Source organism: Paenarthrobacter sp. NPDC056912 (assembly GCF_042786555.1).
Classification (GTDB): domain Bacteria; phylum Actinomycetota; class Actinomycetes; order Actinomycetales; family Micrococcaceae; genus Arthrobacter.
In genome coordinates this window covers 1-56,456 of the sequence record NZ_JBHUCD010000024.1, presented here as the reverse complement: position 1 = coordinate 56,456, position 56,456 = coordinate 1, and the positions used below count along the sequence as shown (strand labels likewise).

The window sequence follows — 56,456 nt, the reverse complement described above, 5'->3', positions numbered from 1 at the left end:
TCCCGGATACCGAGCTGGCCCAGCATGTAACGCTTCTTACGCTGACCCGTTCCCATGGCGGACACGGGCTGGGATCCTCGGCATTGTTCTTCGCTGACGACCTGCCGCTCCAACAACCGTCCGAAGAGCTCACGGTGTCCCGCGGAAACCCGGAAGCCATCAGCCTCGAAGGACTATGCCCTCCAGACGACGTCAATGAGGTGGGCCTGCAAGGCCTCGAGCACCGCTTCACCATCATGCATCCCGAAGAGGAACAACCCACCCCCGTGGCCTGCGGAGCCTACTCCGAGTGGGAGGGCATCCTCGCCAACATGGGGGTCCTGGTGGCTCCGCCGTGGCGCAAGCGCGGTTTGGGAAAGCTCGCCGCTTCCATCGCCGCACACGAAGCCCTGGCAGCCGGCCTGACCCTCCAGTGGAAGGCCGATGTCAGCAACACAGGTGCACTCGCGATGGCCCGCAGCCTTGGCTTCGCCACGGGCGGGCTCCACGCGAGCGTCCTGCTCGGCTGAGCAGTACCGACTACTTTCGGGCTGCATCCTGAGTTGCGGCCTCCGGCAGCGGCGCCTCCGAAGATGCGTTGCTTTCGCCCCAACCGCTCACCGACTTCGGCTTGCCGAAGAACAGTGCAACGATTGCGCCCAGCAGAATCGCGCAGGCAGGCAAAATAATGGACTGGCTCATGGCCGTCGAGAACCCTGCGTGCAGTGCTTCCGGCAAGACTCCGCTCATGGACGCTTCTCCCACGGGTGCTCCGGCGGGCGCTGCCGGCAGTTCCGCTGCCAACCGTGACTGGATGAGTGCGGCGATGGCCGCGGAGCCAAGGACAGCACCGATCTGGCGGGTGGTGTTGAAGACACCCGAACCCGCACCTGCCTGGCGCGGTTCAAGGTTGCGGGTGGTCGCGTTCGATACCGGTCCCCAGATAAACGCGTTCGCAATACCTTGCAGGGCGCTCGGCAACAGGAACATCCAGATGGGAGTGTCCGGACCCAGCAAGGCTGCAGTCCAGAACAACGCTCCGGCCATGCAGACCAGACCGAAGGACGCAAAGTACCGCGGGTTGGCTCGATCGATGAGCTTGCCTACGAACGGAGCAAGGGCACCTGAAATGACTGCCATGGGGATCATCAGCAGTGCTGACTGCGTCGGTGTCAGGCCGCGCACGGTCTGGTAGTAGAAAATCGTCGGCAGCGGGAAGGCGGTCACCGTGAAGCCGACGGCCATGATGGTGGTGTTGCCCAGAGAGAAATTCCGGTCCTTGAAGAGCCCCAGTGGAAGCAGCGGTTCCCCGCCGCGGCGCTCCAGCAGCCACTGCCAAACCACGAAGAGAACCAGGACGACGAGTCCGGTGATGATCAGGCCCCACACGGTGATCACTCCATTGACGGTCCCCCACTTGTACGTTTGGCCTTCCTGGATCCCGAAGACCAGCAGGAACATGCCGACGGCGGACAGCACCACGCCAACGATGTCGAAGGTATGGCTGTGCGTGGTCAGCTTCGGTACAAAGCGGGTCACCAGGATGAACGCCACGATGCCGATGGGGACGTTGACGAAGAAGATCCACTCCCAGCCCAGGCTGTCCACCAGGACACCGCCAAGGATCGGCCCCACAAGGACGGCCATGCCGGCCGTTGCGCCCCACAGCCCCATGGCGGCACCTCGGCGGTCCGGCGGGAAGATGCGGGTGATAACGGCCATGGTCTGGGGCGTCATCATGGCGGCACCCAGGCCTTGGACGGCCCGGGCGGCAATCAACATGGTGACGTCACCGGACAGGCCGCACCACAATGAGGCCAGCGTGAAGACCACAAGACCGATCAGGTACAGGTTCTTGGGACCGAAGCGGTCACCCAGCCTGCCGGTGATGAGCAGCGGCACTGCGTAGGCCAGCAAGTAGGCGCTGGTGACCCAGATGACGGCGTTGATGTCCGTGTTCAGGCCCTCCATGATCCGCGGATTCGCGACCGACACGATGGTGGTGTCGATAAGGATCATGAAGAAGCCGACGACGAGTGACCACAGCGCGGGCCATGGCTTAGCTACGTTTTCCAAGGGATTCCTTTGGCGTGTGTGGGAGTTCGGGTGGAGTTGGCCGGGGTTCATCCCAGGGCAGATGCCCAGTGCCCAACTCCTGAAGGAGATCGCGGATCCACGCGATCTCAGTGCGGCGCATGGCCTGTTGGTATGTGATGTCAATCCAGAACTTGCGTTCCAGGCTTTTCGCCGTCACCGCGGCCTCGGCACGGATCAGGAAGTCGAGATCGGCCACCAGGGCCACCACCCGTTGTTCCAGAAGATCCATCACCACGCCCCTGGGAAGGTGGTGTGCCTCGGCGATGGCGTGCGGAAACTGGGGATACTCGTTGACGGGCGTGGACAGCATGGCTTGGAGCCGCGCATCAAGGGCCTCATGACCGGCGTCGGTGATCCGGTAGGTGGTGCGCTCGGGACGGTTTCCTTCACGCTCCGTGCCCGTGGCCTCCACGAGCCCGTTTTCCTCGAGCCGGCCCATGGCGTGGTAGAGCGTTCCGGGCCGGACTTTGACCAAGCGGTCCTCGTGGCGGGCCATGAGGAGTTGGTACATCTCGTAAGGATGCATGGGCTCTTCAGCCAGCAACGCCAAGGATGCGACACCCAACGGCGTCAACTCAACGGCCTTGGCCACAACCATCCCCTTCCACGAGTCATATATTCCACCACAACTATTCCACGTGGAATATATAGATGCAAGAAAAGCCCGGCCGCCACAGCGACCGGGCTCCCCTGAACCAACCGGCTTCTAGCCCAGAAGGGCCAAAATCTCGTTCCTGGCGAACATGGTGGCTGCCTCACGCGCACTGGGAGTTCCGGCGTCGGGATCTGCTCCCGCATCCAGCAGCACCCTGGCCACTCCCGTGTATCCCTTGAAAACCGCACCCGCGAGCGGCGTCTGGCCACGGTCGTTCGCGGCGTTGGCGTCCGCGCCATGGTGCAGGATCAACTGAACTGCTTCTTCGTGCCCGTGATAAGCCGCCAGCATCAGGAGGGAGTCTCCGGCGGCATTGGTCAAGGTGGCGGGGGCCCCGGCAGCCAAGTAGCCGCGCAGCAGGTCAGTGTCCCCTTCGCGGGCGGCATCAAACAAGGCGTGGGCCAGCGCCAGTGTTTCTTCGTCGGCGCCCGGGCCTGGGCTGGAGGCCTCGGGGGAGGTAGGTTGGCTCATCGATGGGGTCCCTTCAGGAATCCGGTCTGGCGCCCGACTACCTGGCCGGCGTCGGGGGCGACGATCACTTCCTGGGCAGCGATGTAGGCTTCCTCGCCATCCATCACCGTCAGGGTTTCCTCCGCCGAAACGGAACGCTTGACCACGGCCAGAGCCACGGGTCCCATTTCGAAGTGCTGCGCCACCGATGTCAGATTACCCACCTTGCGTTCTCCGGCAAATACAACACTGCCAACCGCTGGGAGGGTATGCTGCGAACCATCCAACTGGAGGAAGACGAGGCGCCGCGGCGGGTGACCCAGATTGTGGACGCGGGCAATGGTCTCCTGGCCCTTGTAGCAGCCCTTGTTCAAGTGGACCGAGGTGCGCAGGAGATCCAGTTCGTGGGGAATCGTCTTCTCGTCGGTCTCGGCGCCAAGCCGGGGACGCCAGGCTGCGATGCGCAGGGCATCTGCGGCCATTGCGCCCGCGAGCGGCAGGCCGTCCACGCTGCTTTCAAGCTCCGAGGCAGGGACCAGGTACTCGAACCACGGCCGTTCCAGCCCCGGATGCGACTCTTCGGACACGATGCTGTACGCATAGCCGCCAGCGCCAACATGCGGCCAGGGATCCTCCCAGACCAAGCTGGAGGACAACTGCTCCACCGGCTTGGTGGCGCCCACCACGGCCCACTTCTCAGACGCATCCTCGATCTCGACGCGCAGCATGAACTTCATCCTGTTCAACCACTCAGCCAAGGGAGCAGCCTCGGCCGCCTCAACGATCAGCCAAGTGGTTTCACCGTCGTCAATGACCCTGGCATCAAACTCGATGCGGCCCTGGACGCTGAGCAGCAGCAATTCGCTGGAAACACCGGGCTGCAGGTTGGTGAGCTGTTGTGAGGAGAGCGTATTGAGCCAGCTGAGGCGGTCGGGTCCGGAAACTGTCACCACTCCCCTGTAGGAGAGGTCGACGACGGCGGTACCGGCGGCGAGGGCGCGCTGCTCCCGCAGCGGCTCGCCATAGTGGGCCGCGACGCCGGCATCAAGGCCGGTGTCCTCGACTGCGCCAGGGCGCGACAACAGAGGGCTCGTGTAAGTCATATGTAGTAGAAGTCCTTACGGCTTAGCGGTATTCCGGATTTTCGAAATCAAAACGGGTGCCCGCTTTCCATTCCTCCGGCAGGTTGCCAAAAGCGGGGATGCCGCCGGCATCCCTCAAGAGCTTGGCCATATGCAACAGGTTCCATGACATGAAGGTCGTGTTCCTGTTAGTAAAATCACTCTCCGGGCCACCGGAACCCTCGTCCAGATAGCTCGGTCCGGGTCCCACCGGACCAATCCACCCGGCGTCGGCCTGCGGTGGGATGGTGAAGCCGATGTGCTGGAGGCTGTACAGCACATTCATGGAACAGTGCTTGATGCCGTCTTCGTTGCCGGTGATGAGGCAGCCGCCCACCTTGGGATAGAACGCCCACTGCCCGTTGCTGTTCAGCTCCCCGGAATGCGCATACAGCCGCTCGATGAGCTTCTTGGTCTGGGACGAGTTGTCACCGAGCCAGATAGGACCGGCAACCACCACGATGTCGGCCTCGCGGACGTGCGGATAGATCTCCGGCCAGGCGTCCGTTGCCCACCCATGCTCTCGCATGTCCGGGTACACACCGCTGGCGATGTCGTGGTCAACGGTCCGGATCAGGCGTGTGGTGACGCCCTGCTTTTCCATGATGTCGCGGCTGATCCGGATCAGGCCGTCCGTGTTGCTGGGCTGAGGCGATGGCTTAAGGGTGCCGTTGAAAAAGACGGCCTTGAGGCCCTCGTAGCCTCCCGGCTTGAGGTTGTTGTTCACTATCTGCTCCTTCTGCTGGTTGCGTGCGGAACGAAAAAGTGAGGCCTCGTGTCAGGAAACCCTGTGGAGGAAAGCCGAGGCGTGTGCTTCGAGTGCCTTGCCGCTGGCGGCGACATCCCAACGCCAGAGGAGGTTCCCGTCAACCAGACCGAAAATCCGGGTGGCAGCCGTGTACTCCTTGGAGTGGCTGCCCCGCATCACCATGTCGGTGCTCAGCTGGATCTGGGGTCCCTTGATCTGGCCGTAGTAGAGCTCGGTAATGCCGCCGGGGTGCGCGATGGACACGGAGATGTCGAAGCCGCCGTCTTCGTTACGGCGTTCTTCCACGTCATCGGCGGTCTTGAGCACCGGGACGATGTCGGCCGGGATAAGCCCGGGACCGCCGTCGCCTTCCTGGAGCTTCCGCTCCAATGCCCAGAACCCGTTCTCGACCGTCAACGGACGCAGTTTCGCGCCGGCTTCGTCGCTCAGCCAGGTCTCGGCCCTGTACTGCAGGTACGGAAGACCGTTATGGGTGAAGGAGGCGTGCTGAACGAAATGTTCCGAATCCTCGTCCCCGCTGCCAAGCCGTCCGCGGCCTTCCCACTCACCAATGAGCCAGGAAAGCGGGACGAGTTCAGGCGTCAGGTCTGTTGGTATCTCAATAGGCACAACGACTACCTCGGTTGGACTGCAGGACCAGAAGGCTTACTTCTGGCCCTGGAAGAGGCGGTAAACGACAAAACCTGCGAACCATGCCATGGCAACACTTGCCAGGCCAAGGAGGACGAGGAAGAAGATTTCAAATGCGAGTACAGACATGATGCCATCCTAACCGTTAGTAGATCAGTAGTTTGTCGATGAAGTACGCCAAGGCTCCCACAGCCCATACGGGGGCCACACCCATTCCCACCGCAGCTGGAAGGTTAAGGCGCCCCCGCCGCAGAGTGGTCATGCGTCGGAAAGAGACCAAAACGGAACCGACAACGACGCCCACCAATGCCGCGGGAAGCACTGCGATATCCGAAAATACCAGGCCTGCCAACGGTCCCATAAGCCCTGCCATCACCACGCCAAGGGGCGCCACAATCCTGTCGGGCCAGCGGATGATCCCCACAAGCAGGGCAACCGCCGCGCTCAGCCCGGCTACCAGGACCATTTCCTTGACGCCGTTGAACCGGGCGCTGGCGATCCAGCCGGCACCGAGGCAATTCAGCAGCACACCGGCACAGCATCCGAGAGTTGATTCCAGGCGCTGGGCTTGCCCGGTACCCCGGACCAACTGGACGATGAATACCGACATCACGCCCAAAGCTACGAAAGCGGGCGTTCCGTCAAGGAATCCCGGGGCCGGCAGGTAGGCGGCAGTCACTGCCGAACCGGCACCGGCCAATCCAATGACCGACGCCAACGTCTTCTTGGCTGGAACGCCAAGGAAATGGGGCCAGCCGATCCCTACGGCTGCGGACGCCGCGATGCCCACGCCCACCATGGCTTCACGGGAAATGAAGGTGCTGGCAACGATGACCGCGAGCGCCACGAGTCCGAATACCCCGATGCTCCAAGACTTCACTGTGTGCCCGACCTCAATCCGATGCGCCTTACGACCTCTCGACAATCCTGCCTTAAGCCGGCCCAATATGTCGTAATTCCGGCGTCAGCCCGTCACGAATCCATGTGTCGCAGGGCACTGATGGGTATACTCAGACTTCAACGACGCACTGTGTCCGCCTTCATCCCGTTACAACGGGCAGGGGCAGCCGCTGCGCTGTGACCGACCGGTGAGACTCCGGTTTCGACGCCCGATGATGCGCGTAAAAGCCCATTGGAGGAACTATGTCGCACATCCTGCTCCTGACGAACAGCACCGGCTCTTCGGTGGACATTCTGCCTGCCTTGGAGCTGCTGAACCACCGCGTGCACATCCTCCCGGCAGAACCCACCGCCCTGCTCGAAACGGATCCCACGGACATCGTGTTCCTGGATGCCCGCAAGGACTTGGTGGGTGCCCGTTCGCTGACGCAACTCCTGAAGGCAACCGGACTGAGCGCTCCCCTGATGCTGATCCTCACGGAAGGCGGCATGGCTGCCGTGTCCTCCGCGTGGGCAGTGGACGACATCGTGCTGGACTCGGCCGGACCCGCGGAAGTGGAAGCCCGCATCAGGCTTGCCATGGCGCGGGCTGTACCGGGCGAAGAGGAAACCCAGACGGAAATCCGGGCCGCCGGCGTCGTCATTGACGAAGCGAGCTACACCGCGCGGGTCAGCGGCCAGCCCCTGAACCTGACGTTCAAGGAGTTTGAACTACTGAAGTATTTGGCACAGCATCCGGGCCGCGTGTTCACCCGCCAGCAGCTGCTCACCGAGGTTTGGGGCTACGACTACTACGGAGGCACACGCACCGTAGACGTCCACATCCGGCGGCTTAGGGCCAAGCTCGGCGTAGACCACGAAAACCTGATCAGCACGGTCCGCAACGTCGGTTACCGGCTCACTCTCGTCCGGTTGCCGGACGACGAACTCACGGAAGCCTGAGCGGCAGGCCCTTACGACAAAGCAAAGAAGAGGCCAGGATCCCCATGGATCCTGGCCTCTTCTTCATTTCCTGGTGGAGGACATACGGGTCGAACGTATCGAGGCCACCCCACTGGTGGATCCCCCCTGCGCTGACTTGTGCGGACGAGCCGCTGAGCCGAACGAGATACCGAGACTACCGCTGAACTGCGCAGACATCAAATCCGACAGCGCCGGGCTTGGGTGACCGCTTGCACGGGACGTATAGCCTTGCATCATGAGTCACGCGCATCCGGAAAACTGGCCCGTACTGATGATCACTGGCGCTTTGGACCCAGAACTCCTCAAGGACTTCAAGACCCTCGCCGCCGCTGCTGAGGAATCCGATGGGAATCCTCCGCTCTCGGAACAGACCATGGTGATGCTGCGCGGCGCAGACGCCGGTGACCATTCCGTCCTGTCGTTCGCTCTTTATGCTCCAGACGAGGACTCGGATCCTGCCACCGGAGAAGACCTGGCGGGGATCGCCGTCGTGGTTGAAGCGCCCGACGCAACCGGCGTGCTGGAACTCGCCGTCCACCCCAGTTACCGCAACCAAGGCGTGGCCAGCCGGTTGCTGGGTGCCCTTCAGGGCAAGCGGAGCCTTGGCGGTTTGAGTGCCTGGTCGCACGGCAACCACGAGGCCGCGGCGGAGTTGGCGACACGCTTCGGCTACGCGCCGGTCCGGGAACTGTGGAAGATGCGGCTCATGTCTTCGGCCTCCGCGCTGCCCGACGCCGGGCTCCCGGACGGAGTCTCGATCCGCACGTTCGCACCGGGCCGGGATGAGCAGGCCTGGCTGGCGGCCAACCGATCGGCTTTTTCACACCACCCTGAACAGGGTTCGATGACGCTGGCGGACCTCGAAGCGCGCAAGGCAGAAGACTGGTTCGATCCAGAGGGCTTCCTCCTGGCCGTCAATGCCGACGGTGAGTTGCTTGGATTCCACTGGACCAAGGTCCATCCGAAGCAAGGAGCACACCCGGCCATCGGCGAGGTCTACGTTGTAGGCGTAACCCCTGCCGCGCAAGGCCTGGGCTTGGGAAAGGCATTGACGGTTGCGGGGATAAGGCATTTGCAGGACAAGGGCCTGCATGCAGTCATGCTCTACGTGGATGCCGACAACCAGGCCGCCGTGGCCCTTTACCAGAAGCTCGGCTTCGTCCGCTGGGACACCGATGTGATGTATGGACCTTTAACAGAAAATTAACCTTGGCAGATCCTCCGACGGAAAGCCGGGGACATCTTGGATTCGGGCGTCGCAATTGCTTGTAATGTGGGAGGAAACCCAGTCCTGAGCTTAGGAGAGCCCCATGCAGCCGGACCCCGTCGGCACCGCCGGATCCACTTCGAAGGGAGCAACGCTTCCTCCACGCTTCGGCTCGTCGGAAGTGCCGGCCTCGCGAGCCACCCAGGACCGCATCGACATCCCTGAATTCGCGCCCAGCCTTGAACCCGAAGGCGACATTTCACCGGACCGTTTCCTGGACCGCGAACTCAGCTGGCTGGCTTTCAACTCCCGCGTGCTCGAGCTCGCTGAGGACCCTGACCTTTTCCTCCTGGAGCGCGTGAACTTCCTCTCGATCTTCGCGTCCAACCTGGACGAGTTCTTCATGGTCCGCGTAGCCGGCCTGAAGCGGCGCATCGCCACTGGGCTTGCCGTGCCGTCCCCCGCGGGCCTGAGCCCCATCGAGGTGCTGGAACAGATCGGCGACGAGGCCCACAAGCTGCAGGAACGCCACGCACGGGTCTTCGCCGAGCAGATCCGCCCGGCCCTGGCCTACGAACACATCCACATCATGCACTGGCACGAACTCGATGAGGACGCCCGCCACCGGATCAGCATCATGTTCCAGGAAAAGGTCTTCCCCATCCTGACGCCGCTGGCCGTGGATCCGGCACACCCGTTCCCCTATATCTCGGGCCTGTCCTTGAACCTCGCGGTGATCGTCAGCAATCCGATCAGCGATAAGGAACTCTTCGCCCGCGTGAAGGTTCCGGACCAGCTCCCCCGCCTTATCTCGGTGGACGGACCCCGCGCAGGCGCCATCCCCGGCCGCGTAGCCCGGTTCATCGCCTTGGAAGAAGTCATTGCCGTCCACTTGGACAAGCTGTTCCCCGGCATGGAAGTACTGGAGCACCACACCTTCCGTGTCACCCGCAATGAGGACCTGGAAGTAGAAGAGGACGACGCCGAGAACCTCCTGCAGGCCCTGGAGAAGGAACTGCTGCGCCGCCGGTTCGGCCCTCCCGTTCGCTTGGAAGTCACCACTGACATCAACCCGAACATCAAGGCACTCCTCATCCGGGAGCTTGGGGTCGAAGAGTCCGAGGTCTACTCCGTACCGGCGCCCCTGGACCTCCGGGGATTGTCGGCGATCAGCGGGATTGATCGCGCCGATCTCCACTACCCCAAGCATGTGCCGCACACCTCGCGGTACCTCAACGAGTCCGAGACGTCCAAGGCCGCGAATGTCTTCGCAGCCATGCGGCGCCGGGACATCCTGCTCCACCACCCCTACGATTCGTTCTCCACTTCCGTCCAGGCATTCCTGGAGCAGGCAGCAGCGGACCCCAAAGTGCAGGCCATCAAGCAGACCCTGTACCGGACGTCCGGCGACTCCCCCATCGTGGATGCATTGATCGATGCCGCAGAGGCAGGCAAGCAGGTGCTGGCCCTCGTCGAGATCAAGGCCCGCTTCGACGAGCAGGCCAACATTTCCTGGGCACGCAAGCTGGAACAGGCCGGCGTGCACGTGGTGTACGGCATCGTGGGCCTGAAGACGCACTGCAAGCTGTCCTTGGTGGTCCGCCAGGAAGTGGATGGCCTTCGCCGCTACTGCCACATCGGCACCGGCAACTACCACCCGCGCACTGCACGCTACTACGAGGACCTTGGCTTGCTCACGGCCAACGAGCAGGTGGGCGAAGACCTGTCCAAGCTGTTCAACCAGCTCTCCGGCTATGCACCAAAGTCCACGTTCAAGCGGCTGCTGGTGGCCCCGCGCTCTGTGCGTGCAGGCTTGGTGGACAGAATCGAAACGGAAATCCGCAATGCCCGCGCCGGCGTGCCGGGGCGTGTGCAGATCAAGGTCAACTCCATGGTTGACGAAGCCATCATCGACGCCCTTTACCGTGCTTCGCAGGCAGGCGTGAAGGTTGACGTCGTGGTCCGCGGCATCTGCTCCCTCCGGCCAGGCGTGCCGGGACTCAGTGAGAACATCACCGTCCGCTCCATCCTGGGCCGCTTCCTGGAACACTCACGCGTCTTCGCTTTTGCCAACGGCGGGGAGCCGGTGGTGTACATCGGCTCCGCAGACATGATGCACCGCAACCTGGACCGGCGCGTGGAAGCCCTGGTGCAGTTGGCCAGCAAGGAAGATACCGCAACGGTCATGGACCTGATGCGCCGGTACGTGGACGATGGAACGGCGAGCTGGCACCTGGACAACCAAGGCCACTGGACACGTCACCACTTGGACGACGACGGCAAGCCACTGCTGGATATGCAGTCCTGGCTCTTGGAGTCACGCTCACGTCAGCGTGCATCGGCCCGGCGGTAAAGGAACCAATTGAACAGCGATACCCCCGTGGCGGATCAAACAGACCACCCCGGTGAGCCGGTGGCCGTCGTGGCCGCCGGTGCCATTCCGTGGCGCATCGTCAAAGGTGCGCTCGAAGTACTCGTGATCCATCGTCCGCGTTACGACGATTGGTCCTGGCCGAAAGGAAAACTGGACCCCGGCGAAACAGTGCCTGAATGCGCCACCAGGGAGGTGTGGGAAGAGATCGGCCTCCGGGCCCCGCTCGGGATACCTCTTCCGCCCATTCACTACCACGTGAGCGCGGGCCTGAAGGTCGTCCGGTACTGGGCCGTCAAGGTCAACGGAGCACAGCTTCGCCCGGACGGGAAAGAAGTGGACAGCGTCATGTGGTGCAGCCCTGACAGGGCAGCGAAATACCTCAGTAACCCCACGGATGTGGAACCCCTCGAATACCTTGAGAAGGCCCACGTCCGAGGTGAGCTGGACACGTGGCCGCTGGTCCTGATCCGCCATGCCAAAGCCAAGCCCCGATCCTCGTGGACCAAGGCCGAAGGTGACCGCCCCCTGGCGGCCACCGGGCAGCGGCAGGCGGTTGCAGTCCAGCGACTGCTGGAAGTGTGGAAGCCCCAGCGCGTCGTCACCAGCCCGTGGACGCGGTGCGTGGCCACCATCGCGCCCTACGCCAAGTCGAGCGGCGCCAAGGTGAAGTTGGTTGAAGCCCTCACGGAGCACAACCATCAACGCTCTCCCAAGAAGACGGCTGCGGCCGTTGAGGCTTTGTTCGACAAGCAGGTGCCCATTGCCGTCTGCACTCATCGCCCCGCGTTGCCTACGGCCTTGAAACAGCTGGGCCAGCACATGTCGCAGGCCTTGCGGGCCGTCCTTCCTACAGCGGACCCCTACCTTTCTCCCGGCGAGGTCATCGTGTGCCAGGTGGCAAGGGGATCCGAACGGAAGATTGTGTCCGTTGAACAGGTCAAGCCTTTCGACGACTAGCTCGTCAGGTTGTTGACCCCCAAGGCTTTTGTATCAAATACTTGATACATTGAGATCAAGCATTTTGATACCAAGACTTGGGGGTCTTTGACGTGTTTTTGAGCCTGCCACCGCTGTTACTCCTGGGCCCGGTTGTGGGCGCAGTCATCGTTTACCTCTTCCTGAGGATGCAGGTGTGGTCCAAGCCGCAGGCTGAATCCGTTGCCTCGCACGGCCTCTGGGTGGGAATCATCGGGTGGATGGCCAGTTCGCTGCAAGGCGCCATGAACACCGGCATCCTCACCGTGAACCCCACGGGCCCAAGCGCGCCAACAGCTTCGGGGCAAATCGCCGGCGCCCTCGCCTGGCCGATTCTTGCCTGCCTCACCGTCCATGCGTTGGGTCAACTAAGCTATCCGGCACCCAAGGCACCCCGCAGGTACGCCGAATTGACGGTCCGCCGGATCAGGGACTTCCTCCCCCGCAAACTTGCCTGGACCACAGCGGCGGTTTTCGTCTTTGCAGCCCTGGTCATCGCCTGGGTTGCCGCGCTTCCGGGCCATACTCCGGTGTTGCCGACTCCTCCAGGACAGGCACCACCTTCGGACAACGGATACAGGGGCCAAGGGCAGGAGGGCAGGATTCCCGGGTGGGAGCTGGCCGCATGGCTGGGCGGGGCGCTGGTGGTTCTCGCCGCCGGAACCCTGTTGGTGCTGGTGTTCATTGCCCGACGCCGGCAGCTTGAAACACTCAACGGCGACGACAACAGGGCACTCCGCTCCATCGCGACCAACCGTTTACTGCGGACTGTCGCAACGATCGCCGCCGGACTGGCCAGCATCGCCGGGAACTTCGCCGCTCAGCCAGCCCCTGGAGCCATGTGGCAGTCGTCCTGGTTCAATTACGTCGGCATCGTCAACATGGCAGTCCTGCTGGTCATGTGGTGGTGGCGGGTCCCCCAACTCCCCTCGCTCGTCAACGCACAAAAGGCCACCAGCGCCGGTTCAATACGGGCTGATCCTCAAACCCATGGGGCAGTCCGGCTCACTCTTTCCACCGGAGCTGCACTGGGTGTGGTGGGCGGACTGGCCGGGCTCGCGGGTTGGGTCTCTTTCATGTTCGTGCCGGGGCCCGTACTGAGGCCGATTGCGCTTCCGGCAGCCGTTGCCATCGTGGCTGCCTTGGTTCTGCTTGCCATAACCTGCGGCGAGCTGTTGTTGGCCCGGAACTACGGCACCGCGAACGCCCCCATTCATTGGCCCGGCCAGCCTGTTTCACGAGGACTGCTCTCCTTCGCGGCCGGCAGCGGATTGGTTTTCGCCGCAGTTGTGACCGTGACGGCTATTGGCCAGAGGCTATTGCTCCCTGCCATGCCCTCCTGGCCAGGGATCATTGCAATGTCGCTGGTCGTCGCATTTGCGGGTTCCCTGGCGGTCCTTGCCGCGCGCCGACGTCATGGAATCACCGAATCTGACGGTCATCAAGGCTTGGACGCGGCGCTGCGAGCCATCACCATGTACCGGATCGTCAGGATGCTCGCAGCGTATTGCCTGGGGCAGGCGGCGGCCGTGCTTCTCACCTCCGCCGAGGCTTGGGGAACCCTCTTTCCGGCGTTCGACAGGATTGGCCCGAGTCCCGCGATCATGGCTGGTGCAATCCTCGCGGCCGTTGCAGGCATCGTGGCCATCACACCGGTTCGCAGCCTCTTCCGGACCATCCCCCGCGTGAGCGCCGCCAAACTCGGGGAACCTGCTCAATGACCGCCGGGATCACGCTGGACTTATCAGATCCCGTGCCGCCCTACGAGCAGATCCGTCGGCAGCTCAGCTCGCTGATCGCCGTTGGGGTTCTCGAACCCGGCAGCCGATTGCCCACGGTCCGCAGCCTGGCCGCTGACCTGGGCATTGCGGCGGGCACTGTCGCGCGGGCCTACAAAGAACTTGAGCAGTCCGGGCTGATCGAATCACGACGCCGGAACGGGACTATCGTCGTCGGGCCGCCGCAGTCGCCGCACGGCGTGGCGGGTGGAGACGAGGCGGTGATTGCCGCCGTCGACGGTCTGATCCTGACTGCCCGCGACGCGGGGGTAAGTGACGCAACGCTCATTGACCTGCTTCGTGGAAGGTTGGCAAGTAAGCTGGACTCGTGAGCATCCCCACCCCTTATGAAGACCTTCTGCGCGATGTCATGGCCAACGGCACGCACAAGTCGGACCGCACCGGGACCGGAACGCGCAGCGTTTTTGGCCGTCAGCTGAGGTTCGATCTTGCCGAGAGCTTCCCGCTCATCACTACCAAGCGGGTCCACTTCAAGTCCGTGGCAGTGGAGCTCCTATGGTTCCTGCGCGGTGACTCGAACGTGAAGTGGATGCAGGACCAGGGCGTCTCCATCTGGGACGAATGGGCGGATGCCGACGGCGAACTCGGTCCCGTTTACGGCGTGCAGTGGCGAAGCTGGCCCACCCCCGACGGCGGCCACATCGACCAGATTTCCGAGCTCATGACCAACCTGGCTGCCAACCCCGATTCCCGACGACACATCGTGTCAGCATGGAACGTCTCCGAGCTCAAGGACATGGCGTTGCCTCCGTGCCACGCGTTCTTCCAGTTCTACGTGGCGGACGGCAAGTTGTCCTGCCAGTTGTACCAGCGCTCCGCGGACACCTTCCTGGGCGTCCCCTTCAACATCGCCTCCTACGCGCTGCTGACGCGCATGGTGGCCCAGCAGCTTGGCCTCGAGCCGGGTGAATTCGTCTGGACCGGCGGCGACGTCCACGTCTACGACAACCACGTGGACCAGGTCGCCGAGCAGCTCAGCCGCGAGCCTTACGAGTACCCGCAGCTGAAGATCCTCCGCAAGCCGGACTCGATTTTCGACTACACGCTGGACGACTTCGAGGTTGTGGACTACCGCCACCACCCCACCATCAAGGCACCGATCGCTGTATGAGCGCTCCTTCTTCCGACGTTCCGGCCCAACTTCCCGGCGTCATCTTCACCGAGGAAACCGCGGCCAAGATGACCGGCATTGGCATGATCTGGGCGCAAACCACGTCCGGCGTGATCGGCAAGGACGGCGCCATGCCGTGGCACCTGCCCGAAGACATGAAGCACTTCAGCCAGATCACCACGGGGCACCCCGTCATCATGGGCCGCAGGACGTGGGAGTCATTCCCGGAAAAGTACCGGCCGCTCCCGGGCCGCACCAATATTGTCGTAACCCGCAACGAAAAGTGGGCATCCACGCCCGAGGCGGAGGGCGCCGTCGTAGTTTCCTCCCTTGATGCCGCGCTGCTGGAGTCTCAGTTCGCGCCGGGCGGCCGGAAGGTGTGGATTGTCGGCGGCGGCGAGATTTACCGCCAGTCCATGGGCCTCGCCAACCTTGCAGTGATCACCATCATTGACACCGATGTGGAGGGTGACACGTACGCGCCCGAGCTCGGTGATGACTGGACCTTTGACACCGTGGCGCCGGCCGAGGGCTGGCTCACTGCCAAGAACGGCACAAACTACCGGTTCACCACATGGCGCCGGAACGAAAGCTAGGAAAGCCAGCATGTTGAAAAAACCTGAAACCCTGTTCGTGCTGGGCTATATGCTGCTGCCCCTCCTTGCCCTGCTCTCTGCAATCGTTGGCCTCACCATGATCCTGGGTGGCGACAAGATCGCTGGGATCATCGTCCTGGTAGTGGTCACCCAGATATTTGCCTTCGGCGCCTTCTTCGCGTTGCGCAAGCGCAAGGCAGCCCTCTTGCAAGAGCCCCACGCCGGCAGCTAGGCCTGGCGGCCGCCCGACCTTCGGTGGCGAGAGGTGAGCGTCGTCGCGAAGGGCGTGCGTGACGTAACCGACAGCGGCAGTTTGCTCGGAAAGTTTAGACTGGGTGAATGACTACAGCAGCTAATCCGTCCGTTGGACTGGTCGGTTGGCGTGGCATGGTCGGCTCTGTCCTGATGCACCGCATGCAGGAAGAGAACGACTTCGCCAACATCAACCCGGTATTTTTCTCCACCTCGAACGCAGGAGGTGCCGCCCCGTCCTTCGCTGATGGGGCCGGCAAGCTCGAGGATGCGTTCGATATTGAGACGCTGGCCAAGCTGCCGATTATTGTCACCGCCCAGGGGGGCGACTACACCAAGCAGGTCCACGGCGAACTCCGCAACCGTGGCTGGGACGGCCTCTGGATCGACGCCGCCTCCACCCTGCGCATGAACGACGACTCGATCATCGTGCTGGATCCGATCAACCGCGACGTCATCGACGCCGGCCTTTCAGGTGGCGTAAAGGACTTCATCGGCGGCAACTGTACGGTTTCCTGCATGCTGATGGGCCTCGGTGGCCTTTTCAAGAACAACCTCGTGGAGTGGGGCACCTCCATGACCTACCAGGCGGCCTCCGGCGGCGGCGCGCGGCACATGCGCGAACTCCTCAACCAGTTCGGCACCCTCAACAACGAGGTCAGCAGCGAACTCGACGACCCTGCGTCCGCCATCCTCGAAATCGACCACAAGGTCCTGGCCGCACAGCGCACCGGCGTTGACGCCACCCAGTTCGGTGTGCCGCTTGCCGGCTCCCTTATTCCTTGGATCGATGCCGACCTCGGCAACGGACAGTCCAAGGAAGAATGGAAGGCCGGAGTCGAGACCAACAAGATCCTCGGAACAGGGGCAGGCACCGCCGGCAAGGACCACATCGCCATGGACGGCCTGTGCGTCCGCATCGGTGCCATGCGCTCCCACTCCCAGGCACTCACGCTCAAGCTGCGCGAAGACCTGTCCGTCACGGAGATCGAGAACCTCCTGGCCAAGGACAACGAGTGGGCCAAGGTCATCCCCAACACCAAGGAAGCCTCCATGGCGGACCTGACCCCCGTGGCAGCCTCCGGCACGCTGGACATTCCCGTTGGCCGTATCCGCAAGCTCGAAATGGGCCCGGAATACATCAGCGCCTTCACCGTTGGCGACCAGCTCCTCTGGGGTGCCGCCGAACCGCTCCGCCGCATGCTCAACATCGTGACAGGCAAGCTCTAGCCTCAGCCCGCTGAAACACGTTGCCAACCCGCTGTTCCGTTGCTGCCAAGCAACGGAACAGCGGGTTTTCGACGTTCATACGGCCTGCGCTCCAACGCGGCTTTGACCTTCCGTTCCACATCCCACGGTCTGCCGAGATGCTCCCACCCGATACGGACCACCTCCCAGCCAGAGTCCATCAGTGCTTTCTCCCGGCGGCGTTCGTTGAAGATCACCTCCTCAGTGGGTGCATAGTCGAAGTACTTGGTGCGGCCGTCGAACTCCAGGATCACCCGACGGTCCATCCATCCGAAGTCGCCCCGGTACCGTCCAAGTGGCGTGTCCACGTCGAGCTGGAGGACGGCGTCATGGATGCCAAGCCTGCCCAGCAAAACCCGTGTGCGCGTCTCCCCCACCGATTCGGATCTGGCATCCATTGCTTCAAGGACACGGCGAACGCGGCGAACACCCCGCGTGATCCGGCCGCTGTCCACATAGTCCTGAAGCAACTGCTCGTCCGCGCCGCGGCGGAGCGCTTGATCTGCGACCACCACTGCCTGTTCGAAGTCCATGGTCCGAGCGCAATCGATGACGGTACGCTCGAGGCTCGTGACACGTACGGGCCGGGGCCACGATGCCTGTAACTCGAGAATCTCCCACGGCTCCAGAGGGCCGCCGTGAGCTATCACGTCCTCGCCCGAGCTTGCCTGGGCTGGCGAAAACGATGTGACGACGTGAACCGAGGAGCCGGCGTCCCACGGAGAGCACCCATGCAACCGGGCGGCGCTGGCATGGCTGTAGACGCTCCTACGGCTTGCGTTGGAATGGTGCGCTTGGATTCGCAACAGGTCTTTCTCCCACGGTTTCCGTTGGCGCCAATCCTGTGCCTGAATGTAGGCGCCCCTCCGGAGCCGGATCAGCTTTCCGCATCGGACCGCCTGAGTCAGGGCCCGGTCGCCGACTCCCTTCCGTGCCAGATCCGTGGTGGTGGCAATGACGGTGTCCGGCCAATGCGTGGCGATCAGGGCATCAAGTTTTCTGCTTTGCATGGGCCCATCGTGTGCCTGGGTTGGGCCGTACAGCGAGCTTGCTGGCATCGTATGTGGACAATCCCGTTCTGCGACCGCTAATTCGTTGCGGGCCGGCAACGTAACAGCGGGCCTGCCACGGGATTGCGGGCCACCCAGTCAGCTCGCCATGAACTTCAGATAGGCCCTTCCCTCCGCCTGGAACGAACGCTCAGCAGCCGGACCAAGCTGCCCTGCGAATGGTTCCGGCGTGACACCGACGGTCTTGCCCGTCACGGTCCTCGACCACGTTCCCACCACTTCGCCTCCGGAGACCATGATGCGCCTGAACACACCGTTCTTGCCCGGGACCACCAGCTCGGCGTGCTCAGGGGCCAGGACCAGGCTCCGGTCCTGGTAACCGAGCAGGTACTCATCGAATCCAGGGAGAGCCAGGAAAGAGCGCGAGCCGGGGACGCCGTCGTCGAGCATCGCTGCCGTCTCCGGCGAAAGCCAATAGCTGGTGCCACCGAACTCCAGCTCAACCAAGCGATCCTGCACCACCTTGAGGGCGGCACGTGCCTCGGTGAGCGGCACTTGGCTCCACCACGAGAAATCCTTGACCGTCGCCGGGCCGTGGCTGCGCATGTAGCGGAACAGCAGCTCGACAATCCCTTCCTCCCGCCCCAGATCCCTGGATTCCGGGATCCATTCGTCGAACGGTACGAACAGTTGTTGCACGCCTACCTTGCCGTTGGACAGCGCCATGGGCCCTTGGACGAGCAGTGCGCGCTGGCACAGGCTGCCGAGCAAGTGGATGCCGCGCTGGGCCTTGGTGATTTGGCCGGCTTCCTCGAACGCCTGGAAGAGCTGCTCCCGGCTTGCACCGGCCGCGCCTTCGGCGGCCTTGAGGACTTCAACCGTTTTGACGGCGATGTCCCGGCAATGGCTGATGTCGTCCGGAGTGATGGCCAGTTCGCGATGACGTCCTGCCACCAGATTCATCAGCCGGTCACTGGTGATGCCCAGGATCCAGCGCAGGTCTTCGGGGGCGAGCAAGTGCAGAGTCCCGCGCATGGGCCACGAGCGGACCACTGTTCCGGCGTCGAGGGCTGCGCGGACGTCGGAGGCCGCAGTGCCCGGCACACGCTGTCCCACCGCCCACAGGGCTGAGCCCAGGTCCTGGGCCTGCATGGCCGTCATCCAACGGACGGCGCCCGGGACTGTGGGAAAACCACCGCCCAGCAGACCCTGGCTGGCGAGCCGCAACCGGCCCATGACGCGCGGAGTAAGGCTGGTGTGGGGTACAGGCATGCTTCATCCTAAAAGGGCCGGCGGGTACAGGGAACCTTGCCGCGCCTCCCAGCCGCCTACCAGCAGCGGATCCTAGGATGAGTTCATGCTTTTCGGTGATCTTGCTCCGTTTGTGCGGCCGCTGAGCCGGTGGTTTGCTACCGCCGGCTGGTTCTGCACGCTGGTAGGACTGGGCGCCGGGTTGATAGTGGCGGTGGGCACTGGCGTGAGCCTCTCCCCGTCCATGCAGGCCATCCAGACAGCCAGCTTGGTGGCAACAGCCGCGGCTGCCCTCCTGATCGGAACCGCTGCAGCCAGCCAGCCCGTAGCCGAACGTGACGACGACGCTCCCGAGCCCTGGTTCTACCCGGCGGCAGCAGCCCAGGTCCGCAGCTTCCTGCTCGGATCGATCGTGATGCTTCTGGGATTGGTCGGTTTCGCCACGGCCGGATTGTTCATGCCCAGCGGACCGTCTCCGCAAAGCATCGCTTTCAGCCAGATTTTCCTGCTTGGCTCAGTCAGCTGCGGACTCACCTTCCTGCTGCTCAACAAGGTCCTGCCTATCGCGGAACGGCGAACCCGCTAAAGCGTTACGCTCGCCGAGGGGCGACATCTCGGCAGAAAACCCACCCCATTCCCTCGAAAGCTAACCCCTCGCGGATCTCCCCCCTTTGGGCACCCCCGCCGAGGGGCGACATCTCGGCAGAAAACCCACCCCATTCCCTCGAAAGCTAACCCCTCGCGAGACGTCAACGTCTCGCGGATGCTCCTAGAGGCTTACGCCGATCAGCAAAGGTTCCGGGTGCAGTTCAATTCCGAAACGCTCGACGACGCCGGCACGCACCTCGCGCGCTATTGCCACCATGTCCGCAGCTGTTGCCGAGCCACGGTTGGTGATGGCCAAGGTGTGCTTGGTTGAGAGGGAAGCGCGGCCACCGGAAACGCTGGTCGCGTCGAGTCCAAAGCCCTTTCCGAATCCTGCCTGATCGATCAGCCACGCAGCGGACAGCTTGACCAACCCGTCGGTACCAGCGGGATACCGGGGCGCATTCTCCGGCAACCCTAATGCCTGCCCGGCCGGTACGATCGGGTTGGTGAAGAACGAGCCGGTGGAATAGGTGTCCCGGTCCTCTGCGTCCAGCACCATGCCCTTGGATGCGCGCAGCCGGAGGACTTCCCGGCGGACATCGTTGGAATAGGCCCGCTTACCGGCCTCCACCCCGAGAACCCTGGCGAGTTCGGCATAACGGATCGGTGCGCTCATCCGGCCCAGCGGCAACTGGAACTCGACCGTCAACACCACGTAGCGGGGCGATCCCTCAACCGTGGTCTGCTTCAGGATGGAATCGCGGTAACCGAACTTGAGCTCGGAATTGGTGAAGGTCTGCACCGCATTGCGCTCACGGTCCCAGGTCCGCACGGCAGCAATGGTTTGCGAGACGTCGGCGCCGTAAGCCCCCACGTTCTGCACGGGCGTGGCTCCGGTGGCTCCGGGGATCCCGGAAAGCGCCTCCACGCCGGACCAGGCATGGAGGACGGCATGCTCTACCAGGGCATCCCAGTTGTGGCCCGCCTGCACTACTACGGACACCCCTCCGCAGCTGTCCTCGGAGTTCACAGTGAAACCCTCGGACGCGATCTTCAGGACAGTTCCCGGGTAGCCCTCGTCCGAGATCAGGAGGTTGGAGCCGCCGCCGATGATCAGGAGCTTCTCGCCCGCGGCGTCGGCTGACCGTACGGCGTCGATGATCTCAGCCTCGGTGCGGGCCTCAACATATTTACCTGCGGGGCCGCCGACGGCAGCAGTGGTCAGTTGGGAAAGCAGCGTCTGGGTCACCAATCAAGCCTAACGGGGATCGGCGGACGGCACGGACTCCGCCTTCTGTTGGCCCGACAACGGTGCCAGGAAGAAGCTGACCACCAGCAGGACCAACGGCGCCAACAGGGAATGCAGGATGCCGAAATGCTCGGCTAAGAGTCCGAGGAGCGGAGGCCCGCAAAGGAAAGCTCCGTAGCCGATGGTGGAAACCACAGACACTCGTGCGGCCGCATGGACAGGATCGTCGGCGGCCGCGGACATCCCCACGGGGAAGCCGAGCGACGCACCGAGGCCCCACACGGCCAGGGCCACAAACGCGAGCCACGGAACCGGCGAAAAAACAAAGAGAGCTAGACCTACGACGGCGGTGGCCGAGCACCAGCGCATCACCACAACGCGTCCAAAGCGGTCGAGGATGACAGTTCCGGCGAAACGCCCGATGGTCATGAAAGTCACGAACAACCCGTAACCCACCGCACCCGCGGCATCGGACTGCCCGTAGCCATCGGCCAGGGCCAAGGCCACCCAGTCCCCCGCAGCTCCTTCCGCCAACGCGAGACCCAAGACCAGAACACCGATCAACAAGGTGCGGCGGTCACGCCACGCGAGTGCCACAAGTCGCTTGCTGTCCAGCGGAGCGTCGGGCTTGCCCGCTTCGGTGGAAGTCTCCGCGGCTCCGGGGGTAATGATCGGTAGCGGGCCGGTGGAGGGATCCTGGAACGTATCAGGATGGTCCGGCTGGAAGGTACGCGAGGGCGGCGCGGTCTTCTCCGCGCGGAACCAGAACCCTGCAGTCACCACGGACGCGGCCACTACCACGCCGGAAATCAGGAAATGCCAGAACACCGGCAAGTGGGCGGCAGCGGCCCAGGCCCCGAAACCCGCTGCGGCCACGGTGCCAAGGCTGAACGCACCGTGGAGCCGTGGCATGATGTGCCGTTCCAGCGCACGCTCCAGGGCGGCTCCCTCCACGTTGGAAGCAGTGTTCCAACTGGCCGTCCCCAGGCCGAGCACCACCAGCCCGGCGGCCACCACCAGCGGGCTCGCAGCTATCGAAGCGCCGAAGCCTACGGTGACCAGGCCAGCGCCCACCATGCTGCTGCCGATCCGGGTGGTCAGCTTGGGGCCGAGCCGCAGCACGATCAGGCCCGAGGCCGAAATCGAGATGAACGAGGCCACGGTCATGCACATCAGCAGGAGCCCGATGCCGCCGGGGGTAAGGCCCAGTCCATCGCGAATGGCGGGCAAGCGGGATACCCATGTTGCAAAGGCGATGCCGCTGGCGGCGTAGGAGGCCAGAACAGCGGCGCGCCACTGCGACATTTCAGTCGGAGTGGCGCGCCGTTGAGTGGTGTTCAGTTGGTTCAAGAGACCTTCACAACCGCCTGGGACTTCATGAGGACCTTCTGGCCGGCAGCGACGACGGTGAGGTCGATGCGCGCGGTGCGAGCATCGGCGTCGAGCGCTCCCACCACGCCGGTGACGTCGATGACAGCGCCGGCTTCATCGGTACCCGTGGTGTCGGTGACGAGGACGGGCTTGGTGAATCGGGTCTGGTAATCGACGACGGCGGCGGGGTCGCCTGCCCAATCGCTCACCAACTGCACGGCGGCACCCATGGTGAACATGCCGTGGGCAATGACGCCCGGCAGCTCGACAGAGGTCGCGAACGCTTCGTTCCAGTGGATGGGGTTGAAGTCGCCGGAAGCTCCCGCGTACTTGACCAGGTCCTGGCGGGTGACGTCAATGCTGCGGGTGCCGATCTCCTGGCCGACCGTCAGTTCTTCGAATGTGGCGCTCATGGCTACTGTCCCTCTCCACGGACCAGGATGGACGAGGTGGTGGTGGCGACCTTTTCGCCTGCCTCAGTGGAAATCTCGGAGCGCGTAGTGATCATGGCGCCTCCGCCCATGGCCCGGACGCCGTCGACGTGCAGTTCGGCCACGAGTCGGTCGCCGGCAACGATGGCGCGATGGTGGGTGAACCGCTGGTCGGCGTGGACCACGCGGGAAAAGTCGATGCCCGACTCGGGGTCCTCCACCAGCTGGGCGTCAGCACGCTGGGCGACGATGATGGCAAACGTTGGCGGAGCGACGAGGTCGCTGTGGCCCAGGGCCTTGGCTGCCTCGACATCGAAATGCGCGGGATTGCCGGCCTTCACGGCCTTCGCGAATTCGCGGATCTTTTCACGGCCGACGTCATATACCTCTGCGGCAGGGTAGCTTCGGCCCTGCAGGTCCGGATTGATACTCATAGTCCAACCCTATCGGCCCGCGGGGCTGGGTGCTGTGCCGCTTACTTCTTGTAGCCCTTGCGGATTTTCTGGCCCCGGACCACGAGTCCGCCCACGTGGAGCAACAATCCCGCACCAATGACGGGCAGGGACGCCATGGCCAGCGCCTGGTTGCCTGAAGTGTTCCCGACAATGGACAGGATGAGTCCTATAGCGATGAGTCCCATGGCGCTGAAAACCAGGACTTTATAGGACGTGGAGGCGTTGGCCCAGAATTCGTCTAGCACCGTCCAAGTCTACCGGGGTGCCGCGAGGGGTTGGCTCTCGCGGGAAAGAGGCCCACTTACAGTCGAGACGTCGCCCCTCACCGAAGGAGTTGGACTAGAACAGCGAGTCCTGCAGCGCCGGGATTTCCGTGGTGTGCGGACCGAACTCGATCTTGCGGCCCTTCAAGGCACCCAGGTCTGCCACGAAGCTGCCCTCAATCTCGTTTCCCGAAGCGTCGGGGAGGCCCGCCAAGGCGATAGCCCCTGACAGTGAGTGGACCTGCAAACCGTGGCCTCCGCCGTCGAACATTGCCGGGTAAGGGTGTCGCAGGGCGCCCTCGGCACGAACCGTGCAGAGCCGGTCGGCCAAGGCGGGCCTGTCCCACTCTTCCTCCACAACGGCGTATCCGGTCATCGCCAAGCCACCCAGCAGTTCACGCACCTTGGCAGCGTGCCGGCGGTTGGTGGCCACGAGCTCGACGCCGGCGCGCGGCTCCACGAGGCCCGCCACCTTGGCAGCGGAACGGACCTGCTGGACTAGGCCAAGCTCGCGTGTGACGAGGTCTTCGAGCACGCGAACAATCCGGCCGTCCTCGGCATGGGCCACATAGGAGGCGTGCACTGCGCCCTGTTCGGCCAGGCGGTTCCACTTGCGCTGTGCGGACGCCGTACCGATCTTGGTTGCACCGTTGGCGAAGGTAGCCACGTAGAGCCAGTGCGGCTGCATCAGATAGGCGCGGAGACCGGTTGGAACCGATCCGCCACGGTGAAAGTCGTGCATGAGCCGGGAATCATCGCGGGCAAAGCAGGCCCCGCATTGCTTGCCCCGCTCGGCCGGAGAGCCGCTGCGGCACGGAACATGCGTGCGGTCTCCCGGGCCGTGAACCTTGGTGTGGCCCAGGCACCACAAACCGGGGATAACGCGCAGGCCCAGGGCTGAACCCTGGGCCAACGCAATATCAGTGAACTCCGCGTCCGGCGAGAACATCCTCAAAGCCGGTGACGAAGAGTCCCAAACGACTCCGTGGACCAGCATGCTTACAGGGAAGGCTGGACTCCGAATGCCACTGCGAGCTTCATGATCTTCTCGGCACGGCCCAGACGCGGGAGGTCGGAGCCATCCCGGATCACGCGGCCGTTGGCCTCGAAGTCGTTCATGAAGTCGGTGGCCCAGGCAACGTCCGAAGGCGTGGGGCTGATGACCTCGTTGATGACGGCGGTCTGGTCAATGGCCAGGCACAGCTTGCCGGTCATGCCCATGGTCACCGTGATGCCCGTCTGCTCGCGCAGGATCGGGTGGTTGGTGCCGACCGTGGGGCCGTCGATGGGGCCCGGCAGGTTACCAACGCGGCTGGCGACAACCAACTTGGCCCGCGGGTAGGCCATGGCTTCCGGGGTAGCCGCCATGCCGGTATCGCGACGGAAGTCGCCGGAGCCGAACGCAAGACGGAAAGCACCCTGGGCGCGTGCGATGTGGTTGGCTTCTTCGATGCCGAGAGCCGACTCGACGAGCGCCACTACAGGAGTCTTGCCATCCATGCGGTGGAAGGACTCAGTGACCTGGTCAGCCGACTCGGTCTTGGCGAGCATGACTCCGAGGAGACCCGGGGTGCCGCGCAGGCCCGCGAGGTCGTCCGCCCAGAACTTGCTGGTGGCATCGTTGATGCGGACCCAGGCCTGGCCACCGGCAGCCAGCCAGTTCACCACGTTCTCGCGCGCAGCGTCCTTCTGGGAAGGGTCCACGGCGTCTTCGATGTCAAGGATGATGGCGTCTGCCCGTGAACCCGCGGATTCGTCAAAAAGCTCCGTTTTCATGGCATTTACAAGAAGCCATGAACGGGCGATATCGGCGGGAATGTTGCGGGTAGGCCGAATGGATTCGGCGGCGATGCTAGACGTCATGTATCTACCGTATCCGTCCTGCGCCCCGCAAGGCGAAGAAATCCGCCCGGTTGTGAGGATCAATACGAACTAAACCCGATATGACTGTCGGGTCCGGCAGTATGACCTCCCGACGGCGGTACGCGCCAGTCATATCCGGCAAGCCTGTCGCTGTTGTTCACAGGGCTCAACGCGGCGTCTTTGTGTCCCTTGATTGCCGGGGACGGCTCAGGATTTCGTCGCATTTCCCGCTGTTTCGCAGCGTTTCCGAGCGTTACCCCGGCGCTTCCCACCGGCCGTCGTCATGGGCTTTCATCGTTCCCAAGCCGTTGCAAAAGCCGGCTGCCAACACCCCCAACCACAGAAAGTAGCTCCCATGAAACTGCATCTGCCCCTCCTGAGCGTCGCGGCCGCCGTCGTACTAGCGCTGACGGTGTCCGGCTGCGGCGGTGCAGCCGAAGCAGGACAAGCCAACCAGGCCGGCAACGAAGTCAAGGAGCTGCGGTACCAAGGCTCAGCCAACAACGTGACCTTCCCGGAGCTTGCTGCCGACCTGGGCTACCTGGGCGACCTGAAGCTGAACTGGGTGGGCAACACCACCAGCGGCCCCCAGGACATCCAATCCGCGGCCACCGACCAGACCGACTTTGGCGGCGCATTCTCCGGAGCGGTGGTCAAGCTCATCGAAGCCGGCGCACCCGTCAAGGCAGTCACCAACTACTACGGCTCGGACGAGAAGACTTTCAGCGGCTACTACGTCAAGGCTGACAGCCCCATCAAGGAACCCCGGGACCTGATCGGCAAGAAGATCGCCGTCAACACCCTCGGCGCGCACCACGAGGCCGTCATCAACACCTGGCTGACCAAGAACGGCCTCAGCCAGGACGAGATCAAGCAGGTCCAACTGGTCCCGCTGGCGCCGAACGACACCGAGGAAGCCATTCGTCGCGGCCAGGTGGATGCGGGCACGCTGGGCGGCGTGCTCCAGGACCGTGCCATTGAAGCAGGCGGACTGCGTTCGCTCTTCAGCGATGTGGAGCTGTTCGGAACGTTCGCGGGCGGCCAGATCGTGCTCCGCAACGACTTCATCGAAAAGAACCCCAACACCACGCGCACCTTCACTACGGGTGTAGCCAAAGCGATCAAGTGGGCAGCGGAAACCCCTCGCGACGAAGTCATTGCCCGCTTCACCAAGATCATTGAAAACCGTGGACGCAATGAGAGTACGGCCAACCTGAAGTTCTGGAAGAGCCCCGGCGTCCCGGACTCCGGCGTGATCCAGGACAAGGACTTCACGCGTTGGGAAGCGTGGCTGACCTCTGCGGGAATCGTCAAGGACAAGCTCACGCCGTCCAAGTACTACACGAACGACTTCAACGACCTCGCCGCGGCGAAGAAGGGATAGTCATGACCGCGAAAATCAGTCTCCGGAACGTCACCAAGGAGTTCACGGTCCGGGCCACCAAAGACACGGCCGCCACCCGGCTCACCGCCATCGACTCATTGAGCCTGGACGTCCGATCCGGTGAGTTCCTCACGCTCGTGGGACCCAGCGGGTCGGGCAAGACAACGCTCCTGGATCTGCTGGCAGGGCTTTCCACCCCCACGTCCGGGGAAGTGCTGGTGGACGGCAAGCCAGTCACCGGTCCGGGCAAGGACAGGGCCGTAGTGTTCCAGCAGTACGCGCTCTTCCCCTGGCGGACGGCCTCGTCCAACGTGTCCATAGGGCTTGAGGGCGCGGGTCCGGACGGCAGGAAACTCAACCGGCGCGAGCGGGCAGCCAAAGCCAAGGAATACCTGGCCCTTGTGGGCCTTGCCGGCTTTGAGGACCGCTATCCGCATGAGCTCTCGGGCGGCATGAAACAGCGGGTGGCCATCGCCCGCAGCCTGGCCTATGAGCCCGACGTCCTGCTCATGGACGAACCCTTTGCCGCCCTGGATGCCCAGACCCGTGAGCAGTTGCAGGACGAATTGCTCCGGATCTGGAAGGCCACGGGAAAGACGATCGTGTTCATCACGCACGGGATCGACGAGGCCGTGTACCTCGGCGAGCGCGTTGCCGTCCTGAGTGCCCGGCCCGGGCGGCTCAAGGAGATCGTGGACATCACCATCCCCGACCGCGACGGCGACGAGGACATCCGCTCCAACCCCGCCTTCGTGGAGCACCGCCACCAGGTGTGGACGCTCCTGCACGACGAAGTCCGCCGCGCACAGGACGCAGGGCACCGCAAGATCCTCCCGGACGGCAGCGCACCGGACGAGCCCGCCACCACCATCACCGAAAGGAGCGCGGCCTGATGACCACCACGCTCACGCCAACACAAGCGGCACCCAAGGCAGCCGGACCGCTTGAGCCAAGCACCGCCGTCGAACCTTCCATCACGGTGGACTCACCGGCACAACGTACGACGCCGGTTCTCAACGCCGTGCGGCGGGTCGCCTCTGCGGCGGGGTCGGGGCTGTGGAAGTCGGCCGCCATCCTGGCGTTCCTGGCGCTGTGGGAGCTGGGGCCGACGTACTTGGCCAGCCCCTCCACGCGGGTGTTCCTGCCGCCGCTGCATGAAGTGCTCCTGGCCTGGGGCAAGCTGTTCGAGGCCGGGACCATCCAGGGCCATATCGCGGCCAGCCTCACAAGGTCTGTTGCCGGTTTCGGTGCTGCGCTGGTGGCGGGTGTCTCCCTGGGCCTGCTCATTGCCTGGTACGGACGGTTGAACTCGGTCCTGAACCCGCTGCTGGAGCTGTTCCGCAACACTGCTGCCCTTGCCTTGCTGCCGGTGTTCACGCTGTTGCTGGGCATCGGCGAGGAATCCAAGATCAGCATCGTTGCCTACGCGGCGTTCTTCCCGGTTCTCCTGAACACCATTGCCGGCGTGAAAACCGTGGATCCGCTGCTCATCAGGGCTGCGCGTTCGCTGGGACTGAACAGCTTCCGGCTCTTCCAGAAGGTCATCCTGCCGTCGGCAGTACCCACGATCTTCACGGGTATCCGCATGGCTGGAACTGCGTCCATCCTGGTGCTCATTGCGGCCGAGATGGTGGGCGCCAAGGCCGGGCTGGGCTACCTGATAGTGAATGCCCAGAGCAGCTTCCTGATCCCGGACATGTACGCGGGCATCCTCACTGTGTCCCTGTTGGGGCTCGGCGTGAACTTCCTGCTGGTTGCCCTTGAGCGGCACTTCTCGCGCTGGCGGACCGCCGTTGGCGCCGCCGCTTCCTAAAACCATCCACCGCGGCATCCGCCGCAACCATCACAACAAGTAAGGAACCAGAATCATGACCGTCATTACCGAAACCAAACTCGAGTTCGCCAAGCTGGGCTCCCGCATCGGAGCCGAAATCCGCGGGCTGGACATCAGCGGCGACCTCAGCGAGGACACTGTGGCGCAGATCAGGGCGGCCCTCAACGAGCACAAGGCCCTCGTATTCCGTGAAGCCAACATCCTCAGCGACGAAGCGCAGGTGAAGTTCGCTTCGCACTTTGGACCGCTGACCAAAGCCCACCCCACGGTTGCCTCGGTGGAGGGCGAAGAGAACGTCCTCCCCGTGGACAGCGAGAACGGCTCGGCCAACAACTGGCACACGGACGTCACGTTCGTTGTGAACCCGCCGCAGGCTTCCACGCTGCGCAGCATCGACCTCCCGGCCTACGGTGGCGAGACCCTGATTGCGTCCTCGGCCGGCGCGTACCAGGACCTGCCGGAGGAGCTGCGCACGTTTGCGGACACCTTGTGGGCCATCCACACCAACGACTACGACTATTCGGTGCCCAAGAACCTCGAGCACACCAACGCCGAAGAGCGCCGCAAGGAGTTCACCCGCCTGAAGTTCGAAACCGCACACCCCGTGGTGCGGGTCCACCCGCTGACCGGCGAGCGCGGTTTGTTCATTGGTGGTTTCGCGCAGCGGCTTCGTATTGTGGGTCTGTCCAACACCGAATCCAAGGACATCATCCGCCTGCTGCAGGCGTACGTGACGCGTCCGGAGAACGTGGTCCGGGTGAACTGGGAGCCGAACCAGGTAGTCCTGTTCGACAACCGCATCACCCAGCACTACGCCCCGGATAACTACGACGGACAGCCGCGCAAGCTCAACCGCGTGACCATCGCCGGCGACGTCCCGGTCAGCATCGATGGCAAGCCGAGCCAGGCAATCCAGGGCGACTCAAGCACGTACTCCGTGGTTGCTCCGGTCACTCCCGTTTCGTAGGCGCACTCATGTGTTGCTGTTGTAACCCAGCTGAGTCGCAGTTAAGGCCGTTTTGAGCTTTCAAAAGGGCCTCAACTGCGACTCAGTTTGGGTTAAGCGGGCTAGGGGATGTTGCTTCCCCGGGCGGCCACCCACAGCCCGTACCATTCGGCCCGGGTCATCGATGCAGCCACGGACGCGGCATCGGCACATGCCTGTATCCGTGCAGGAGTAGTGGTTCCCACCACAGGCGAAATCCGGGCGGGGTGCTTCATCAGCCAACCCAGCAGCACAGACTCCGGCGTGGTGCCCTTCTCCCCCGCCAGGCGTTCAAGCATCTCCGTGGTTGCTTCCTCGGCCGGCGTTGCCGTAGCCGGCGATGCCCCGGTGTACCGGCCTTGGGCCAATGAACCATAGGCCTGAAGTTCAATTCCCTTGGCCATGCAATGTTCCACGGTCCCGTGCGGGAAGCTGTACTCCAGCCCTTCCTGGTGGTTCACAAGAACCGTACTTTCCAGCCAATCCCTGCGCTGCAGGCTCATCTCAAGCTGGTTTGCCACGATGGGCGTTTCCAGCCGGTCCTGCAAGAAGGCGATCTGCGCGCCGGACATGTTGGACACACCCAGCTGCCGCACCTTTCCTTCGGCCATCAACTGCCCGACGGCGTCCGCCACCTCGTGCGGGTCCATCAACGGATCGGGGCGGTGCAGGAGCAGTACGTCCACATAGTCTGTCTGGAGCCGCTTGAGGCTCTCGTTGACCCTCTCCAGAATGGCTTCACGGCTGAGGTCGTAGTGCGTCTCCAGGCCCCGGTCCCCCAACCTGATACCGCATTTGGTTTGCACTTGGATCTTTTCGCGTAAACCCTCCGAGCGGGCCAGGACCTCCCCGAAGACGGCCTCGGATTTTCCACTGCGATAGATATCGGCGTGATCAAAGAGATCAATGCCGATGCCCTGCGACGCTTCAATGACGGCAGCGGCCTGCTCAATCTCCACAGCTCCGTAGCTGGTGCCGTCCCAGGGACCGCCAAGTCCCATACAGCCATAGATGAGGCGTCCCCGCCCCTTCGTTTCAGTCATGCTTCAGTCTTCCTCCGCAGCGCTTACGCGTTGCGGACGATCCAGGCGGTGGTGTCGGCGGGCAGCTTGCCGTCCTCCAGCGGGCCGCTGCTCACGCGGACGGTCCCCTCGGGCAATTCGACGGGTTCGCCGCCGAAGTTCGTCACCGTGTGCCAGCCTCCCGGGCGGCTGAAATGCAGAACGTCCTGGTCGCCGGTCTCCACCCAGTTGAGCTCTTCATCCGTTTGCAGTTCGCTGCGAAGACGCAGGGCCGTACGGTAAAGCTCCAAGGTGGAGCCCTCCACGCCGTCCTGTATGGACACTGCATAGTCAGCGAACCACGTGGGCTGCGGCAGGTGCGCCGAGCCCGTACCGAAGCCGAAGGACGACCCTTCCGCAGTCCAGGGCAGCGGCACGCGGCAACCGTCACGGCCGATCTCCACGCCCGGGTTGCGGAAGAACGAAGGGTCCTGGCGCTCGGAGTCGGGAATTTCCGTCACTTCCCGCAGGCCAAGCTCTTCGCCTTGGTAAAGGTACGCGGAGCCGGGAAGCGCGAGCAGCAGCAGCGTCGCCGCACGGGCACGACGCAAGCCGAGTTCGACGTCGAGCTCTTCTGCCGGTGCGCCGGCCAAAAGCCAGCCTTTGCCGTCCTGTCCCTTGGGCTCGCTGCCGGTGATGTCCTGCGCTGCGTTGGTGCCCTGCGCTACGGAACCGCCCTTGGGCAGGCCGTAGCGGGTGGCGTGGCGGATCACATCGTGGTTGGAGAACACCCAGGTAGAGGACGCTCCCGATTCCTGGGCGGCAACCAGGTTGTCCGTGATGATCTTCTTGAACGAGGCAGCATCGAAGTCCGACTGCAGCAGGTCAAAGTTGAACGCCTGGCCGAGCCCTTCAGGGCTGGCGTAGCGGGCGCGGCGGGACTCATGGACCCAGGCCTCGGCGACGGCGGTGCGGGGCGGGGTGTACTCGTTGAAGAGCTTCCGCCACTCGGCGTAGACCTCATGGACTTCGTCGCGGTCCCAGAACGGGTGGGAGCCGTCAGTGAACCCATCGGTGCCGTGGGCCTTGGCAGCCAGGTCCGCTTTCATCGGCATCGGCTCGGAGAGATCCTTGGCCATGCCGTGTGCGACGTCGATGCGGAAGCCATCCACCCCGCGGTCGGACCAAAAACGCAGGGTCTTCAGGAAGTCCTCGCGGATTTCGGGGTTGTCCCAGTTAAAGTCCGGCTGCTCCTTGGCGAAAATGTGCATGTACCACTGGCCCGGCGTGCCGTCGGGTTCGGTGATGCGCTCCCAGATAGGGCCACCGAAGACGGAGTCCCAGTCCGATGGAGCAAGCTCGCCGTTCTCGCCCCTGCCATCACGGAAGATGTAGCGTTCCCGGGCCGCGGAACCCTTGGGTGATGCCAGTGCTTCCTTGAACCATTCGTGGCGGTCGGAAGAGTGGTTGGGCACGATGTCCGCCACCAGCTTGATGCCTGCAGCGTGCAGGGCGGCTGCCATCTCGTCAAAGTCCTCAAGGGTTCCCAGCTTCGGGTCCACGTTGCGGTAGTCATCGACGTCGTAGCCGCCGTCAGCGAGCGCCGACGGGTAGAACGGGCTGAGCCACACGGCGTCGATCCCCAACTGCTGGAGGTACGGAACCTTGGCGGTGATGCCCTTGATGTCGCCGAGGCCGTCGCCGTTTGCGTCGTGGAAGCTGCGCGGGTAGATCTGGTAGACAGCTGCCTGGCGCCACCAGTTCGGATCGGCCATGCGCTCTGATCGCTGCGTGTCGGTGAGGTTTGCCAGGGGGGTGGAGGACAAGATGATTCCTTTTCGTCTGGATTTGATTTAGATTCTAAATAAAGCTCCTCCAGTATTATCTGGTGCGGGCAGAAAGAGGTCAACAGTCCATGGCAGAAGTTTCAGCAGCCACACCGCAGCTGCTCCGGCGGGTGAACGCTGCCGCGGTCCTGGGTGTCATGCGCGTGTCCGACGTCGTTACCGTCACCGAGCTCATGGACGCCACCGGGCTGACACGCGCCACGGCGTTGGCTGTCTGCGAGGACCTCATGAAGCGTGGGTGGATCCGCGAAATCGTGGCCCCACGCGACCAAGGCATGTACCAGAAAGGCCGGCCCGCCCGGAGGTTCGCCCTTGCCGAGACCGCAGGGTTCGTCCTGGGCGTGGACGTCGGCGCACTGAAGGTCACCGTGGTGGTCGCCGACCTCCGCGGCACCACCGTCAGCCGCGCCAGCGAGCCGTTTCGGGACATGGGAATCTCCGCCGAAGAACGCATCAACACCATCAACCGCACTGCATTGCTGGCGCTGGACTCGGCGGGAGCATCGCCGTCGAGGGTGTTGGCGGCAACTGTAGGCGTCGCCGCGCCCGTGGACCGCACCGGAAAGATCCTCGCGAGCCAGCAGTTCTGGCGCCAGTTCGACGTCGGACTCCGCACAGCCCTCCACAACCTCCACGGCTGGGCGGTACTACTCGAAAATGACGCGAACCTGGCGGCGCTCGGTGAGCGTTGGCGGGGTTCGGCCGTCGGGGTGGACGACCTGGTGGTGCTGCTGGCCGGCGAGCGGCTCGGTGCCGGACTGGTGGAAAACGGGCGCCTCCTCCACGGCCGCCATGGTGCCGCAGGAGAAATGGCGTACCTGAACCTGGTGGAGGGCGTGGGCGACACCCACGGAGTGGCCGCGCTGGTCCGACTGTGGGCCGAAGAGCAGTTAAGCCTCGGCGTGGAATCATCATTGAACGAGGCCGCAACGACCCAGGCGGTGAGCGCCGAACAGGTGTTCGAGGCAGCTGCAGCGGGAGACGTCGTCGCGGTTGAAATGTTGGAACGACTGGCCGAACGGCTCGCGCGCATCGTGGCAACGGTAGCCACCATCTACAACCCGGAACTCGTGGTTATTGGCGGGGCCGTGGCACATTCAGTGGCAGGAATGATCGATGCGATCGCAGAGAAGATTCCGGCGCACACGGCCACTCCCCCGCAGCTCACAGCATCACCCTTGGGTGATGCTGCGGTGACCATCGGCGCCGTGCGGTGCGCCTTGGACTACGTGGAGGCGCACTCGCTGGACCTTGAGCTGGTGCCCGCCACCGGCTAGCCCGGCGGCCCTTCCTTGTCCGGGCTGGACCTCGTCCCGGGTGGATCTAGTCCGGCACCGACATGGTGCGCAGGTCCAGTTGCCGCAGGACGCGGTCAGCGACTTCCGGATCTGTGCCTGGCTCATTGCGAGCTGCCACCACTTCCTGGCGGGCCGCATCGAGGGCGATCGTCTGGACGGCAATGGACAGTTCCCGCCCGCGTTTACGCTTCTCGGCGGTGGTTTCGTTCTGAAGGGTGCCATCCAACAGCTCCGCATGCAGGCGGCGCATCTTCTCTTTGACCATCGCCACCTTCTCGGAGGGAAGTTCCTTCATGAGGTCGTGGTCCTTCAACGCGGCCACGGCAGCCGACTGCGCGCGCTTTGCCAGGACGCGGGCGGCGTCCTGTTCATGGGTGCCGTCCTCCGTTGCATTGAGGACGCGCATCAGCCACGGCAGCGTGAGCCCGGGCAGGACCAAAGTGGCCAGCAGGACAGCACAGGCAATGACCAGGATCTCGTGCCGCGCGGGGAAATCACTGCCGTCGGGCAAGGTCAGCGGGAGTGCCAAGGCAAGCGCCAAGGTGGCCAGCCCGCGCATGCCGCACCACGTCAGGATCAGCACTTCCTTGGGGGACGTAGGTTGCAGGAGGTTCCTCCGCCGCCGGGCGGTCAACGCCAACAGGCCCAGCCAGAGATAGCGCACCACGAACACCAGGATGCAGATCACCACGGCCATGCCGATCATTCCGAAGATGGCCGTACCTTCATCCCGGATAACGTGGCGGATTTCCAGTCCTACCAAGCCAAAGGCGAGTCCCGTGGCAAGCAGTTCCACCACGTCCCAGAACGCCGTCCTGGTGACCCGTTCCGCGGCATCCTGCGGGCGGGCATGGCGTTGCAGTTCCAAGGCCGTCACCACCACGGCCACCACACCCGAAGCGTGCAACTCCTCCGCGAGGATGTAGGCGGCGAAGGGAACCACCAGGGTGACTGCGCTGCGCGCAACCATGGAGGTCACGAGCTTTGTGATGACCTTGGTCAGCCAACCCATCGCAATGCCGATCAGCACAGCCAACGTTGCACCAACGACGAACTGGAGGATGATGTCCGGGCCCACCTCACGGCCGGAGACCGTTGCGGCCACGGCGGCCTGGAAGATCACAATTGCCGCGGCGTCGTTGAACAGTCCTTCACTCTGCAGGACGGTGATGAGCCGGCGGGACATGTGGACACGTCCAGCCACCGATTCGACGGCCACCGGGTCCGGCGGGGCCACCATGGCGCCCAAGGCGATGGCGGCAGGAATCCCGATCCCGGGAATCATGAGCCAGGCAGCACCGGCCACCACGGCAGTGGACACCACCACCAAGGCAACTGCCATCAGGAGCAGTGTTCGCCACCGCACACGGAAAACAGCCCAGGAACTCTTCTGGGCAGTAGCGAAGAGCAGCGGCGGCAGGAAGATCGGAAGGATCAGTTCCGGCGAGATCTCGAATTCGGGGAAGCCGGGAATGAAGGTCAAGGCAACAGCCAGCAGGAGCATCAACACCGGATAGGGAAGCCGAAGCCGGTCCCCCAAACCCACGGCCACCACTGTTGCAAGCAGTAGCCCGATAATGAGCGCCAGCTGATCCATGTTCCTGCTTCCCCAGATGTTAGACGGCTCTTTCGCAGACCAAACCGCAAAATTTCCTAACCAACAATATCCCGGGGCCGCGATCTCCCCGGGCGGGGTGAACTGGCGCCCTACCGGCGCTTACCCGGCGGTGAGGGCGTCCACCACGTCCTCGGTTCCATCCTTGAACGTGATGGTGCGGTGGATGGTCTCCGGCAATTCCAGGACGGCCGCAGTGACCAATGCGACGTTGGCCCGGGAGGTGCGGGTACCGTCTCCGGGGTTGGCTGGATCCGTTTCGATCTGTCCGGTTGCGGGTTCGTCCGTGAGGGCCCCTGGCCCCAGGACGGTCCAGTCCAGGCCCTTGCCCCGCAGGTAGTCATCGGCCGCGGCTTTGGCCTCCGCGTAGGCGAAAAAGGGGTTGTCCTCCGGTACACCATGGTCCGCTGCGGCGCCGAGATAGGACACCATGACGTATCGCTTGACCCCAGCTGCTTCTGCGGCGTCCATGGAACGGATGGCTGCATCCCGGTCCACGGCATACGTCCTTGCAAGATCGCCTCCGCCGGCGCCAGCCGACCAGACCACGGCGTCGTGGCCCGTCAGCGCCTGGGCGAGTTCCGCCGTCGTCGAATTCTCAACGTCAAGAACCTCAGGAACTGCGCCGGTTGCCGTGACATCTGTCACATGATCGGGATTTCGAACGAAAGACGTGACGTCGTGACCTTCGTCACTGAGAATGCGGGACAGATGCAGGGCCACTTTGCCGTGGCCGCCAATGATTGCGATTCGGCTCATGGACCCATTCTGTCCCACGAACCAGTCCCATGAAACGAAAAAAGACCCCGCAGGCGATTCTGCGGGGTCTTGCTCTGTAGCGGTGGGGAGGCTCGATCTCCCGACCTCACGATTATGAGTCGTGCGCTCTAACCAACTGAGCTACACCGCCACGAATGAGAAAAACCTGTGCCAAGCCGGTCAAAACCGCCTTGACACAGGCCCTCATTCAGAGCCCCCCACCGGAATCGATCCGGTGACCTCGTTCTTACCAAGAACGCGCTCTACCACTGAGCTAGGGGGGCAACGAGTAAATACTCTACCGGACGTTTTCAGAAGCTACAAATCGGCGGAAAAACGCGGAAAAACGGCGCCGACACAATTTGCGAAGACGCCGTTTTCCTGATCTAGATGCGGCCGAAATCAGGGTAGGCGGAGCACTTGTCCGGGGTAGATCAGGTCCGGGTTGGGCACGGTATCGGCGTTGGTGGCGATCAAGGCTCCGAGGTCCACAGCGAACTGCGCGGCGATCCCGCCCATGGTGTCCCCAGGCTCCACCACCACCTCCGTGACCCTCGGCGCTGCCTGTGCCGGCTCCGCAGCTGCGGGAGGGGCCTCAGAGGCGGCTGCCGGGGCAGCAAGGGGCTCTTGGACCCCGGCCGCGTCCGGCGCCGCCTGCTGGGCTTCCTGCGCCACGGCGACGTCCGCCGCCTCCTGCCGGGCAGCAGCCTGAGCCGCCGCGGCCTCAGCGGCAGACGTATCCGAAGCGGAAACCTCGACGGCGGAAGCGTCCTCCACGGCCTGGGCTGCGGCAGTCTGGTCTACTGCAGCCTGCCCTTGGTCACCGGGCGGTGTATCGCCATGTCCCTTGTCGCCGTGATCCTTTTCACCGAATCCAAGGTTCTTCTTCAAGTTGTCGAGCAAACCCATGGAGCACCCTCCTACGTTCTGCTTGCGGCCACTTAGCCGGCACCTTGATGGTACGGCCGGACGCAGCCCCACGTAACCCCGTTAAACGCCGCAAGGGGCCGGCTGGAAAGCCGGCCCCTTGCGGGAATTACTTAGTGTTTACCACTTGCCCTTGCGGTTGAAATCGCGGTGTCCGCCTTCGCCGCCGCTGCGGGGCTTGCGGGCGCCGTCGCCGTGTCCACCGAAGCGGGAGCCACTGGCCTGGCCGCGGTCACGATCGCCGAAGCTGCCTGCGGTGCGCTCGGAACGGTCGCTGTAGGAGCGGCCGCCACGGTCTGCAGAGGAACGCTCGCCTTCAGGCTTGCGGAACTCCTTCTTGAAGCCACCGGTGCCCTTGAAGTTTCCACCGCCACGGTTTTCGCGGTCGCCGTAGCCGCCACGTCCGCCACCGGAGTAGCTGCCACGGTCGCCGCTGGGCTTGCGTCCGTTGTCCAGCTCAAGGTGGATCAGCTCGCCACCGATGCGGGTGCGGGACAGTGCCCGCAACTGCTCGGGGCTCAGATCTGCCGGAAGCTCCACCAGGGAGTGGTCCGAGCGGATGTCGATGCCACCGATCTGTGCGGATGAAATGCCACCTTCGTTGGCAATGGCGCCAACGATGGAGCCCGGCATGACGCGCTGACGGCGTCCGACGGCGATCCGGTAGGTAGCGTTGCCCTCGGTGAGTGCACGGGTCGGGCCACGGGAACCGAAGCCGTCCTTGGAGCGCTCACGCTTCTGGTACTCAGGAGCTGCAGGCAGTTCCTTGACCAGCAAAGGCTGTCCGCCCTGTGCCATGACGGCCAGAGCTGCAGCGATCTCCGAAGCCGGAACGTTGTGCTCTTCCTCGTAGGAGGAGATGAGGTCGCGGAACGCCGCAACATCCTCGGACGCGAGGGTCTCGGTGATGCGCTCGGCAAACTTGCCCAGGCGCAGCGTGTTGACGGTCTCTGCGGTCGGGAGGTGCATCTGCTCCACCGGCTGGCGCGTGGCCTTTTCGATGGAACGCAGCAAGTACTTCTCACGCGGCGTCATGAACAGGATCGCGTCACCGCTGCGGCCTGCACGGCCGGTACGGCCAATGCGGTGCACGTAGGACTCGGTGTCGTGGGGAATGTCGTAGTTGATGACGTGGCTGATGCGCTCAACGTCAAGACCACGAGCAGCGACGTCGGTGGCCACGAGGATGTCGATGCGGCCTTCCTTGAGTGCGTCGACAGTGCGTTCGCGCTGCTGCTGCGGGATGTCGCCGTTGATGGCGGCAGCCTGGAAGCCGCGGGACTTCAGCTTGTCGGCGAGGTCCTCGGTAGCCATCTTGGTCCGCACGAAGGCGATAACGCCGTCGAACTCTTCAACCTCGAGGATGCGGGTCAGGGCGTCGAGCTTGTGCGGGCCCATGACCTGGAGGTACCGCTGCTTGGTGTTGGCACCGGTGGTGGTCTTGGACTTCACCGAGATTTCAGCAGGGTTGTTCAGGTACTGCTTGGACATGCGGCGGATCTGGCCCGGCATGGTGGCCGAGAACAGCGCAACCTGCCGGGTTTCCGGCGTCTGCTGGAAGATCTGCTCAACGTCATCGGCAAAGCCCATGCGCAGCATTTCGTCAGCTTCGTCCAGTACCAGGTACTGGAGCTCGGAGAGGTCCAGTGAACCCTTGGCGATGTGGTCGATCACACGGCCGGGGGTACCCACAACAACCTGTGCACCACGGCGAAGGCCGGCGAGCTGCGGGCCGTAGGCCGAGCCGCCGTACACCGGGAGGACAGTGAAGTCATCGATGTGCTTGGCGTAGGAGGTGAACGCCTCGGCGACCTGGAGGGCCAGTTCACGCGTCGGAGCCAGGACCAGTGCCTGGGTCTTGCGGGACGGGCCGTTGAGGTCGTGCAGTTCAGCCAGGCGGGACAGGGCCGGAACAGCGAATGCTGCGGTCTTGCCGGTACCGGTCTGTGCCAGGCCGACGACGTCGCGGCCTTCAAGGAGCAGCGGAATGGTGGCTGCCTGGATGGGAGACGGCTTTTCGTAGCCGACATCCTGCAGGGCGGCCAGAACGCGGCCGTCGATGCCAAGATCGACGAAGCGCACGCCTTCTTCTTCCTCTTCTTCTGCCTTGGGGGCAGGAGCTTCGGTGAAGGCGGGGGCTGCAGTCTCAGCTGCAGCAGTCTCGACGGGGGCAGCGGCAGCAGCCGGTGCTTCTGCTTCGGCGGGTGCGCTGGTCTCTGCTGATGCAAACGGGGCTGATGCAATCGGGGCCGATGCAATCGGGGCTGCTTCAGCAGACTCGGCGGTCTGTGCGTCGAAGTTTTCGTTGAGATTTTCGGTCATAGGGGGAAATTCCTCATCCATAGGGCAGTCGGCGCGGCCCGGTTGGGCTGGCCGCAGTACTCGTCGCGAAGAGACAGGGAAAAAGGTGCCCTGCTTTCGCAAGAAGTCCGGCGCTATCGCAATCCCATGGCAGGACTTCCCGCTGCATCTCTTGGCTGCTATCCCAGCAGTCTGTACAGCGTTTTCTTTAGCCGGCTCTCCCTATGAAAATGCCCGCACACATTTGCGGGCCCCAACACTTACCAGTCCTGCCTCAAGAATTGGGCAGGATAAAGGGATTTCCGGAGTGGGGGATATTTCAAGTGTAAGCTACGGGGCACCCTCACCGCGACTTCAGGCCCCATCGCGGGCGGGTGAGCTTGTTCACACCTGTCCACGGGCGCGGTTTCAGGCGTCCTGGAACCCGTGCCGCCGCAGCACTTTCTCGAAGACCGGGCGGTAGTCCTCTTGCAATCGGATCTCTCCATCGGCCTCGGCATCCAACAGGACCTGGACCAGCTCCAGCGTCGGCTCACTGAACCACTGGCCCACGGTAACGCCGTGTTTGGGGACGAACGTGCGGTGGATGTGGTCCCCTGCGGAGATGGAGCCTGTCTTGATCACCCTCAGGTAGGTGCCAACGCGTCCAGCCTGCGTGAACCGCTTCACCCACTGCGGCTCCCCCAGCACCCGTTGGAACGTCGCGCACGGAGTCCGCGGAGACGTCACCTCAAGTTCCACGTCCAAGCCGATCTTCCAGCGCTCCCCGATGACCGCCCCCGTTGCGTCGATCCCGGCCACGCGCAGGTTCTCGCCGAAGATTCCTGCCGGCAGGTCCCGCTGCAGCTCCTCGGACCAGAAGTCGGCATCCGTCTGCGAGTACGCGTACAGCGCCTGGTCTTCTCCCCCGTGATGGAGGCGGCTCGCCTGCACATCGCCGTGGATCCCGAGTTTGTGAACCTTGACAGGGCCCTCGACGGGACGTTTGTCGATCGCTGTGACCCCCACGCTTCCTTCGGGGTCGGGCAGCAACCCGTGGACACGGCAGACGGCAATGAGGGATGCGGTGTTCATGGACAACAGTCTACGGAAGCCACACCCCCAAACGCTCTCTCACCAAACCGCCCCTTCAGCCGAACGCTCTCTCAGTTGCTCTCTGACGGTCGGTGCCACGAGTGGAGGTGCACAGGTGCCCGGTGGCTTGCGGTGCACGCTATCGGCGTCCCGCCACGACCCACTTTGAGCGGGAACACCCCGCGACGCGCCGTCATACGGGCATGGGCTTGGCTTTCTCGATCGAAAGTTGGTGGCGGCGGTACGGCACTGGGGACTTAGCCACGACGGCGGCTGGAGCCCTACGGATCGAACCTGTAGCCCATCCCCGCCTCGGTGTGCAGGTGCCGGGGCTCGGCCGGATCGCGCTCCAGCTTCCGCCGCAGTTGGGCGATGTAGACCCGCAGGTACTGTGTCTCCTTCGCATAGGCCTGCCCCCAGACCTGCGTCAGGATCTGCTGCTGGCTCACGAGCTTCCCTTTGTTCCGCACCAGCAGTTCCAGGATGTTCCACTCAGTGGGCGTCAACCGGACTTCCGATCCGTCTTTAACGATCTTCTTGCCCGCCAGGTCCACCATGAAGTCAGCCGTAGCCAAGGTAGGTTCCTCGTGGTCAGTGACGACCCGCCGCGAGGCGACCCGAAGCCGGGCAAGCAGCTCATCCAAACCGAACGGCTTGGTCACGTAATCGTCCGCACCGGCGTCGAGCGCTTCCACCTTGTCCTCCGACGCGTGCCTGGCGGACAGCACGATGATGGGCATGCTGGACCAGCCGCGGATGCGGCGGATGATCTCCACACCGTCCATGTCAGGCAGCCCAAGGTCCAGGACCACAATGTTCACCGGTTGCTTGGCGGCCGCATTCAAGGCGTCGGCTCCGTTGCCTACCGTGAGGGCCTGGTATCCGTGCGCCTGAAGGGTGACCTGCATGGCCCGGGCAATCCGGGCTTCGTCCTCCACGATCAGCACCAGCGTCATTGCAGATCACCTCCGTGACCGGTCCACAACGGAAGGGTGACCACCATGGTCAAGCCACCGCCCGGCGTCGGCTCAGCCGCCAGCCTGCCGCCCATGGCCTCACTGAACCCCTTGGCCACGGCGAGCCCCAACCCGATCCCGCCGCCGGCGCTTGACGTGGGAGAGTCACCGAAACGTTGGAACGGCTGGAACATGTCCAGGACCTCCTCATGCGCCATTCCCCTGCCATGGTCCACGATGCGCAGCTCGCTGGCGGGCCGATCGCCCAGAGTGATTCCGGCACCCGCACGCGCCGTCAGGACCACATCCGAGTCCGGGGCGTACTTCGCCGCGTTCTCCACGATATTTGCCACAACCCGCTCCAACATGCCGGCATCGGCCTGCACCAGGGGCAGGTTGGGCGGCAGTTCGTTGCGCAGCTTGTCACGGGAAACTCCCCGGAGGGCGTCTGGCAACACGTCAGCCCACGCAATGCCCGCCAGCAAAGGATTAACAGCATCCGCGGTGAGCCGGGACATGTCCAAAAGGTTATCCACCAGGTGGTCCAGCCTGTCGGCGTAGTCCTCAATGGTCTCCAGCAATTCGCTCTCCACCTCCGGAGGGAAACTCACCTCCTCCTGACGCAGGCTGCTGACGGCCAGCTTGATGCCCGCCAACGGCGTCCGGAGATCATGCGATACGGCACGCAGGATGGATGTCCTCATCTTGTTGCCCTCGGACAACCGCAAGTTGTCCCGCCGGCTCTTCACCAACTGCTGCCGTTCCCGCACCGCCACCACGAACGCCCCGAACGCCGCCAACAACCGCTGGTGCTGCGGGGACAGCGGCCCGCCACGCAACAACAGCGTGTAATGGGGATCGACGACGGCGGCATGGTCCGCGGCCGCGTGCGTCACCGGCGGATTGGGGCCGGCGCTCGCCAGGACCTGCCACTCGGATGCCGCCAGATAGCCGGGATTTGTCGCCGGCGCCGGGGAGCCCAACAGGGTCACCGCGTCCATGCCCAAGTTGCCGCGGACCTTCTCAAGGAATGACTCCAGGCTGCCGTCCGAGCTCAGGATCCGCAGGGCCAGCTCGCTGAGCGCCGTAGCCTCCGCTCCGGACCGCGCCGCCTCCTGCGCACGCCGGCTTGCCAGACCAACTGCGAGCGCCACACCGCAAGCCACCGCAAGGAAAACCACCAGCGTGAACAAGGTGGTGGGGTCGGCGATGGACAACGAACCCACTGGATCCGCGGAGAAGTAGTTCAGGAGGAAGCTGCCCAACACGGCGGCCACCACCGCAGGCCACAGTCCGCCGATCGCCGCTACAGCCACCGCCACCGCCAGTTGGAGCAGCATGATCATGGCGAAGTTGCGGAAGCCAAGGACCGTGGCCAGAATTTCGACGACGGGCGGCAACAAAAGCGCCAGGACCAGTCCCGTCACCACCCGGCTCCGGCCAATCCCGCGGACCGGCGGAAGCCGCAACAGCCCGCCGTCGTCGCCGTTGCCATGTGCCAAAGGTGCCGCCATGGCTTCATCCTTCCATGGTTGGCACCATGGGCAGTTCTCCCCACACGGTCCTGTCACCAGTGCCGGGGCGGCGCTCAAGGACTAGGCTTGCTCTCAGCATTCTGCTCCGGCGTGGCGCCGGACACTCCACACGGTCTATCCAGGGGGATACGCATGGGACCGAAAGACAGCCCCGACGCGGCCGGCAACAACGGCAGCGGCACGGGCAACAATGAGCACTTGAACGCGGGCAAAAACCCGCCCAAACCCCCGCCTTGGCAGGTCCCACAGCCTGAACTCCACCCCGAGCTGAGCAACGCCGGCACAGGGGGAATCGGTAACGGCGCGGAAGATCGGGGCAAGGGCGCAACCGGCGGTCCGCTGCCCATTATCGATCCCTTCGCCAAGGAGCGCGAACGCGACTCGGCGCAGGCGGCACGTAAGAAGAAGCGCTCGCAGCGACGCACCGTCGTCGTGGGTCTCGGCGTCACCGCCCTGCTGGCCGGAACCATTACCGCGATCGTGGCCAGCAACGAACAAGAGGCTGACTACGCGCAGGTGTGCTTCAACGACGAAACCGGCGAGCGCGTGGACGACACGCAGTGCGATAACAGCAGTTCGGCCGGCCGCAGCTCGGCCATCTACGCCTGGTACTTCTACTCGCGGGGCGCCAGTGTGCCTGCCGTGGGGCAGAACCGAAGCGCCTACCCGGCTTACACTGCCACCGTTCCGGCAGGGGCCAAGGCCGCTACCGGCTACAGCACCAAGGGCGGCACTGTGAGCCGCGGCGGATTTGGCAGCAGCTCAAAAAGCGGCGGAAGCTCGGGAGGCTAGGCGTGCGTCGACTGCGCTCCGCGCCCAGGCCGGACTGGAAACAAAAGATCGAAGAACAGGGCCTGGTATTCTCCACCACCACCATGCCAGATGGCCGCAAAATCGAATACTGGAACGAATCGGCCTACTACGAATTTACGGTTGATGAGGTGGAAACCCTCGAGAAGACCGCCGAGGACATGCACATCATGTGCTTGGAGGCTGCCAAGTACTTGGCCACGGGGGCCATGGGCGATATCGGCATCGGGCAGCAGGCGCTGCAACTTGCCGGCGAGTCACTCCTGGCTGCGGACATGGATATCTACGGCCGCTTCGACTTCATCTATGACGGCAAGGGCGGGCCGGCCAAGATGCTCGAATACAACGCCGACACTCCCACCGGGCTGATCGAAGCCTCGGTGGCGCAGTGGTTCTGGTTGCAGGACGTTTTCCCGGAAAAGGACCAGTGGAACGGCATCCATGAAGCGCTGATCCGGCAGTGGAAGAAACTGCAGTTCCGCACCGGCATGAGCACCCTGCACGTGGCCCATTCCGAGGCGGAGGAATCCGGCGAGGACTGGATGACGGCCGCCTACATGCGCGACGTTGCAAGCCAGGGCGGCTGGACCACCATCGGCATCAATATGTCCGACATTGGCTGGGATCCGAACCTGAACAGGTTCGTGGACATGGACAACTTCATGATCAGCACCATGTTCAAGCTGTACCCGTGGGAACTCATGATGAAGGAGCCGTTTGGCCAACGCCTCCTGCAGCGCGCCCACAATCCCCGTTGGGTTGAGCCGGCTTGGAAGATGCTGCTCTCCAACAAAGCCCTGCTGGCTGCGCTGTGGCACCTCTACCCCGGCCACGAGAACCTGCTCCCCGCCTACCTTGGCGATCCCGGCCCCCTCAAGGAATGGGTGGCCAAGCCGCTGCACGGACGCGAAGGCGACAACATCCGTATCCACGCCCCCGGCATCGAAATGCAGCAACCCGGCGGATATGGCCGGGAGGGCTGGTGCTTCCAGCAATACCACTCCCTCCCCGACTTCGACGGAAACCATCCTGTCCTGGGCCTTTGGGTGGTGGACGGGGAGTCCGTGGGCTGCGGCATCCGCGAATCGGACGGCCCCATCACGGACTACTTCTGCCGCTTTGTCCCCAACACCATCGACGCCCCGGCGCCTGTCGCGCCCCCTGCTACTTCCTACGGAGCCGCACTATGAGCACTGAAACCTCGACGCCGGGTGGCGGCTCAACGGGCGGCGACCGTGCCGCCGTCGTACCTTCCAAGGGCCTCCACGCCGGGATCCTGGACCTGGGCGACTCCGTCATGCTGGGCCTGGCATCCACCGCACCGGTGTACTCGCTGGCGGCCACGCTGGGACTCATTGTTGCCGTGAACGGCAACTACACTCCCCTGATCCTGATCCTGGGCTTCATCCCCGTGCTGTTCATCGCGTATGCGTTCCGCGAGCTCAACAGCGCCATGCCGGACTGTGGCACCACCTTTGTGTGGGCGCGGAAAGCGTTCGGGCCGTGGGCCGGTTGGCTCGGCGGTTGGGGCGTGGCGCTGGCCGGCATCGTGGTCCTGGCCAACCTGGCCCAAGTGGCCGGCAAGTATCTTTGGCTGCTGGTCGGCGACGGTTCCCTGGCCGATAACAAGTGGCTGGTGACGGCCACGGGTGTGCTGTTCATCGTGTTCATGACGTACGTGAACAACCGCGGCATCAGGCTGGGCGAACACGTTCAGCGCACCCTGACTTACATCCAGTACATCTCCCTAGGCATCTTTGCCGTGGCGATGATCTTCAGGATCGCCGGCGGAGCGCCCGAGGGCCAGGCTTTCGACTTTGAGTGGTTCAACCCCGCCGGCGCCTTCGCTGACCCCAGCGCCGTTGTCCATGGCGTGCTGCTGGCACTGTTCATCTACTGGGGCTGGGACACGTGCCTGGCGCTCAACGAGGAAACCGAGAACCCGGCCAAGACCCCCGGACGCGGTGCAGTGATCTCGGCCTCTGTCCTGGTGGCCATCTATGTTTCCGTCGCGCTGCTGGTGATGATGTACGCCACCATCGGAACCGACGGCATCGGCTTGGGCAATGAGGCCAACCAGGATGACGTGTTCCTGGCCATGAAAGACGTTGTGCTGGGACCTTGGGGCTGGCTGATCATTGTGGCCGTCCTGGCATCCGTCTTGTCTTCCACCCAAACCACCATCCTGCCCACTGCCCGCGGAACGTTGTCCATGGGTGTTCACGGCGCACTGCCACCGCGTTTTGCCAAGGTTCACGAACGCTTCCAGACGCCCGGCTTCTCCACCCAGGTCATGGGTGCAGTGGCAGTGGTGTACTACGTGGCCATGAGCTTCCTCAGCGAAAACCTGTTGGCCGATTCCATCAGCGCGATCAGCCTGTTCATTGCGTTCTACTATGCCCTGACCGGTTTCTCCTGCGTCTGGTTCTTCCGCTCAACACTGCGCGAATCCGCCCGCAATCTCTGGTTCCGGGGAATCCTGCCGTTCCTCGGCGCCGTGTCCTTGACGGTGGCCTTCTTCATCTCAGCTGTCCAAATGTGGGACCCGGCCTACGGGGATACGCAGATCTTCGGCATCGGCGGGGCGTTCGTCAGCGGCGTGCTGCTGCTGGCACTGGGCGTGGTGCTGGCCATCGTGTGCCGTTTCGCACCATCCACCCGCGGCTACTTCACCGGTGAGCGAGTGGAGGCAGGGCTGGTTCGCGGCCAGTAGCGCGGCTTCCTAGCGCTTCCACTGACGCAGACGGGAAGGGACGTCGTCAGCTTGGATGGCATCGCGTCGGAGGGCCACCAACCAGCACACCAGGATCGCCACGGCGCAGAACACGCCTGCGCTGGAGGCCATGATCCACAGCCCCGGAGTCTGGACGTTCAGGTCCGCGGCACCCAGCGTGGTGCCGATGGTCTTGGGCGAATAGAAGAACACGACCGTGGACACGGCCAGGACAGCACCCATGGCAATTCGCTGGGCCTTGTACCGGCCCGGGGTTTCCTTGATGGTCCAAGCGAACGCCGGAAGGACCACGGCCATCCACACCCAGTGATGCGACCACGAAACCGGGCTGATGAGCAGCATGGTGAGGGCCGTCGTCGAGATCGCTATGACGCGGGCACCCTGGGCGCTGGCCGCCCGGATCAGGAAGGCAGCCAAGAGCACGGTGGCCGCGCTGAGCACAATCCACGGCAGCGTGACGGAATCCTGGGGAACACCGAAGTGCAGCAGGGCGCCCTTGAGGGAAAGGTTGTCTACGTAGCCGGCGCCGCCGATCCTGGACGTGTCCGGGAGGATCTCCAACCAGAACTGCAGGGATTCGGCGGGACGCAGCAACCAGCCAAGCAGCACGGTGCCGGCGAAGCCAATCGACATGATCAACAGCCCGCGCCAATCCTTGCGCATGAGGAAGTAGAGGCCAAACACCAGCGGCGTCAGTTTGATCCCGGCAGCAACGCCCACCAGGAAGCCGCTGCCCCGGAAGCCACGGCGCTTGGATAATCCGCCCAGCAGGTCAACGACCATCAACCCCATGAGCAGGATGTTGATCTGCCCGAACGCCAGCGTTTCGCGCCAAGGACCCAGGAACAGGACCGCGAGGAACAGTGCAGCCGCGATCCAACAGCTAGTGGCGGAGGACAGTGCGCTGCGCCAGTTGGACTTTGATCGCCAATACCTCACGATCGTCACCGCAACCCAAGCGGCAAGGACCACCCCGGCAAGGTTGAAGGCCATGAGCGCTACGGGCTGCGGCAGCCGGGCCAGGAGCCCGAAGACAAGGGCAGCGAACGGCGGATAGGTGAAAGGAAGTTGAGGTCCGCCGGCAGAGGCAACGCTGGGTCCGTAGAGGTCCGAGGGAGCCGTGCCCGCCTGGTTCAGGATGCTCCCGCCAAACCAGTACACACTGAAGTCCAGGCCCTGCTTGCCCCAGTCCGCGAGCATGATCCACACCGGAACAACCAGCACTGCCAGCGGCAGCCAGCGTAGCGCTGAAGCAGCTCGCGTAGCGGCCTTCCGCGGTGCTGCTGCATCCGCCTTGGCCCGTAAATCGACGTCAGGCAGTGCCATTCCGTATCCCCCAAATTCGCTTTCATGCTGCGGGGGAAGTGTGCGACCCCCTCCCCCATACTACTGAAGGGGCCCGCATGGCCACTGGTGCGCAGGGTCCCGGCAACCGGGTCAGTAGACCTAGGATGCTGGAATGAGCGATTCAACGACGAACACCTCCGACGTCCTTGCCCTCGATTCCCTGCTGTCCCCGGACGAGCTGGCCCTCCGCGAAAAGGTCCGCGACTACACTGCCCAGCGGATCCGCCCGAACATCGCCCGCTGGTACGAGGACGCCGTTTTCCCACGCGAGATTGCGCCGGAACTGGGTGAGCTCGGTGTGTTGGGAATGCACCTTGAGGGTTATGGCTGTCCCGGCCGCACCGCCGTCGAATATGGTCTGGCGGCCATGGAACTGGAAGCCGGCGATTCCGGTATCCGGACCTTCGTCTCGGTGCAGGGTTCGCTCGCCATGACGGCCATTCATAAGTGGGGTTCGGAGGCACAAAAGGAGCAATGGCTGCCGCGGATGGCGGCCGGCGAACTGATCGGCTGCTTTGCCTTGACCGAGCCGACGGCGGGTTCGGACCCGTCGTCCATGACCACCTTCGCCAGGGAAACCAGCGACGGCTGGACCCTGGAAGGCGCCAAACGCTGGATCGGCCTGGCCTCGATCGCCGACGTCATGGTGGTCTGGGCCAACACTGATGAGGGTATCCGCGGGTTCCTCGTCCCGGCGGGAACATCCGGGGTGACCGCGACGCCCATCGAGCCGAAGCTCTCCATGCGCGCCTCAGTTCAGTGTGATGTGACGTTCGACGCCGTGAGGCTGGGTCCGGAGGCAATCCTCCCGGGTGCCATGGGACTTCGTGGCCCGTTCTCCTGCCTCAATGAAGCCCGTTACGGCATCGCGTGGGGTGCCATGGGTGCTGCGCGTGACTCGTACGAAGCCGCCCTCGACTATGCGGGCGCACGCCTCCAGTTCGGCCGCCCGCTGGCTGGTTACCAGCTGACCCAGGAAAAACTGGTGAACATGTTGGTGGAAATCCAGAAGGGCACCATGCTGGCCCTCCATCTGGGCCGTTTGAAGGACGCCGGCCACCTCCAGCCCCAACAGATTTCCCTGGGGAAGCTGAACAACGTTCGCGAAGCCATCAAGATCGCCAGGGAAGCCCGCACCATCCTGGGCGGCAATGGCGTCACACTGGACTACTCACCCCTGCGCCATGCCAATAACCTCGAATCCGTGCGGACGTACGAGGGCACGGACGAGGTCCACACACTGATCCTGGGCCAGCACATCACGGGCATCGGGGCGTTCCGCGGCTAGCTCACCCAAGGGCTAGCCAACCCAAGTAGGTTGGGTCAGGAGTTGGGTTGGGTCAGGCTTCGGGCAGGACTACCAGTTTGAAGTAGCCGCGAAGCCGCTCGGCAACATCCACGTCGTCGGGGGCCAGCAGCCATTGCGTCTGAAGCCCGTCCCACAGGGCAACGAGGGACATCGCTGCTTCGTCCGGATCCACGCCCGGGCGGAGCCTGCCAACAGCTGCCAACTCCGCGAACCGCCGCCCGTAGCTGGCGCGCAGGCGCTCGAACCGGTCAGTGAAGTAGGCGCGGCCGGGGTGCCCGTCGGTGACTGACTCTGCACACAAGACGGTGTACAGCTCGATCACTCCGGGAATGTCCTCGTTGAAGACGGCCGTCCGGATCACCGAGTCAACCAGGCCCTCTTCCATGTCGTCAGGAAAGGAGCCACTGGTGATTTCGTCGCGGCGTCTCAGCACGGCCATGAGGAGATCGCTCTTTGACGGGAAGTAGTGGAGCAGGCTGGTCTGGCTCATTCCCACACGATCCGCCACTTCCTGCAGCGACCCCCCACGGTAGCCGCGGGCGGCAAACACCGCGTGGGCAGCGTCGAGGATGGACTGCCGCCGTTCTCCGGATTTCGCGTACGGGCCCCGCCGCGCTGCGCGGCCCACGTCCTTTGTGGTCATGGCAAGTCAGTGTACATGCGTCGTTCAGCTCATTTCCAAAATTCGAGTACTTACTCGAATTTTCTGTTACCGTGGTCACACCCCGGCGCCGTGGACCCACGTTCCCCAGCGTCGGGGCTCGTCAACCTGACACATAGAGGTGAAGGCACATGACCCGATTCACGCGAAGACAACTCCTGGGCGCAGGCCTCGGCACAGCGGCCATGGGCCTGCTGACCGGCTGCGCAACTCCCGGAACACAGTCCGTCAATGCTGCGCCCACCATTCCTGCTGCTGGTGGGCCAGTGAAGCTCACGTACTGGGCGTGGCTCAAGGATTTCCAGAACGTGGCCGACATTTGGAATGCCGCCAACCCAAACATCCAAGTGGAGGCCGTCTGGATTCCTGGCGGCAATGCCGGCGGATACCAGAAGCTCTACTCGGCCCTCGCAGCCGGTGGCGGACCGGACCTTGCCCAAGTGGAACTGCGGTCCATCCCTGAATTCCTGTTGGTCAACGGCTTGGTGGACGTTTCCCGCTACGGCGCCAACCACCACGCCCATCTCTACGACCCCACCTTGTGGAAGCAGGTCAGTTACGCAGGTGGTGTTTATGGAATTCCGCAGGACTCCGGCCCGATGGGCATGTTCTATCAACCGGGCATCCTGGACAAGGTGGGCGGAGGCACCCCGACAACCTGGGACGAGTGGGCTGACCTCGGACGTGAGCTGCGTACCCAGGACACGTACCTTGATTGCTTCCCCATCAGCGATGCCTCCCCCTTCGCCTCATTCGCCGCCCAAGCCGGCGCCGCGTGGCTCCGGCCCGAGGAAGACGGCTGGGTCATCAACATGACCGACGACGCCACGCTCAACACCGCGCGCTTCTTCGACAAAGCGATCGACGACGACCTCGTCACCACCGCGTACGGCGCCTTCTCGCCGGGCTGGTTCGCCGCGGCCGCCAAGGGCGGAGTGGCCTCCACCATCACCGGCAGTTGGGGTGATGCCCTGATCCAGGGGGTCAGCGGATCCGAGGGCAAGTGGCGTGTGGCGCCGATGCCCACGTGGGGCAGCACGGGACACGGATCCACGTATCTTGGCGGGTCCACGGCCGCGGTGCTCGCCAACAGCAAGCACCCCAAGGAGGCCTTGGAGTTCGCCATCTGGCTGACCACGTCCAAAGAGGGAATCGACGCCGAGATCAAGAACAGCGGCATCGGCTGGTCCCCCAACCCGGATTTCATCGGCTCGGAACGGCAAAAAGCATCAGCGTTCTTCGGCGGGCAGCGATACAACGAGGAAGTCTTCGTACCTGCAACGCAGCAGCAAAACACCGATTGGTCGTGGTGGCCCGTGACGCAGCAGTCCTTCAACATCCTTAGCGACGGTTTCCGCAAGAAGGCCTTTGGCACCACCTTGGTGGATTCCGTGGTGGCTTCGGAGCAGCAGATCATCACCGTCTTCAAGAACAAGGGCCTCAGCATTCGGAAGGAAACGGCATGACCACTACCCGCCAAGCCCCCACGGCACAGCGCCCCGCAACGGCGGCCCGGCGCAGCAAGCGGACAGGCGCCGCTGCCCGGGCACCGTGGCTCTTGCTGGCCCCTTTCCTGGCACTTTTTGTGCTGACCTTCCTCCTGCCCATCCTTGTAGCCATCATGTCCAGCTTCACGAAAGTGACCCGGAGCGGACTCTTCGGCGAGGCGGGGGTAACCAGCGAATTCGCCGGATTCAGCAATTACGCGCAGGCCCTGGCAGACGGCAGTTTCGTGGCGTCGATCGGCCGGATGCTGCTGTTCGGCGTCGTCCAGGTGCCAGTGATGATCGTCCTGTGTACGGTGTTGGCGCTCATGCTGGAATCGGCCTCGGCCAAGTGGCCAGGCTTCTTCCGCGCTGCCTACTTCATGCCCTACGGGGTACCCGGTGTTATCGCCACCATCCTGTGGTCCTTCCTTTACGTGCCCGGACTCAGCCCCCTGATCGATGTTGCAAAGATTGTTGGATTGACCCCTGATTTCCTGGGCGCCAACAGCGTGCTGTGGTCCATCGCGAACATCGTCACGTGGAGCTACACGGGCTACAACATGCTGATCATCGTGGCGCAGCTCAAAGCCATCCCGGTGGAACTTTATGAGGCAGCCACAGTGGATGGAGCCTCAACATGGCGCGTAGCCCGGAGCATCCAGCTCCCGCTGATCCGGCCTGCCTTGGTGCTGACCACGGTGTTTTCCATCATCGGCACCTTGCAGTTGTTCGCTGAAGCGCAGGTCCTCAAGACGGTGGCTCCGGCCATCGACAGCCAGTACACGCCCAACCTCAGCGCCTACACCACTGCCTTCGCCTATAACGACTACAACGTCGCCGCAGCCCAGTCGGTCATCATCGCAGTGGCCGCTTTCGCCCTTTCGTTCGCCTTCCTCGCATTCACGAACAGGAAGTCATCATGACCGCAACAGCCACCACATCGACGTCGAACATCACTTCCAGAACCAGCAAGCCTCCCGCACGTGCGAACCGATCAGCAGGACGACGGCGGAGGTCGACAATCATCGTCACCGGACTTTTGGTGGTGGTGGCCCTTTACTTCCTGATTCCTGTGTATTGGGTGTTGGTTGCCTCCACAAAGTCCACGGCAGACCTCTTTTCCACCAATGGCTTCTGGTTCGCTGAAACAATCTCCCTGGGCGACAATCTCGCGAGGGTGCTCAGTTACGACAACGGGATCTTTGGCCGCTGGTTCCTGAACTCGGCCATCTACGCCGGCGTCGGCGCGCTCCTGGCCACGTACTTCGCCGCAGCGGGCGGCTACGCCCTGGCCAAGTACGAGTTCAAGGGACGCAACCTCGTGTTCGGTACCATCCTGGGCGGGGTGCTGGTTCCGGGAACAGCTACGGCGCTCCCGCTGTTCCTGCTGTTCAGCCAGATGGGATTGGCCAACACGTATTGGAGCGTGCTGCTGCCTTCACTGGTCTCGCCGTTCGGACTGTTCCTGTGCAGGATCTACGCGCAGGCCACCGTGGATACCTCGCTGATCGAGGCCGCCAGGATCGACGGCGCCGGGGAACTCCGCATCTTCCACACCATCGGGCTCAAGGTTCTGACCCCGGCACTGGTCACCGTGTTCCTGTTCCAACTGGTGGGTATCTGGAACAACTACTTCCTGCCGCTGGTCATGCTCTCCGATTCCGAGCTCTACCCCATCACGCTGGGCCTGAACAACTGGCTCAGCCAGGTGGACCGCCTGCCCGAATTCTATGAACTGACCACGGGCGGAGTGCTGCTCTCCATCATTCCGCTCAGCATCGCCATGATTGTCCTGCAGCGCTTCTGGCGCGGTGGACTGACAGAAGGAGCCGTTAAGTAATGACCACGTCACTGGACGCCAGCTACATCACGGACCGCGGCCCGGGCTCGGGCAAGCGGATCCCCGCACGTTCCTGGCTGCACACCGACGCTCCCACGCTTTCACTGAATGGGCAGTGGAGTTTCCGCCTTCTTGCCGGCGCACCGGGTACGCCGGGCGGACGCGGCGTACTTCCCGCCGGTGAGGCCGCAGAGGGAGTCGCCCACGAATCCCTGGACGATTCCGGCTGGGACCAGATCCCGGTTCCAGCGCACTGGGTCCTGGAGGCAGACGGCCGCTACGGGCGCCCCATCTACACGAACGTCCAGTTTCCTTTCCCCACGGATGCACCCCACGTCCCGGACGAGAACCCTACCGGTGACTACCGCCGAACGTTCGAGGTACCGCACACCTGGAGCGACTCGGGGAGGATCGTGCTGCGCTTTGACGGCGTCGAATCCCGGTACAAGGTGTGGCTCAACGGAACCGAGATCGGCGTGGGCACGGGCAGCCGCCTGGCCCAGGAATTCGACGTGAGCGAGGCCTTGCGTCCCGGAAGCAACGTGCTGGCTGTCCGGGTTCACCAGTGGTCAGCCTCCAGCTACATCGAAGACCAGGACCAGTGGTGGATGCCGGGAATTTTCCGCGATGTCACGCTGCAGGCACGCCCCACTAAGGGCATCGACGACGTCTGGTTGCGGACGTCCTACGCGGCCGGCTCCGGCGTCATCGACCCTGAGATCACAGCAGATTGGTCCGCCTACCCTGTTCGCCTGTCGGTCCCAGAATTGGACGTCGACGTCGTGTGGAACTCCCCGGCCGACGTCGCCCCGGTGGCGATCACCGCCGTCGAGCCTTGGTCCGCAGAGGTTCCGCGCCTGTACAACGCAACGGTGGCCAGCGAAGGCGAGACCATTTCGCTGCGGCTCGGCTTCCGCACGGTAGAGATCATCGGCGACCAGTTCCTGGTGAACGGCCGGCGCGTGGTGTTCCATGGCGTGAACCGGCATGAGACGCACCCGGACCGGGGCCGCGTCTTTGACGAGGACTTCGCCCGGGCGGATCTTGCCCTGATGAAGCAGTTCAACGTCAACGCGATCCGCACGAGCCACTACCCGCCGCACCCGCGCCTGCTGGACCTCGCGGACGAGATGGGCTTCTGGGTAATCCTGGAGTGCGACTTGGAAACTCACGGCTTCGAACGGCTTGGCTGGGTGGGCAACCCCAGCGACGATCCCGCCTGGCGTGAGGCCTACGTGGACCGCATGGAGCGCACGGTGGAACGCGACAAGAACCACGCGTCCATCATCATGTGGTCCCTCGGGAATGAGTCCGGCACGGGCTCCAACCTGGCAGCAATGTCCGCTTGGGCGCATGCCCGGGACGGCGGCCGACCGGTCCACTACGAGGGCGACTACACCGGCGCCTACACGGACGTGTATTCGCGGATGTACTCCTCCGTGCCGGAAACCGAGGCGATCGGCCGCGACGAGTCCGGTTCGCTCCTGCTGGGCTGCTCCGCCGCGGAGTCCGCCCGGCAGCGCAGCAAGCCGTTTATCCTGTGCGAGTACGTCCACGCCATGGGCAATGGTCCGGGCGCGATCGACCAATACGAGGACCTGGTGGATCGCTACCCGCGGCTGCACGGCGGGTTCGTTTGGGAATGGCGGGACCACGGCATCCGCACCACCACGGCCGATGGCACGGAGTTCTTCGCCTACGGCGGTGACTTCGGCGAGGTAGTTCACGACGCCAACTTCGTGATGGACGGCATGGTCCTGTCCGACTCCACGCCCAGCCCGGGGCTCTTCGAGTACAAGCAGATTGTCGCCCCGGTGCGCTTGGGCTTCAGCACGGAAACGCTCGACGGCGGTACGCGCCGCTTCGTCTCGGTCGCCAACCTGCGGCATACGGCGGATGTGTCAGATGTTGTGCTGCGCTGGCGCACTGAGGTAGATGGCGTGGCGAACGCTTCCGGCGAACTCGACGTTGTCACATCAGAGGGAACGCCCCTCACCGCTGGCGATACGACGCGGATCGCGTTGCCGGAGTTCGTGCACGTGGCATCGGGCGAGTACTGGCTCATCGTTGAGGCCGTCCTCCGAAAGGACACCGCCTGGGCCGAGGCCGGCCACGCAATCTCCGCCGCGCAATGGGAACTGGCGGATACACGTCCGCGGCTGAGCGCCCCCCCGCGCCCTCCGGCGTCGGCAAACCGTGCGGCCGACGTCCTGGAGGGAACTGTTTCGCTCGGCCCTGCCCGATTTGAGGACGGTCGTTTGGTTTCGCTGTCCGGGCTCCCGGTATCCGGCCCTCGCCTGGAGTTGTGGAGAGCCCCCACGGATAACGATCGCGGTGCGGGGCGCGGCAGCTACGACCTCGCTGATCCGTGGCTCAACAACGGCGACGGCGTTCCTGCTCCCGCCATGGAAACCGTGTGGCGGGCCGCTGGTTTGGACCGGCTGACGGCCAGGGTGGAAAAGGTCTCTTCGCACGAAACCGGGGTGGCAGTACGAACGAGATATGCAGCGGCTGACCAAGCACATTGGGTGACGGTAGAGGAAGACTGGCAGCTTGCCGGCGGTGAGCTGTTCCTTCGCCTGGACATCGCACCGAGCTCTGGCTGGGACATCATTTGGCCGCGCGTCGGGGTTCGCTTTGACCTGCCCGCATCCGTGGACGGCGCCTCGTGGTTCGGCACCGGGCCCCGGGAGTCCTACCCGGACAGCATGCACGCGACGCTCGTGGGACGGTACTCGTCAGGTATTGACGAACTCGCTGTGCCCTACGCCAAGCCGCAGGAATCGGGTCACCGCAGCGCTGTACGGTCACTGGACCTGCAGAACTCCGGCACTCCTTGGTTGCAGTTGGACGCCATCCCTGACTCCCGTGGCCGTTTGCCGGGCTTCACGCTTACCCGGCACACTGCCCAGGAGATTTCCGAGGCTGCGCACCCGCATGAGTTGCCTACAAGCCGAGGCAGTTTCCTGTACCTCGACGCCGCCCAGCACGGTCTTGGCTCCAGGGCATGCGGACCGGACGTGTGGCCGGACTACGCCCTGCGTCCGGAGGCCCGGACCCTGACGTTCCGGATCACCGAAGCAGGTTAGTACGCGCGTTGCGGGGCCTGCTCTGCGCGCTTCCGGACCGGAATGGCGCGCAGAGC

Annotated in this window: 52 protein-coding genes and 2 tRNA genes (1 of these 54 running past the window's edge); 25 read left to right on the top strand and 29 right to left on the bottom strand. The window is 63.9% G+C overall.

Annotated elements, in window-relative coordinates; translation table 11 throughout:
• On the top strand, positions 1–509 hold the 3' portion of the coding sequence (locus tag ACFRJ9_RS20985) for a GNAT family N-acetyltransferase (RefSeq protein ID WP_377672059.1). 241 nt of this gene lie to the left of the window's left edge; only the last 509 of its 750 coding nucleotides appear in the window; the start codon falls outside the window, past its left edge; its stop codon occupies positions 507–509.
• Positions 510–519: 10 nt separating this feature from the next.
• Here ACFRJ9_RS20985 and ACFRJ9_RS20980 read toward each other — a convergent pair whose 3' ends face one another.
• From ACFRJ9_RS20980 to ACFRJ9_RS20950, 7 genes are all read right to left on the bottom strand, one after another.
• Complete coding sequence (locus ACFRJ9_RS20980; protein ID WP_377672056.1) at positions 520–2,055, bottom strand: DHA2 family efflux MFS transporter permease subunit; 1,536 nt, start codon at positions 2,053–2,055, stop codon at positions 520–522.
• Positions 2,039–2,668 (bottom strand): PadR family transcriptional regulator, encoded by a 630-nt coding sequence (locus ACFRJ9_RS20975; RefSeq protein ID WP_377672053.1) that lies wholly within the window; start codon positions 2,666–2,668, stop codon positions 2,039–2,041. Before ACFRJ9_RS20975 ends, ACFRJ9_RS20980 begins: the two co-directional genes overlap by 17 nt.
• Positions 2,669–2,782: 114 nt before the next feature.
• Complete coding sequence (locus tag ACFRJ9_RS20970) at positions 2,783–3,202, bottom strand: ankyrin repeat domain-containing protein (protein WP_377672051.1); 420 nt, start codon at positions 3,200–3,202, stop codon at positions 2,783–2,785.
• Complete coding sequence (locus ACFRJ9_RS20965) at positions 3,199–4,284, bottom strand: YgfZ/GcvT domain-containing protein (protein WP_377672049.1); 1,086 nt, start codon at positions 4,282–4,284, stop codon at positions 3,199–3,201. The genes ACFRJ9_RS20970 and ACFRJ9_RS20965 overlap by 4 nt, the downstream gene beginning before the upstream one ends.
• A 22-nt stretch (positions 4,285–4,306) precedes the next feature.
• Entirely contained in the window at positions 4,307–5,029 is a 723-nt protein-coding gene (locus ACFRJ9_RS20960; protein ID WP_377672046.1) for a flavodoxin family protein, read from the bottom strand.
• A 51-nt stretch (positions 5,030–5,080) separates the two neighbouring features.
• Positions 5,081–5,680 (bottom strand): FABP family protein, encoded by a 600-nt coding sequence (locus ACFRJ9_RS20955; protein WP_377672043.1) that lies wholly within the window; start codon positions 5,678–5,680, stop codon positions 5,081–5,083.
• A 166-nt stretch (positions 5,681–5,846) separates the two neighbouring features.
• Positions 5,847–6,581 carry a permease gene (locus ACFRJ9_RS20950; protein WP_377672042.1) on the bottom strand — a complete coding sequence of 245 codons (735 nt, stop codon included), beginning with the start codon at positions 6,579–6,581 and terminating at the stop codon, positions 5,847–5,849.
• A 263-nt stretch (positions 6,582–6,844) separates the two neighbouring features.
• Between ACFRJ9_RS20950 and ACFRJ9_RS20945 the strand changes: the two genes are divergently transcribed.
• The 10 genes from ACFRJ9_RS20945 (at position 6,845) to asd (ending at position 17,108) form a co-directional block, all read left to right on the top strand.
• Complete coding sequence (locus ACFRJ9_RS20945; RefSeq protein WP_377672040.1) at positions 6,845–7,543, top strand: winged-helix domain-containing protein; 699 nt, start codon at positions 6,845–6,847, stop codon at positions 7,541–7,543.
• Positions 7,544–7,799: 256 nt separating this feature from the next.
• Complete coding sequence (gene mshD, locus ACFRJ9_RS20940; RefSeq protein ID WP_377672038.1) at positions 7,800–8,771, top strand: mycothiol synthase; 972 nt, start codon at positions 7,800–7,802, stop codon at positions 8,769–8,771.
• A gap of 103 nt (positions 8,772–8,874) precedes the next feature.
• Positions 8,875–11,124, top strand: coding sequence for an RNA degradosome polyphosphate kinase (locus ACFRJ9_RS20935; RefSeq protein ID WP_377672036.1), 2,250 nt, complete (start codon positions 8,875–8,877; stop codon positions 11,122–11,124).
• Positions 11,125–11,133: 9 nt separating this feature from the next.
• Positions 11,134–12,102, top strand: a complete 969-nt coding sequence (locus tag ACFRJ9_RS20930; RefSeq protein ID WP_377672033.1) for an NUDIX domain-containing protein — start codon at positions 11,134–11,136, stop codon at positions 12,100–12,102.
• Between the two features lie 92 nt (positions 12,103–12,194).
• Positions 12,195–13,841, top strand: coding sequence for a hypothetical protein (locus tag ACFRJ9_RS20925; protein WP_377672031.1), 1,647 nt, complete (start codon positions 12,195–12,197; stop codon positions 13,839–13,841).
• On the top strand, positions 13,838–14,230 hold the full coding sequence (locus ACFRJ9_RS20920) for a GntR family transcriptional regulator (protein ID WP_377672028.1): 393 nt from the start codon (positions 13,838–13,840) through the stop codon (positions 14,228–14,230). Before ACFRJ9_RS20925 ends, ACFRJ9_RS20920 begins: the two co-directional genes overlap by 4 nt.
• The gene (locus ACFRJ9_RS20915; RefSeq protein ID WP_011775634.1) at positions 14,227–15,030 is read left to right on the top strand and encodes a thymidylate synthase; all 804 of its coding nucleotides are present in this window, start codon (positions 14,227–14,229) and stop codon (positions 15,028–15,030) included. Before ACFRJ9_RS20920 ends, ACFRJ9_RS20915 begins: the two co-directional genes overlap by 4 nt.
• The gene (locus ACFRJ9_RS20910) at positions 15,027–15,626 is read left to right on the top strand and encodes a dihydrofolate reductase (protein WP_377672025.1); all 600 of its coding nucleotides are present in this window, start codon (positions 15,027–15,029) and stop codon (positions 15,624–15,626) included. The genes ACFRJ9_RS20915 and ACFRJ9_RS20910 overlap by 4 nt, the downstream gene beginning before the upstream one ends.
• A 10-nt stretch (positions 15,627–15,636) precedes the next feature.
• Positions 15,637–15,858, top strand: a complete 222-nt coding sequence (locus ACFRJ9_RS20905; RefSeq protein WP_377672023.1) for an NF038396 family protein — start codon at positions 15,637–15,639, stop codon at positions 15,856–15,858.
• 107 nt (positions 15,859–15,965) lie between these two features.
• Positions 15,966–17,108 (top strand): aspartate-semialdehyde dehydrogenase, encoded by a 1,143-nt coding sequence (asd, locus tag ACFRJ9_RS20900; protein WP_377672020.1) that lies wholly within the window; start codon positions 15,966–15,968, stop codon positions 17,106–17,108.
• Positions 17,109–17,110: 2 nt separating this feature from the next.
• Here asd and ACFRJ9_RS20895 read toward each other — a convergent pair whose 3' ends face one another.
• Both ACFRJ9_RS20895 and ACFRJ9_RS20890 read right to left on the bottom strand, forming a co-directional pair.
• Positions 17,111–18,136, bottom strand: coding sequence for a type IV toxin-antitoxin system AbiEi family antitoxin domain-containing protein (locus tag ACFRJ9_RS20895; RefSeq protein ID WP_377672017.1), 1,026 nt, complete (start codon positions 18,134–18,136; stop codon positions 17,111–17,113).
• A gap of 138 nt (positions 18,137–18,274) precedes the next feature.
• The gene (locus ACFRJ9_RS20890) at positions 18,275–19,408 is read right to left on the bottom strand and encodes a winged helix DNA-binding domain-containing protein (protein WP_377672014.1); all 1,134 of its coding nucleotides are present in this window, start codon (positions 19,406–19,408) and stop codon (positions 18,275–18,277) included.
• 85 nt (positions 19,409–19,493) lie between these two features.
• Between ACFRJ9_RS20890 and ACFRJ9_RS20885 the strand changes: the two genes are divergently transcribed.
• Positions 19,494–19,973, top strand: coding sequence for a hypothetical protein (locus tag ACFRJ9_RS20885; protein ID WP_377672012.1), 480 nt, complete (start codon positions 19,494–19,496; stop codon positions 19,971–19,973).
• A gap of 183 nt (positions 19,974–20,156) precedes the next feature.
• Here ACFRJ9_RS20885 and ACFRJ9_RS20880 read toward each other — a convergent pair whose 3' ends face one another.
• The 7 genes from ACFRJ9_RS20880 to ACFRJ9_RS20850 form a co-directional block, all read right to left on the bottom strand.
• Positions 20,157–21,224, bottom strand: a complete 1,068-nt coding sequence (locus ACFRJ9_RS20880; protein ID WP_377672010.1) for a UDP-N-acetylmuramate dehydrogenase — start codon at positions 21,222–21,224, stop codon at positions 20,157–20,159.
• Positions 21,225–21,233: 9 nt separating this feature from the next.
• A complete protein-coding gene (locus tag ACFRJ9_RS20875; RefSeq protein WP_377672008.1) occupies positions 21,234–22,574 on the bottom strand; it encodes an MFS transporter in 1,341 nt (446 codons plus the stop codon).
• Positions 22,571–23,008, bottom strand: coding sequence for a MaoC family dehydratase (locus tag ACFRJ9_RS20870; protein ID WP_377672006.1), 438 nt, complete (start codon positions 23,006–23,008; stop codon positions 22,571–22,573). The genes ACFRJ9_RS20875 and ACFRJ9_RS20870 overlap by 4 nt, the downstream gene beginning before the upstream one ends.
• Before the next feature lie 2 nt (positions 23,009–23,010).
• Positions 23,011–23,460 (bottom strand): MaoC family dehydratase N-terminal domain-containing protein, encoded by a 450-nt coding sequence (locus tag ACFRJ9_RS20865; RefSeq protein ID WP_377672003.1) that lies wholly within the window; start codon positions 23,458–23,460, stop codon positions 23,011–23,013.
• Positions 23,461–23,501: 41 nt separating this feature from the next.
• The gene (locus ACFRJ9_RS20860; protein WP_377672001.1) at positions 23,502–23,726 is read right to left on the bottom strand and encodes a DUF3188 domain-containing protein; all 225 of its coding nucleotides are present in this window, start codon (positions 23,724–23,726) and stop codon (positions 23,502–23,504) included.
• 94 nt (positions 23,727–23,820) lie between these two features.
• Positions 23,821–24,741 carry a DUF2797 domain-containing protein gene (locus tag ACFRJ9_RS20855; protein ID WP_377671999.1) on the bottom strand — a complete coding sequence of 307 codons (921 nt, stop codon included), beginning with the start codon at positions 24,739–24,741 and terminating at the stop codon, positions 23,821–23,823.
• A 2-nt stretch (positions 24,742–24,743) separates the two neighbouring features.
• Positions 24,744–25,607: an HpcH/HpaI aldolase/citrate lyase family protein gene (locus tag ACFRJ9_RS20850; RefSeq protein ID WP_377671996.1), complete on the bottom strand. Its 864-nt coding sequence runs from the start codon at positions 25,605–25,607 to the stop codon at positions 24,744–24,746.
• 355 nt (positions 25,608–25,962) lie between these two features.
• Between ACFRJ9_RS20850 and ACFRJ9_RS20845 the strand changes: the two genes are divergently transcribed.
• Genes ACFRJ9_RS20845 through ACFRJ9_RS20830 form a run of 4 tightly spaced genes read left to right on the top strand, consistent with a single transcriptional unit; the run spans position 25,963 to position 29,792 of the window.
• Positions 25,963–26,991, top strand: a complete 1,029-nt coding sequence (locus ACFRJ9_RS20845) for an ABC transporter substrate-binding protein (protein ID WP_377671993.1) — start codon at positions 25,963–25,965, stop codon at positions 26,989–26,991.
• A gap of 2 nt (positions 26,992–26,993) precedes the next feature.
• Complete coding sequence (locus ACFRJ9_RS20840; RefSeq protein WP_377671991.1) at positions 26,994–27,884, top strand: ABC transporter ATP-binding protein; 891 nt, start codon at positions 26,994–26,996, stop codon at positions 27,882–27,884.
• On the top strand, positions 27,884–28,804 hold the full coding sequence (locus tag ACFRJ9_RS20835; protein WP_377671988.1) for an ABC transporter permease: 921 nt from the start codon (positions 27,884–27,886) through the stop codon (positions 28,802–28,804). The genes ACFRJ9_RS20840 and ACFRJ9_RS20835 overlap by 1 nt, the downstream gene beginning before the upstream one ends.
• 55 nt (positions 28,805–28,859) lie before the next feature.
• On the top strand, positions 28,860–29,792 hold the full coding sequence (locus tag ACFRJ9_RS20830; RefSeq protein WP_377671986.1) for a TauD/TfdA dioxygenase family protein: 933 nt from the start codon (positions 28,860–28,862) through the stop codon (positions 29,790–29,792).
• Between the two features lie 101 nt (positions 29,793–29,893).
• On the opposite strand, the gene ACFRJ9_RS20825 is transcribed toward ACFRJ9_RS20830, so the two are convergent.
• Positions 29,894–30,853 (bottom strand): aldo/keto reductase family oxidoreductase, encoded by a 960-nt coding sequence (locus ACFRJ9_RS20825; protein ID WP_377671984.1) that lies wholly within the window; start codon positions 30,851–30,853, stop codon positions 29,894–29,896.
• Positions 30,854–30,876: 23 nt separating this feature from the next.
• Positions 30,877–32,586, bottom strand: coding sequence for a glycoside hydrolase family 13 protein (locus ACFRJ9_RS20820; RefSeq protein ID WP_377672107.1), 1,710 nt, complete (start codon positions 32,584–32,586; stop codon positions 30,877–30,879).
• A 140-nt stretch (positions 32,587–32,726) separates the two neighbouring features.
• On the opposite strand from ACFRJ9_RS20820, the gene ACFRJ9_RS20815 reads away from it, so the two are divergent.
• Positions 32,727–33,935 (top strand): ROK family transcriptional regulator, encoded by a 1,209-nt coding sequence (locus tag ACFRJ9_RS20815; RefSeq protein WP_377671982.1) that lies wholly within the window; start codon positions 32,727–32,729, stop codon positions 33,933–33,935.
• A gap of 46 nt (positions 33,936–33,981) precedes the next feature.
• Here the strand turns inward: ACFRJ9_RS20815 and ACFRJ9_RS20810 are convergent, their stop codons facing one another.
• From ACFRJ9_RS20810 to ACFRJ9_RS20770, 9 genes are all read right to left on the bottom strand, one after another.
• On the bottom strand, positions 33,982–35,553 hold the full coding sequence (locus ACFRJ9_RS20810; RefSeq protein WP_377671980.1) for a Na+/H+ antiporter: 1,572 nt from the start codon (positions 35,551–35,553) through the stop codon (positions 33,982–33,984).
• A 120-nt stretch (positions 35,554–35,673) separates the two neighbouring features.
• A complete protein-coding gene (locus ACFRJ9_RS20805; RefSeq protein ID WP_377671977.1) occupies positions 35,674–36,330 on the bottom strand; it encodes an NAD(P)-dependent oxidoreductase in 657 nt (218 codons plus the stop codon).
• A gap of 77 nt (positions 36,331–36,407) precedes the next feature.
• Positions 36,408–36,481: transfer RNA gene (locus ACFRJ9_RS20800), tRNA-Met, on the bottom strand.
• A gap of 61 nt (positions 36,482–36,542) precedes the next feature.
• Positions 36,543–36,614: transfer RNA gene (locus ACFRJ9_RS20795), tRNA-Thr, on the bottom strand.
• Between the two features lie 118 nt (positions 36,615–36,732).
• Positions 36,733–37,239 carry a LysM peptidoglycan-binding domain-containing protein gene (locus ACFRJ9_RS20790; protein WP_377671974.1) on the bottom strand — a complete coding sequence of 169 codons (507 nt, stop codon included), beginning with the start codon at positions 37,237–37,239 and terminating at the stop codon, positions 36,733–36,735.
• Between the two features lie 138 nt (positions 37,240–37,377).
• Entirely contained in the window at positions 37,378–39,579 is a 2,202-nt protein-coding gene (locus ACFRJ9_RS20785) for a DEAD/DEAH box helicase (protein ID WP_377671972.1), read from the bottom strand.
• Positions 39,580–39,966: 387 nt separating this feature from the next.
• Positions 39,967–40,632, bottom strand: coding sequence for an MOSC domain-containing protein (locus tag ACFRJ9_RS20780; protein WP_377671970.1), 666 nt, complete (start codon positions 40,630–40,632; stop codon positions 39,967–39,969).
• Positions 40,633–40,913: 281 nt separating this feature from the next.
• Positions 40,914–41,588: a response regulator gene (locus tag ACFRJ9_RS20775; RefSeq protein WP_377671968.1), complete on the bottom strand. Its 675-nt coding sequence runs from the start codon at positions 41,586–41,588 to the stop codon at positions 40,914–40,916.
• Positions 41,585–43,102: an ATP-binding protein gene (locus ACFRJ9_RS20770; RefSeq protein WP_377671965.1), complete on the bottom strand. Its 1,518-nt coding sequence runs from the start codon at positions 43,100–43,102 to the stop codon at positions 41,585–41,587. The genes ACFRJ9_RS20775 and ACFRJ9_RS20770 overlap by 4 nt, the downstream gene beginning before the upstream one ends.
• Before the next feature lie 153 nt (positions 43,103–43,255).
• Here ACFRJ9_RS20770 and ACFRJ9_RS20765 point away from each other — a divergent pair, with 153 nt between their 5' ends.
• Genes ACFRJ9_RS20765 through ACFRJ9_RS20755 form a run of 3 tightly spaced genes read left to right on the top strand, consistent with a single transcriptional unit; the run spans position 43,256 to position 46,646 of the window.
• Entirely contained in the window at positions 43,256–43,915 is a 660-nt protein-coding gene (locus ACFRJ9_RS20765; RefSeq protein WP_377671963.1) for a Tat pathway signal protein, read from the top strand.
• Between the two features lie 2 nt (positions 43,916–43,917).
• Positions 43,918–45,123, top strand: coding sequence for a glutathionylspermidine synthase family protein (locus ACFRJ9_RS20760; RefSeq protein ID WP_377671960.1), 1,206 nt, complete (start codon positions 43,918–43,920; stop codon positions 45,121–45,123).
• Positions 45,120–46,646: an APC family permease gene (locus ACFRJ9_RS20755; RefSeq protein ID WP_377671957.1), complete on the top strand. Its 1,527-nt coding sequence runs from the start codon at positions 45,120–45,122 to the stop codon at positions 46,644–46,646. Before ACFRJ9_RS20760 ends, ACFRJ9_RS20755 begins: the two co-directional genes overlap by 4 nt.
• A 9-nt stretch (positions 46,647–46,655) precedes the next feature.
• Here ACFRJ9_RS20755 and ACFRJ9_RS20750 read toward each other — a convergent pair whose 3' ends face one another.
• Positions 46,656–47,993, bottom strand: a complete 1,338-nt coding sequence (locus ACFRJ9_RS20750; protein ID WP_377671955.1) for a glycosyltransferase 87 family protein — start codon at positions 47,991–47,993, stop codon at positions 46,656–46,658.
• Positions 47,994–48,126: 133 nt separating this feature from the next.
• Between ACFRJ9_RS20750 and ACFRJ9_RS20745 the strand changes: the two genes are divergently transcribed.
• Positions 48,127–49,302 carry an acyl-CoA dehydrogenase family protein gene (locus tag ACFRJ9_RS20745; RefSeq protein ID WP_377671952.1) on the top strand — a complete coding sequence of 392 codons (1,176 nt, stop codon included), beginning with the start codon at positions 48,127–48,129 and terminating at the stop codon, positions 49,300–49,302.
• Between the two features lie 52 nt (positions 49,303–49,354).
• Here ACFRJ9_RS20745 and ACFRJ9_RS20740 read toward each other — a convergent pair whose 3' ends face one another.
• Positions 49,355–49,966 (bottom strand): TetR/AcrR family transcriptional regulator, encoded by a 612-nt coding sequence (locus tag ACFRJ9_RS20740; RefSeq protein ID WP_377671949.1) that lies wholly within the window; start codon positions 49,964–49,966, stop codon positions 49,355–49,357.
• Positions 49,967–50,115: 149 nt separating this feature from the next.
• On the opposite strand from ACFRJ9_RS20740, the gene ACFRJ9_RS20735 reads away from it, so the two are divergent.
• The 4 genes from ACFRJ9_RS20735 to ACFRJ9_RS20720 are packed head-to-tail and all read left to right on the top strand — an operon-like array spanning position 50,116 to position 56,400.
• Positions 50,116–51,450, top strand: coding sequence for an extracellular solute-binding protein (locus ACFRJ9_RS20735; RefSeq protein ID WP_377671946.1), 1,335 nt, complete (start codon positions 50,116–50,118; stop codon positions 51,448–51,450).
• Positions 51,447–52,394, top strand: coding sequence for a carbohydrate ABC transporter permease (locus tag ACFRJ9_RS20730; protein ID WP_377671944.1), 948 nt, complete (start codon positions 51,447–51,449; stop codon positions 52,392–52,394). The genes ACFRJ9_RS20735 and ACFRJ9_RS20730 overlap by 4 nt, the downstream gene beginning before the upstream one ends.
• Positions 52,391–53,311: a carbohydrate ABC transporter permease gene (locus tag ACFRJ9_RS20725; RefSeq protein ID WP_377671942.1), complete on the top strand. Its 921-nt coding sequence runs from the start codon at positions 52,391–52,393 to the stop codon at positions 53,309–53,311. Before ACFRJ9_RS20730 ends, ACFRJ9_RS20725 begins: the two co-directional genes overlap by 4 nt.
• Positions 53,311–56,400: a glycoside hydrolase family 2 TIM barrel-domain containing protein gene (locus ACFRJ9_RS20720; RefSeq protein WP_377671940.1), complete on the top strand. Its 3,090-nt coding sequence runs from the start codon at positions 53,311–53,313 to the stop codon at positions 56,398–56,400. Before ACFRJ9_RS20725 ends, ACFRJ9_RS20720 begins: the two co-directional genes overlap by 1 nt.
• Positions 56,401–56,456: the final 56 nt, after the last annotated feature.

Excerpts from the sequence above, each read along its gene's own strand:
- ACFRJ9_RS20835 (WP_377671988.1), top strand. The coding sequence starts at position 27,884 with ATGACCACCACGCTCACGCCAACACAAGCGGCACCCAAGGCAGCCGGA.
- ACFRJ9_RS20750 (WP_377671955.1), bottom strand. The coding sequence starts at position 47,993 with ATGGCACTGCCTGACGTCGATTTACGGGCCAAGGCGGATGCAGCAGCA.
- ACFRJ9_RS20965 (WP_377672049.1), bottom strand. The coding sequence starts at position 4,284 with ATGACTTACACGAGCCCTCTGTTGTCGCGCCCTGGCGCAGTCGAGGAC.
- ACFRJ9_RS20805 (WP_377671977.1), bottom strand. The coding sequence starts at position 36,330 with ATGAGCCGAATCGCAATCATTGGCGGCCACGGCAAAGTGGCCCTGCAT.
- ACFRJ9_RS20720 (WP_377671940.1), top strand. The coding sequence starts at position 53,311 with ATGACCACGTCACTGGACGCCAGCTACATCACGGACCGCGGCCCGGGC.
- ACFRJ9_RS20855 (WP_377671999.1), bottom strand. The coding sequence starts at position 24,741 with ATGCTGGTCCACGGAGTCGTTTGGGACTCTTCGTCACCGGCTTTGAGG.
- ACFRJ9_RS20845 (WP_377671993.1), top strand. The coding sequence starts at position 25,963 with ATGAAACTGCATCTGCCCCTCCTGAGCGTCGCGGCCGCCGTCGTACTA.
- ACFRJ9_RS20820 (WP_377672107.1), bottom strand. The coding sequence starts at position 32,586 with ATGGCCGATCCGAACTGGTGGCGCCAGGCAGCTGTCTACCAGATCTAC.
- ACFRJ9_RS20885 (WP_377672012.1), top strand. The coding sequence starts at position 19,494 with ATGCTTTTCGGTGATCTTGCTCCGTTTGTGCGGCCGCTGAGCCGGTGG.
- ACFRJ9_RS20770 (WP_377671965.1), bottom strand. The coding sequence starts at position 43,102 with ATGGCGGCACCTTTGGCACATGGCAACGGCGACGACGGCGGGCTGTTG.
- ACFRJ9_RS20890 (WP_377672014.1), bottom strand. The coding sequence starts at position 19,408 with ATGCCTGTACCCCACACCAGCCTTACTCCGCGCGTCATGGGCCGGTTG.
- ACFRJ9_RS20765 (WP_377671963.1), top strand. The coding sequence starts at position 43,256 with ATGGGACCGAAAGACAGCCCCGACGCGGCCGGCAACAACGGCAGCGGC.
- asd (WP_377672020.1), top strand. The coding sequence starts at position 15,966 with ATGACTACAGCAGCTAATCCGTCCGTTGGACTGGTCGGTTGGCGTGGC.
- ACFRJ9_RS20935 (WP_377672036.1), top strand. The coding sequence starts at position 8,875 with ATGCAGCCGGACCCCGTCGGCACCGCCGGATCCACTTCGAAGGGAGCA.
- ACFRJ9_RS20755 (WP_377671957.1), top strand. The coding sequence starts at position 45,120 with ATGAGCACTGAAACCTCGACGCCGGGTGGCGGCTCAACGGGCGGCGAC.
- ACFRJ9_RS20780 (WP_377671970.1), bottom strand. The coding sequence starts at position 40,632 with ATGAACACCGCATCCCTCATTGCCGTCTGCCGTGTCCACGGGTTGCTG.
- ACFRJ9_RS20785 (WP_377671972.1), bottom strand. The coding sequence starts at position 39,579 with ATGACCGAAAATCTCAACGAAAACTTCGACGCACAGACCGCCGAGTCT.
- ACFRJ9_RS20840 (WP_377671991.1), top strand. The coding sequence starts at position 26,994 with ATGACCGCGAAAATCAGTCTCCGGAACGTCACCAAGGAGTTCACGGTC.
- ACFRJ9_RS20725 (WP_377671942.1), top strand. The coding sequence starts at position 52,391 with ATGACCGCAACAGCCACCACATCGACGTCGAACATCACTTCCAGAACC.
- ACFRJ9_RS20790 (WP_377671974.1), bottom strand. The coding sequence starts at position 37,239 with ATGGGTTTGCTCGACAACTTGAAGAAGAACCTTGGATTCGGTGAAAAG.
- ACFRJ9_RS20865 (WP_377672003.1), bottom strand. The coding sequence starts at position 23,460 with ATGAGTATCAATCCGGACCTGCAGGGCCGAAGCTACCCTGCCGCAGAG.
- ACFRJ9_RS20945 (WP_377672040.1), top strand. The coding sequence starts at position 6,845 with ATGTCGCACATCCTGCTCCTGACGAACAGCACCGGCTCTTCGGTGGAC.
- ACFRJ9_RS20870 (WP_377672006.1), bottom strand. The coding sequence starts at position 23,008 with ATGAGCGCCACATTCGAAGAACTGACGGTCGGCCAGGAGATCGGCACC.
- ACFRJ9_RS20815 (WP_377671982.1), top strand. The coding sequence starts at position 32,727 with ATGGCAGAAGTTTCAGCAGCCACACCGCAGCTGCTCCGGCGGGTGAAC.
- ACFRJ9_RS20970 (WP_377672051.1), bottom strand. The coding sequence starts at position 3,202 with ATGAGCCAACCTACCTCCCCCGAGGCCTCCAGCCCAGGCCCGGGCGCC.
- ACFRJ9_RS20910 (WP_377672025.1), top strand. The coding sequence starts at position 15,027 with ATGAGCGCTCCTTCTTCCGACGTTCCGGCCCAACTTCCCGGCGTCATC.
- ACFRJ9_RS20810 (WP_377671980.1), bottom strand. The coding sequence starts at position 35,553 with ATGGATCAGCTGGCGCTCATTATCGGGCTACTGCTTGCAACAGTGGTG.
- ACFRJ9_RS20920 (WP_377672028.1), top strand. The coding sequence starts at position 13,838 with ATGACCGCCGGGATCACGCTGGACTTATCAGATCCCGTGCCGCCCTAC.
- ACFRJ9_RS20895 (WP_377672017.1), bottom strand. The coding sequence starts at position 18,136 with ATGCAAAGCAGAAAACTTGATGCCCTGATCGCCACGCATTGGCCGGAC.
- ACFRJ9_RS20735 (WP_377671946.1), top strand. The coding sequence starts at position 50,116 with ATGACCCGATTCACGCGAAGACAACTCCTGGGCGCAGGCCTCGGCACA.
- ACFRJ9_RS20825 (WP_377671984.1), bottom strand. The coding sequence starts at position 30,853 with ATGACTGAAACGAAGGGGCGGGGACGCCTCATCTATGGCTGTATGGGA.
- ACFRJ9_RS20730 (WP_377671944.1), top strand. The coding sequence starts at position 51,447 with ATGACCACTACCCGCCAAGCCCCCACGGCACAGCGCCCCGCAACGGCG.
- ACFRJ9_RS20740 (WP_377671949.1), bottom strand. The coding sequence starts at position 49,966 with ATGACCACAAAGGACGTGGGCCGCGCAGCGCGGCGGGGCCCGTACGCG.
- ACFRJ9_RS20830 (WP_377671986.1), top strand. The coding sequence starts at position 28,860 with ATGACCGTCATTACCGAAACCAAACTCGAGTTCGCCAAGCTGGGCTCC.
- ACFRJ9_RS20745 (WP_377671952.1), top strand. The coding sequence starts at position 48,127 with ATGAGCGATTCAACGACGAACACCTCCGACGTCCTTGCCCTCGATTCC.
- ACFRJ9_RS20775 (WP_377671968.1), bottom strand. The coding sequence starts at position 41,588 with ATGACGCTGGTGCTGATCGTGGAGGACGAAGCCCGGATTGCCCGGGCC.
- mshD (WP_377672038.1), top strand. The coding sequence starts at position 7,800 with ATGAGTCACGCGCATCCGGAAAACTGGCCCGTACTGATGATCACTGGC.
- ACFRJ9_RS20850 (WP_377671996.1), bottom strand. The coding sequence starts at position 25,607 with ATGACGTCTAGCATCGCCGCCGAATCCATTCGGCCTACCCGCAACATT.
- ACFRJ9_RS20905 (WP_377672023.1), top strand. The coding sequence starts at position 15,637 with ATGTTGAAAAAACCTGAAACCCTGTTCGTGCTGGGCTATATGCTGCTG.